Below are 57,671 nucleotides of genomic sequence, written 5' to 3'. Positions count from 1 at the left end.
CCCACTTCATATTTATCGCTTACCTGCATGATGAGTGATGGCGAAAGACCATCTTTCCATGCGAAGAAATCCCCTGCCATCTGCCCCCACATCGACAAACTAACCAGATCCTCGACTCTAGCTTGAAGAAGTTCCGGCGTCTGCGCTGCAACAATGAACAAGGTATCGGTTTGTGATGAAACAGGGTGTGCCTGTGCAGTAAGTACTGCTTGCTCACCTAAGTCACTTTCTTGAACGGTATGACCGTCTATGCGCATTTCTTTGAAAGACTGATCGTCAGTCAGGTTTCTTACGCGATTGTACAGATTGTTCTGTAACCGATAAGACCAGCGTTTCGTTGCCTCAATGGCCGTACTGAATTCAGACTGCTCAATATTCGTTAAGCTTTCAGGGGTACCTAGAACAATCACAGAACCTTCGGTTGTAATGTCGTTTCCAGTTGCTATTTTCACGTTCAATAAAGGCACTTGGGCTACTTGCGCTAATTTCGCTGAAAGGATTAACGCTGTATCTAAATAGTCATCTGACGGAATAGCAATGGTTGACGATGGTGCTGACTTAAAGCGCGCAAACGGGTAAGCCGTTTCTGAAAGCAAGACGAGATTAGGTTGAACTGCCACGTTTCCTGCATCAGGTAGTTTTATAGCCGAAGAATCATCAAGCTGGAACACGAGGTGGGAACCTGGAATATCATCACAAGGCACACCTGCTAACGGCGCTCTCATGGTTACCGCAAAGTCTAAATTATTCGTCCCGCCTTTGAAGAATCGTGCAGGTATTCTTAGCTGATAGTCTCGGTAGGATTGTCCGTTAATATTATTAAGAGACAAACCGTGTACAAGTTCGTCATTCACGCTTACATTCATAACCGAACCTGGCCCAAAACCTGCGCCATATCCAAAGTCTAAGAGCAAGCTCACGCTCGCGTTTTCAGGTACATAAAAATCTGCAGGCAATCTGAATGACACCCGTTTGGTGAAGTTCCCCTCATCCCTAAACTGAGTGGTCGCCACACCAAAGTCTTGGAATGTGTAGTGATTGTCTGGGTTCAGAATGCGATGACGCTGCAGCGTTTCCGCCTGCATTTGTGACTGTGAAAGTACGGTAACTTGTGAAATAGGGTTAATCGCATCGTCCATTACCGCCAAGGCTTTCGCTGCCTCAAGTACTTCATCTTGCGTAGTACCGCTGACAATAAGGCGGTAACTAGCCGGTACAATAACGTTGCTGTCCTTAACAAACGCAGGTGTGCGCTGTGCTTTTAGAAACGCGCCATCAATGTCGTTAATCACTTCGTCAGATAATACCGGTGATAACGCGTCGACTGTACCAACTAGAATATGAACAGGCTGTTTTTGCTTGGCTTTGAGATACCATGCAGCACGCTCGTAGCGAGCAACATTTTGGTCGTTCCAAAAACTATTTTCTGTGTCTTCTAGCTGGGGCAAAACGTAACCATCATCAAAGCTGTCATGCTCGATAATAAGCGGCTGATATTGGTTCCTAAGAGACAGTGCTTGAGCAACAATGGGAAGTGTCTGATATTTAATTTGATCATCAGCTTCTCGCGCCGTGTAAAGCTGAACGTTTCGCTGTCCGCCAATTCCTGGATTAAAGAATCCGCTCAGCTCATCTAACGTGAAGCGCTTTTCATTCACCGACGTCGCAATTTTTAGCGTTGAGTTGTATGCATTAATTTCGCTCCACAATTCAGGCGCACTGCCGTCAACACATTGCTCGGCATAGTGCTGACTTACCGCTAGTGTCAGAGAGTTAAACCCGGCTCGCCACAATGAAGTAGGGATCGCAATTTCAGATACAAGAGAAGGTCTGTCTGGGTCGAACGCAATCTGTCCAATGGTCGCATTATTGAATCTCACATACAGCTGAGAACGTTTTTTGATTAACGCCTGCGAGCTGACCACTTCTAATGTAAGTAGCGCGCTGTCCACATCAGTTACTGAACTAAGGGGAATTGGAATATCAATGGAGGCAGATTTTCCCTGCAAGCGCACGGTACTTTCACCGCCAAAAAAGTCGGTTAATCGATACGTGTCAGTTTGCGCCGCTAGGGTAAAAGGCATGCACAAACATACGATGAACATAAGGTATTTTTTTATCATTGATTTTCCTTTGCCGGTTTAGCAAGCAAACCTAATTTCCCGGCGAACTTCCCCATTAATACAAGCATATGCAATAAAACAGGCTTTAACCCAACTTTCAACACATGTTTTGCGCCGAACCAGTATGAGATAGCCCTTGTTCTTCTTCGTTGAAACGACATCCAGCGCAGACTATCACACAGTGAATAGGCGACGACTTCGTTTTCTTGTTCTTCGGTTTGAGGCATAAAGCGTACTCGAAGAATTTTTGACCTATTGTCGTAATGCAGAACGCTAATTGGCAAATGAACGTTCTTATTCAGTGCGTGACTCCACGATGTGAGCGTTGCATTTTCAGGTACTAACGCTCCCTCACCTTTCAAGCGTAACCGAGCTCCACCAAGCGAAAGATCGACCAAATCTCCAACCCAAGCTTCATCGCTTGTAGTCTTAATAACGACACTATTGGTAGCTGGGAGACGTGCCTGACTACGCACCTGTTTCCGCTCTAATAACACACTAAGAACAGACAACAATAGAATCAAATTAAATACATTCCACAACATGACCACCACAGTAAGTTCGCGTGTAAGAGGCTCTGTTATGAACTTATAGACGCCGCTCCCTAATGCGAATGTGATTACCAATATTAGCCAGTAAAACACGCTCGATAGTGGCGACACAAAGGTTCTGTCAAGGCTCTCTCCTTTTGGCGTCACAACAAATGAAGGTGCCCGCGGCTTTAAGAAAACCTTGATTAATGCATTTAGCGTAAATGCGCACTGTAGTATTTCATATAACTCTGACACTAAGGGCCATCGGGTTCGCCCAAAGAGCATGGTGGATATCATGTAAGTGGCAATAACGTGAGGCAGGGTGAAGGCAAAAATTTCCAGCATCGATGCATGGTAAACCTGAAGCCCAAAGACCAAATACGCCAGTGGCATAAGCAAAAAGATGATGCGAGCAAACGGGAACAGCCAAAACATGATTGAACTCATGTAGCCCACTCGCTGATACCATTTTAGTCCTTGCGCTTTAAAAGGCTTTTTGAGTAGTAAAATTTGCGTCATGCCTTGTGCCCAGCGCATACGCTGCTGAATAAACGCATCAAAAGTTTCTGGCGCAAGGCCGCTTACCATAGGTCTGTCCACATATACAGACTCGTAGCCCATTTTGTGAAGATCTAACGCGGTTTCTGCATCTTCAGTGATAGAGTCGCCGGAAATGCCCCCAACCAAATCGAGGTGCTTTCTTCTCATCAATGCGGCTGATCCACAGAAGAAGGAACTCCCCCAGTAGTCTAAGCCTTTCTGTATAGTGCCGTAAAACATGTCGTTTTCTGAAGGCATGCGAGTAAACGCAGAGAAGTAGTTACGCTCAACAGGATCTGGGTTAGCCATAAAATGAGGGGTTTGAACGAGAAAGACCTTCTCGTTTTTAAGCATCCACGGCACGGTTCTATCAAGAAAATCCGAAGTAGGAACATGATCAGCATCCAAGATAACAATCAAATCACCCGTGGTATTTTGTATTGCACTGTTCACATTACCCGCCTTGGCAAACTCATTTTTTGCTCGAGTGTGATAGGTAATATCCAAGCGTTTGCACAGTGCTTGCAAATCTTGTCGCCGCTGTTTTGCAGTGGCCGCTGACACAGGGTTTTCAGCGTTAATTTTCTGGTCGGTTCCGCCATCGTCAAGCAAATGAATACGAAGCTTTTCTTTAGGGTAATCGAGCATTTTTGCAGCGCGGATAGTAACTTCTAATATCCCTTCATCTTCGTTATAACTCGGGATCATGACGTCTACACTGGGCAGAGTTGATTTATCTACCCCTTCCAGGGACAAAAGCGGTCGACTGAGCGGAAACGCGTTAACGATCGCCCCTAACACTGAAGTGATCCCCGCATAAATTTCAGCGCCAAATAATAGCCAGACGGCAATCATTGAAAGAAAATCTGAGTAGGTTAGCGTGTAAATACCACGCCACAGCAAATACCTGACGCTAAGCGCAATGGCTAGCACCAGAGCTAAAATGCGGAATAAATGCTGGTATTTTTGCGTGTGCCGCGCTTCTTTGCTGCACAAGGATATTGCAATGAGGATAACGATTGAAGAGAGAAGCTGGCCCAATGCATCCATGGGTGCCAGCAGTAGCACCCCAAGAATAAAGGATGCTACTAACAGAACAATAATGAACTGAGAGGTGTAGTGTTGTCTACGAGTTTGCGAATAGTCCAAGTTTGCGATCCAATACGTGTATTTGCGTTACACTTGCATAGTTCGCCCTGTTAATTAACGTAATTTTACCGTCCGACATTTCAATCTCGTGATTACTTTTATAAAACAAACGAGAAATGTCATCTCTCTGCTTTTTATTGCTTTTAGACGCTAACAACCACGCCGGATACGTTGCCATTCCAAATGCAGCTACAACAATAAGGCCATAGAACAATACTGGCGACATTGTTGGCGCTATGTACAGGGAAAATAAAAACATAGCCATACTTGCAACGGTAAATATACCAGTAATTTTGCGAAAACGTATAACTTTCATAAGTTTATTTTCTGCATCTAGCAGCATCGAAAGACGCTTCTTCCACAGCTGCTCTGTCTCTAAACTCGTGCGTTCTTCAACCAGTTGAGGTTTTTTAAAAGCAGGGTTGGTATTTTTAAACTGTTGAGCAAGCTCAAACACGTTTACCGCAGCGCCTTCATTAATAGCGCTCTGAAACGATTGTTCAAGCGTAGGTGATTGATCAAATTGTTGTGAGTTATCTACTAATTTCACTGCGCACACTCCCCTCATTACTACACACTGAGTCTACTTCCGTACATTCAGAGGAAAAATTGCTGAAACCATACTTACTGATTAATAATGATACGCTTACATACGCAAATTGATATTGAACTTTAGCTCATTGAACTTTGGTATAAGTCATGTAGGGCAAGGCCTACAAGGGTGTGCAGACTATATGAAAAGCCATATAGCAGGTAGCGTAAGTCGCAGAAAAGCAGCCCGACTAAACGGGATTAAAGTGGGCAAATTAGACTAATTGATAAGGTGAGTTTTATTGCTAAAGCATTAGGGCTTGCGCAGCTTACTTAAAATACTGATCAAGTTACTTACATTGAATACCGTTCCAAAAATACTGCCCACGGAAATGGCATATAACAACCCCAAAGTTTCAGCAACAAGAAAAACCTTTCTAATAGTGTGCGTATTGCGGATAACCAAAGATCCCACTGTAAAAATAAGTGAAGACGCATAGGCAATGAAGATTATCCAGCTGTGCTCTAGCACAAACCACTCATAAGCGAGGAAGCCTAGATTCACCGCAACAAAGAAAAATAAAATGGCATTGCTTCTATGTTTAATGGCAATAAAGTTACGAACGCTGGCAAGCAGTGTTCCAATGCCTGCGGCCATGGCATCTAGCATAAAAAAATGCACGCTAAGTGCACTTAAGGCAAACGCAGAAATAAGCAAATACTTGTCTACGTTAGTTTGGCGATACCCAATAAAATTTAAAACAACGGCTATTGCGCCAAAGCCTTCTGCAACTATGTTCATTAATATAAGCTCATTAAAATTTAAGGTAGAAAGGCTGACAAAGGGCTTTGTATTCACTGGTATATTCGCCCTTTTGATCCCTAATTATCAGCTCATTTTTGATTGCATTTTTCGCTATTAAGCTCGGCCATTCCCGATGTGCAGTAACGTTTTTAAGATTATCACTTGCGCCCTCCATTACTTTTTTAAAGTGGAACGCGCAAAGATAAGGCGATTTGTTAGATGTATGCTTTACATAAAGAATATCTGCCAGCGATAGGCCATAACCTTCAGCCGTTTCGATAACCGAGGCTTCCATCGACGCTGGGTACACACAGTACATTTGCCCTTGTTCTATTAACAACTTGCTGCTTGCACTAAAAAGTTCATCTGAGCCCAATGCAGACGTTTGCCTTGCCACCGAGCGAGATTGGCTTTGCTTGCTGTACGCATTTGAAAGTGTAGCTGGCGTGTCAAAGTAAGGTGGATTAGAAATCACTAGGTCATACAAGTGGGTGGAGGTGTAGCCAGTTACATCACAGCAGTAAATAAACAGCTGTTTGGCCCATTTTGCATTTTTAAAGTTGGTAGCGGCCTGCGCTGCGGCTTGCTCATCTATTTCTATCGCGTCAATTCTGGCTGCGCCATTATCGAACGAGCTGATGTCAATTGAACTGCTTTGAACATTCTGCTCTTCACCGTTCGGATTGCAAAAGTGCGCTGCTTTTTGGGCCATCATCAACGCTAAAATGCCACTGCCGGTGCCGATATCCAAGATGCGTGGGGCATGGCTGAGGTTTGCGCGAAACTGTGCCCAACTTCCTAAAATCAGACTGTCGGTGTTCACTTTCATCGCGCATTTGTCCTGTGCTACGGTGAATTGTTTACAGCGGAACATAAGGAAGTCGTATTACCTAGTGCGTTAAAAGGCGCGCATTCTATATCAAGTCGGGTTGTGCTTCACGTTAAGGTTGTGACATTTACTGTGAGCGCTTATTTCCAGCGCTGCAGCGACATCATATTTCTGGCCACGTCAACGGCATGAACGGGTCGGTATTTCTTTAACGGGCCTTTCATTATGCTTTGCCATATGGGCGCCGTTTTCTGCGCTATATCTTCTAGCGTCCGCGACTCGTCGCGATTGCCTAACAATAACGAAGGGCGTACGGCAGAGGCATGGGGTAACTGAGGCATTCGCATAATCGCGTTTTCTAGCTCGCCTTTTACTCGTAAATAAAAGTTACTGCTTTTAGCATCAGCGCCTACCGATGATATCCATACAAAACTGTCCGCGCGCTGAGCTCGGGTCAGCTGTGCGGCAACATGAACATATTCAAAATCAACGCGGCGAAACGCTTGTTTCGATCCCGCCTTTTTAAGCGTGGTGCCCAGACAACAGTACACATGATTTACGCTAAAGTAGCCTTGATAGTCCTGTAGATTGTCGAAGTCGATAACTACAGGTTTTAGGCGATTGTGAGGGTCGTTAAACATACTGGAGGAGAGCGGTTTTCTGACTAAGCAGGTTACCTCATTGTACCGTCTATCCTGTAACAGCATATTTACAAGCGTTCGTCCCACTAAACCTGTCGCTCCTAGCACCATTGCGGATTTCATATGTCGCACCTTGTATCATAAATTGATATAACTACAATCAAACCTTCGACAGTCAAATATGCAGATAAAAATGAAAAAAGCCCTTTTAATTGGAGCCGCTATGCTCTCTACTGCTTTAAACGCTGAAACGCTCACTATTGAGCGTATTTTCTCTTCTCCTTCACTCGATGGCAACGCACCCCGTTCGTTAAAAGTATCACCTGACGGTCAACGGGTAACATTTCTTAAAGGTAAGCAAACAGACTACGAGCGCCTAGATCTATGGGAATACCATATTGAAAGTGGCCAAACTCGCATGCTTTTCGACTCAAACGACCTACAAAGCGGCGAAGAAGTGCTTTCTGATGAAGAGAAAGCGCGACGCGAGCGTATGCGTTTATCTGGCAGCGGTATTGTAAGCTACCAGTGGTCGGACGATGGTAAAGCATTACTTTTCCCATTAGGTGGCGATGTCTTTTATCACAAGCTGGGCGAAAAAGGGGCGAAGCAACTTTTAGATACTGACGCTTTTGAAACTGATATTAAATTATCACCAAAAGGTAACTACATTTCCTTCATTCGCGACCAGAACCTTTATGTAAAACACATTGAATCAGGTAAAGAAACGGCAATTACCAAAGAAGGTGGCGACAACATTAAATTTGGTATGGCCGAATTTGTGGCGCAAGAAGAAATGGGCCGTATGACCGGATACTGGTGGTCGCCAGATGAGACTAAAATTGCCTTTACCAAGGTTGATGAAAGCCCGGTAGATGTGATCACACGTTCTGAAATCTATGCTGACGACATCAAGCTTATCGAACAGAAATACCCGAAAGCGGGCACGCCAAACGTCTTGGTGGAACTTGCTATTCAAGACATCAACTCTGGCGATCGCACTTGGGTGGATTTAGGTGAAGATAACGACATTTATTTTGCTCGCGGTAAGTGGATGCCAAACAACACCACCTTCACCTACCAATGGCAGACACGGGATCAGCAAACGTTAGAGCTGCGAGCGTTCGACCTTAACAGCAAAAAAGAAAACGTGCTGCTTACAGAATCAAGCAACACGTGGGTAAACCTGCACAACGACCTTTACTTCCTAAAAGACAAAGGCCAATTTATTTGGGCGTCAGAGCGCGACGGTTTTAAACACCTTTACCTTTTCGACAATAAAGGCAAGCTTGTTAAGCAGTTAACCAAAGGAGACTGGGTTGTAGACAGTGTTGAAGCTATTGATACAGCGAACAACCGTTTGTACTTCTCTGGCCGCAAAGACACCCCACTAGAAAGCCATGTTTACAGCGTGCCTTTAGATGGCGGCGAGATTTCGCGTATCACTGAACTAGGCGCGTATCACAGCGCGGCATTTAGCAAAGATGCCTCTATCTTTATTGACCGTTTCTCAACCATTAACTCTCCTGCACAAGTTAGCCTAAATAGTGCTACCGGCGAGCGAATTACCTGGCTTGAAGAAAATAAAGTTGAAGAAGGCCACCCTCTGCACGCTTACATGGATAGCTGGACGGCACCTGAGTTTGGTGACATCACCACAAAGGATGGCGCAACCCTTAAATATCGAATTTACACGCCTGATAGTGCCAAGCAAAACCCTAAACAGAAGCACCCTGTTATTGTTTACCTTTACGGCGGCCCGCACGCACAGGTTGTAACAAACAGCTGGGCGGGTAACCGTGGCTTGCTATTCCAACACTGGGTTGATCAAGGCTATGTGGTATTTACGCTAGATAACCGCGGCTCTAACTATCGCGGTAAAGGCTTTGAAGATCCTATTTATAAAAAAATGGGCTTTATTGAAGTGGACGATCAGGTTGCAGGCGTAGAGTTCTTGCGTACGCTTGACTACGTTGACGCTGAGCGTATTGGTGTTCATGGCCACAGCTATGGCGGCTACATGACGCTGATGACCATGTTCAAAGCGGGCGATTACTTTGCAGCGGGCGTATCAGGTGCTCCGGTAACTGACTGGCGCTTATACGATACCCACTACACTGAACGCTACATGGGCAACCCAAATACAGATGATGATGCTTACACTGCGTCTTCAGTATTCCCTTACGCAAAAGATCTGAAGGGCGACCTTTTGATTTACCACGGCATGGCAGATGACAACGTGTTGTTTACCCATTCAACAATGCTCTACAAGCACCTTCAAGACTTGGCAATTCCATTTGAAACTATGGATTACCCGGGCAAGAAGCACAGCATCCGTGGTAAGCAAACGGGCATTCATTTATACAAAACTATTACTAACTTCTTTAACCGTAACTTGAAAGACTAATACGGTTAGAGCCTGGGGCCTGTTGATCTCTGTACATCTAAGCTCAACAAGCCCTAGAAAGCAGTAAAAAGCAAAAAGCGATGCTTATGAAGGCATCGCTTTTTTGTTTGGTCAGTTTAATTAACGCTTATTTTGTGCATGTTTGCGTTGTAGCGCTTTGTGCACTTGTAGGGTGATTAGACTTTCTTTACTTGCTACTTGCTACTTCAAAGCATCTATCAAGTATTACAAATGCAGAAACTAGCTAAACATCTGGGTTGCTAGGTTTTGCTGTACCGCCTGAGCAGACGATGCACTTAGTTCAATCTCAATAGGATCGGCTTTGCCCGACAGCCAAATTTTAAGCTCGGCGTCAGTATCAAAATGCCCTGCCGTCTCAACGATAAACTGCGTAATAGATTTATAAGGTATTGAATGATAGTTCACTTTGCGCCCGGTAAGGCCTTGCTTATCAATTAGAATTAGGCGCTTGTTCGTGAATACACTTAAATCGCGCACTAGCTTAAACGCAGTGGTAACAGTTTCGTTAGCAGCAAGTATAGGCGTAAGCTCTTCTTGAACATCTGAAGCGCTAGTCTCGCTTGCATTACCCATGATGGTATCAAATAAACCCATGACATTTCCTTTTAGGCAGAGGCAAGTTTAACTCGCCATTGAACTCTATGCGCCAGCGGCTTGGGTTTATCTAAAGCAAAGCCTTGACCGAAATCTACTTTAAGCTCTCGTAACACTTCAGCGGTCGCGTTATCGACCACAAACTCGGCTACGGTCTGTTTACCCATACTGTGCGCAATATTATTTATCGCTGTTACTGTAGCATGATCGATAGGATCGTGAACGATATTTCGCACAAAGGAGCCGTCAATCTTAACGTAATCAACATCAAGGTTTTTAAGATAAGTGAATGAAGACATACCTGCACCAAAGTCGTCTAGAGCAAAGCTGCACCCTAAATCACGTAACGTAGAAATAAAGTGTTTAGCAGCGCTCAAGTTTGTTACCGCTGTTGTTTCTGTAATCTCAAAACAAATTTTCTCAGCAGGTACAGAAGTACTTTGCATGCGCTTGGCAATGTTGTGCAGCGCCATTTCATCACCCAGTGTAATACCTGATAAATTAATTGCGACTTTGCCTACGTTATCGATGTGAGCAGGATTACTTTCAAGGGTTTTAAGGGTGTTATCTACCACCCACATATCCACTTTGTTCATTAAACCGTGACGCTCTGCCAACGGGATGAAAAGCCCCGGGCTTATAAGGCCACTGTCTTTTGCATTTAGACGAAGCAAAATCTCGTAATGCTGAAGTTGGGCGGCCTTTTCTTGGTTGGGCACGTTAAGCGGCATGATAGCTTGGCTATACAACTCAAACCCGTCGTTTTGTAATGCGTGATGCAAGGCATGTAACACCTGGTTTTCACTGTCATCAATGGCCATTTGCGAGTCATTATCATGAAACACAAAGTAACGGTTTCGACCCAAGTGTTTGGCTTTGTAACACGCGTTGTCAGCAGCTTTAATTAAGGCTTCTGCACTTTGTGTACTCTCGTTTATTTCGATAACGCCAATGCTTGCCCCCACAAAAAACAACTTGTCGTCATAAACAAAACGATAATTTGAAATCGCCAATAAAAGCTTGTCTAGGCGCTTGGTCACCTCATCCAAACTTTGATTGCGAAATATAATGCAGAACTCGTCTCCCCCTATTCGGGCAAGCAAGTCTTGCCCATTCACGTATTGCCTAAATATGATGGAGATTTCTTTTAGCAGCTTATCGCCCGCTGGATGACCACAGCTGTCGTTTACTAACTTGAATCGATCCATATCGATAAAGCACATCACGCTTTGCTTGTGGTAAGCGCGAGGCGAATTGATACTCGCCACTTTTTCAAAATCAATGTGGTTTAAAGCCTTGCTCTCGCCCTGCTGACCAGCCGCTTTATGCGTTTCATCAAGGATCGCTCGCAGTTTTTCATCAAATGCATAGCGATTAAACAGCCCGGTTAACTGGTCATGGTTAGCTTGAAAATACACTTCTTCCTGCAGCGCCAGCTCTTTGGTCACATCGCGAGCGATGCCTTCAACGGCAACCAGTAATCCTTGCTCGTCGACAATGGGCGTGTCTGAAAATTCAATCGCTAACGGCTCGCCGACCTTGCCTTGATAATGCACAATATAAGGCTCGGGCTTTTCGCCACGGGCAATGGTTTGGCGTATCTCAAATGTCTCGTCAGGTACTTGGCGAACGTACTTCGATTCGTTTGCACAGAAGTCTTCTGCGCTAAACCCTAAAATCTTTTCAATACCCGCGCTTACATACATAAAGTTGTGCTCGATGGTCTTGGTGTAAACAAAGTGGCGGTGCATGCCGTCAACTAAGCGGCGATACTTTTCTTCGCTACGCTTTAAATCGTGCTGGGCGCGAAAACGTTCGGTCACGTCCCTTACGGTTACCGCAATATTGTCACCGGCTTTTACCACCTGAACTTTTATCCATTGAGGCGCAATCTTATCGCTATGAATGGCAAGGTGAGCTTCATAAGGCACGCCAAGTTCAGCAACGTTTTTGGCGTTTTTAAATTCACTGCTTAAACCTAAATAACGCGTTTGCTCGGCTAAGTTCATAGACCGCAATACATCGCATGCACCGCGAAATAGATAGCGACTGTATGAGTTTGCTTCTACTAGAGAAAAGTCATCATCTGTTGGCTGATAAATAAGAAGCGCATCAAGGGAGGCTTCGCTAGCGGTGAGGTAACGCTGCTGACTCAAAGACAAATTAACCGCGCCTTTAAGCTGCTTGTGCAGCACATAGCTAACTAGCGCTGACATCAACAGTCCAATTATAATAATTAACAAGCCTGAGTTATATGGGCTTAGCTGAGACTGCATGGAAAGGTAAAAATCGCGTTCTAAAAAACTGAACGGCAAAAGCGACACAATGGTGCCATCGTTGACTAACTCACCGCTTTGAAAAAGCGTTGCACTGTCGGCGTTAAGCTGAAAGTTAAACTGTGGGCCTACTAACTCGCCTAACATCACGGTTAATATGGTTTGTACGTCGAACCCCGCCACCAGAAATCCATGCTCAGGCTCTTGAGGGCTTATGGCCCTGCCCACAACGATAAAGTGATGTTGAGCAGCATCTGAATACAAAAGCGTGCTTTCCAAATTCTCGGACAATCGCGATATGTTTAAGCCCAACGCGTCCATAGGATGGCCAATGAGGCTGTTGTCTATACGGGTTTTAATACCGGAAGATGGCGTTGCCACCCACGCTATCTCACCGTTAGCATCGACAAATACCAGCGATGAAAAGCCTCGCTGCATGCCCATCAATGACAGGGCTTGCGCATTAAACCAGTCTACTTGGTTTGGTTCAAAGGTGGGCCAGTTTCGCATTAGGTTGTGCAGCGCTTGAATACGTTCGCTTGAGAATACTTCAAGACTAATTTTTACCTGCTCGGCAACCGACTGCGCTTTAGAAATACGTGCTGCGCGTTCATCGTTTTGAATAAAAACACCAGCAGAAACAAATAAAAAGGTGAGAAAAAGAAACAAAACCGTAGGTAAGGCGTAAATACGATGGTTGTGTTTGCTTAACATGTGCCTGTCTCCGGTAACTAGCGCCGGTATACTAAAGTAGAATTATTAAATAAATATGAATTGTCTTATGTGGTATAGGCTCTGGCGTTATCTAATAGTATCTGGCACTGTAAGGCTTCCGATTTTCTTTTAGTGCGTAAAGGCCCTTGTCGGCGCTACCCCATAAAAAAACCAAAATGAAAAGAGCGTTACTTAATGAGTATTTCCCCAAATTTCGAAGACATTAAACAAGCCTATGAACGTATAAAAGGCGACGTAAAGAAAACGCCAATTGTTGAATCTTCGTTGCTCAACAAATGGATGGGCAACCGCATTCTGTTTAAAGCGGAGTGCTTACAGACCATCGGGGCATTCAAAATTCGCGGCGCTATGAATTTTTTAGCCCGCTTGAAAGAGGAAGGTCGTTTACCGAAGCATGTGGTCGCCAATAGCTCTGGAAATCATGCTCAGGCAGTAGCCTATGCAGCGTCTCACTTTGGTATTAAAGCCACTATTTTTGCGAGCGAGACCATTTCGCCGATTAAAGCTGCTGCTACGCAAAGCTATGGTGCTGAATTAAAACTATTTCCTACCCGTCCAGAAGCAGATGCGGCTGTCGAGCAAGCGTCAAAAGCACCAGACACGGTCTGGATACCGCCGTTTAACCACAAAGACATTGTGGCAGGACAAGGCACGGCAACGTTAGAAGCGCTTAACGAAATTGGTGAGGTCGATGCTGTCTTTGCGCCCTGCGGAGGCGGAGGGTTATTGTCGGGCTCATTGCTGGCAACTCGCGCACTACAGCCAAATGCATTGGTCATTGGCGCTGAGCCTGCCGAGGCGAATGATGCCTCTATGTCGTTGCAAGCTGGTGAGATCATTGCCTTAGACTATGCACCAAATACCTTAGCAGACGGCGCTGCCACGCCTTCTGTTGGCGATGTTACGTTCCCTATATTGCAAGAAATAGATGATTTCTATGAAGTGGACGAGCTGCAAATTGCTTATTGGACCCAATGGCTACATCATTTACTAAAGCTTCATATTGAGCCCACGTGCGCGATGACCATGGCTGCAGTAGCGGCTTGGGCTGCCAACACCCCGCCTGGGCAAACCGCTCTTGTTATATTAAGTGGTGGCAACATAAGTCAGGCGAGTATGGCTAAGATTTGGGAGAGAGATTTTTTGCTGCAGCCTCCCATTCTTGACCTTGATGACGAAGACGAATTTGAAGACACCGAGCGTGTCGAGGCATAGCGTTGCGTTAGTGCGTAGCTATTGAAACTCGAGCAGCTCGGTATAAAAACTATAAAAACAAAGAATAAAACAGAAATAAAAAAGGCAGAAACTCACTATGAACTCTACATTGTCGGCCCTGACATTTAAAAAGCACTCGCTTTCAAAGTTACTAACCGCAACCTTTATAACGGCGGCAACGTTAGGCGCTATAACCACCACGCTTACGGTAGATGCTGCAACGCTTGTTGAGAACGTAAAAGGCTATACGTTAAATGAAAGTGGCAAACTCATTACGTTTAAAAACCTTGTCATTGATGAAGGCAAAGTGGTTGCATTAGATATCGACAAAGGCACCACGCCTGTCGACAGCACTATTGATGGCAAAGGCAAAGTTATGCTACCCGGGCTTATCGACGCTCACGGGCATTTACTAGGCTTAGGCGCAAACTTGTTGGAAGTCGATTTGCGAGAAAGTAGCAGTGCACAAGACGCGGCCAAGACAGTTGCCGAATACGCATTTGCGAATGGACAACAAGCTTGGATTACCGGGCGCGGTTGGAACCAGGAATTATGGTCTGACAGAGCGTTTCCAACAGCGGCTGATCTAGATAAAGTCATTTCTGACCGACCTGTTGCACTAGCTCGCGTAGACAGCCACGCTACCTGGGTGAACAGTAAAGCGATGGAAATTGCGGGTATAACTAAAGACACCCCATCGCCTGCAGGTGGCGAAATCATTAAAGACGCTGACGGTAATCCTACCGGTGTTTTCATTGATAATGCATCGCAATTAATAGAAGCGCACTTGCCTAAAGCAAGCAACGCTATTTACGAGCAGCAATTACATGCAGCAGGTGAGCACTTACTAGCAAATGGTGTTACGTCAATGCACGATGCTGGCATAGACAGAGACGTTTACGATTTCTATTTAAAAGAAGCGGTAGAAGGTGACTTGCCTGTGCGTATTTATGCCATGGTGAGTGCGACAGACCCTGACCTCAGCACCATGTTAGGCAATGGCGCTATCCGCGATAAAGACGACTTTTTATATATTCGTTCAGTTAAAGCTTATGGCGATGGCGCACTAGGTAGCCGAGGCGCAGCATTGCTTGAACCTTATTCAGATGCGCCGCATCAACATGGATTGCTGTTAACTCAACCAGAAGATATGACCCAACTGTTTACTACGGTAATTGGTGCGGGCTTCCAGCTTAACTACCATGCCATTGGTGATAAGGCTAACCATGTTGCACTGAACGAGTTTGAAACCACGTTTAAGAGTATTGGCGGCAGCGAACTGCGCAACCGCATTGAGCATGCACAAGTGATTGCGCCTGACGACCTAGCCCGCTTTGCTTCGCTGAAGGTCTTACCTTCCATGCAGCCTACTCACGCCACCAGCGATAAGAACATGGCGGAAGATCGCCTTGGCAAAGATCGTATGAAAGGCGCTTACGCGTGGAAAACGCTACTCGATTCGGGCATTGCACTGCCCTTAGGCTCTGATTTCCCTGTAGAGCTTGCTAACCCCTTTTACGGGCTTCACGCTGCGGTTACGCGACAAGACAGAAACAATCAACCCGTAAAAGGTTGGTATGCCCACGAAGCGTTAACCATTGAACAAGCCTTTAAAGGGTTTACTTTAGATGCAGCCTACGCAGGGCACATGGAAGATACCTTAGGCACACTAACGCCAGGAAAATGGGCAGACTTTATCTTGGTCGACCAAGATATTTTTACCATTGATGCCAAAGACATTTGGAAAACCGAAGTACACGCAACTTATGTGGCGGGAGAAGAAGTTTTTTCTAAATGAGTAGCGAAAACAAAAGCCTGTTAACCAAAGGGATTGGCGGCATTGGCGCTGCCCTTTTGGTGTTAAATGGCCTTATTGGAGCGGGTATTTTTGCTCTGCCCGCTAAAATGGCCGCTGAGCTCGGCGCTTTCAGCCCTTACATCTTTTTGATTTTTGGCGCGCTAATGCTGGCCATTGTGTGGTGTTTTGGGCAGCTAGCGGCGCTGTACCAAGAAACCGGCGGACCTGTGGTGTACGCCCAGAAAGGCTTCGGCGACGCAGCGGCGTTTCAAACGGGCTTTATTTACTATTTAGCTCGCGCAACCGCGATTGCAGCCAACATGCACGTGTTATTGCTATACGCCGGCTATGTGTGGCCCGAACTAAATGCGGGAATAGGCAAATCATTCGCTATTATCGCGCTTACCACAGCACTAATCGTAGTGAATATTGTCGGCCTTAAGGCCGCCATGCGTTCACTTGATACTATCTCGGTGCTAAAACTGCTGCCTTTCGTGGCGCTTATTGCGGTTGGTTACTGGCAGCTCGATTTTTCTACTGCGCTAACACGTTCTTCGGAATCCGTTGTACCTGCGTTTGACACCATTTCTGCCGGCGCCCTACTTACGCTTTACGCCTTTATTGGTTTTGAAACGGTAGTGGTCACGAGCGGCGAGACCAGTTCACCAAAAAAGACCATACCTCGGGCTTTAATGCTTACAGTTTCAGGTATCGCCATATTTTACTTTTGCGTGCAGTGGCTTTATTGGCACACTGTAGGGCCTGCAAAGCCGGATAGCGCACCACTTATTGCACTCGCCAATATGATATTTGGCGAAACTGGGGCGCTTATTATGACGCTAACCGCCGTAGTGTCTGTTGCCGGTAACTTGTTAGCGAATATGATATCTACGTCTCGACTTACGTTCTCTATGGCGCAGCAGTCACTTATTCCAGGTAAACTGGGACAGAAGTTAGGTGAGATTCACACATCCTTTGCTACCCCAGCAGTTTCCATATCAATACTGGGAATATTTGCCGGTACTATGGCGCTGAGCGGCAGCTTTGTGTGGTTAGCTATTTCAAGCGTGCTTGCACGGCTTGTGGTTTACGCCGTGTGTGTAGTGGTGTTGATGAAAGCATAGCGGGCTTCATTGCAGAGGGCACCTTTACAGGAAACTTCCTTGCAGAGCGCTTATTCACAAAGCGGCATGCAGCAAGATACTTCTAAGAAAGACGCTTATTTTAACGGCTCTGCAGGCGCATTTGCCAGCCCTGTAAACCTGTTTCGACGTCTGATACCCTTTGTCGCACTAGCGGTTTGCGCATGGTCTATTGCACAGTCGTCAACCAACGCGTGGCTATTTTTACTGGGTGAATTAGTGGTTGGCGCACTGCTTTACTTTTTTTATTTCGCTCCAAGCAACAAAGAATCAAAAGGTTAAACCGTGGAAATTCAAGTTATACCCGTTACGCCCTTTGCCCAAAACTGTTCATTAATTTGGGATTCATCCACTAACAAAGGCACGTTTGTCGACCCAGGCGGCGACGTTGAAAAGTTGATTGAAGCTGCATCGAATAAAGGCGTGAGTATAGAGAAAATTATACTCACTCATGGGCACTTAGATCATGTGGGCGGCACTGTCGCCATTGCTGAACATTACGGTGTACCTATTGTTGGGCCGCATATTGGCGATAAATTCTGGCTAGATGCACTTATGCAGCAAAGCCAGATGTTTGGCTTTCCACCCGCCCAGCCTTTTGCTCCCAACGAGTGGTTAAACGACAACGATACCATTTCAGTGGGCAATTTAACGCTAGAAGTGCTGCATTGCCCGGGTCATACACCTGGTCATGTGGTGCTGGTAGAACGCTCAAGTAATCGCGTTATTGTGGGTGATGTAATTTTCGCAGGCTCTATTGGCAGAACTGATTTCCCACAAGGTAATCATCAGCAATTAATCGACTCGATTAAACAGAAAATTATGGTGCTGCCGGATAATATGACGATTTACCCGGGTCATGGGCCAACCACTACGGTTGCAACCGAAAAGGCTACGAACCCTTATGTATCTGGCAGGTTCGGTTAGCCTAATTAAAAATAAAAAGGCGAGGTACGTTTAATTGCTATTAACGCCCTCGCCTTCCTGCTAATTAACACCCGCTACATACAAGCATGAAGCGATAAGTAACAGACCTTACAAACAATGCTTATTCGTAAGCGCCGCTTGCATAATGCAACTCATAGCTGTGGCTATAAATTTCAAGGATGTTGCCAAACGGGTCTTCCATGTAAATCATGCGGTAAGGCTTTTCACCCGGATAGTAATAACGCGGCGCCTTCATTCGCTTTTTACCACCAGCAGCGACAATCTTCTCAGCCAAGCCTTCTACATCTGGGTCTTGAACACAGAAATGGAAGATACCGGTTTTCCAATATTCAAAGTTGTTTTCTGGGTTCTCTTGGTTGCTGAACTCAAAAATTTCAACGCCGACACGATCACCTGTTGAAAGGTGCGCAATGCGAAATTTCCCCCAACCTGGACCAAATACATCGGTACACATTTCGCCAATCGCCGAGTCATCTTCAACAATCTCGGTTGGCTTCATGATGAGGTACCAACCAAGTACTTCGGTATAAAATTTCACGGCAGCTTCTAAGTCAGGTACTGAAATTCCAATATGAGAAAACGTACGTGGATACGGTGTTTTTACTGCTTCAGTCATCACTTACTCCTATGTAGTGCAAGTTATCGAAATGGCTTAAGCGGCCGCCTCGTCAAGAAGGCCAACTCGAACACCGCTTAAGTGAATGTGCATACATAGTAGCTAGACAAAGATGAAACATGAAATTATGATATTTTCTAAATTTAATAAATTTAAATTATACCCGAATGATAAATCCTACTTGGCTAGACACCTTCATCACGTTAGTAGAAACGGGGAACTTTACGCGCACCGCAGAGCAACGGTTTATGACGCAGCCGGGCGTAAGTCAGCACCTTAAGAAACTGGAAGAGGCATGTCAGTGTGAACTAGTCATCCGTTTAGGCAAGGGGATTCAGCTAACTGAACAGGGCCAGCGTGTGTACCACTATGCCAAGGAGCAGCAGGAAAAAGAGCAAGATTTTATTGCCAGCTTAAAGTTTGACGCCCCTTTTGAAGGTAAGTGTGTAGTGGCCTGCTCAGGCGCGATTGCTCAGCGTATTTATCCTGCTCTGCTGGCACTGCAAAAACAGCATAGCGCGCTTAATATTCACGTGGAAGTCGCACCTCGTCGTACTATTTTGTCAGGCATTGCGAACAATACGCTGGAGCTTGGCATTGTGACAAACCAGCCAGAGAGCGAAGATATACATAGTGAGTATTTAGGCGAAGAAGCATTGGGGCTTATTCTACCGCGTAGCCTACCTGACGCGCTTGCTGCGCAGATTCCTGAGTTATCTGAAAACGCACAGGGTTTTATTTCGGGTTCGGGTTCGGGTTCGGGTTCGGGTTCGGGTTCGGGTTCGGGTTCGGTAGCAAAAGTAGCAAGCGTATCTGGAAAAGCAAAGAGTAAAACTGATGATGGTAGAATAATAGAAGCCGTCATCAAGCATCTAGGGCTTATTAATCACCCTGATGCCATGCACTACTTACAGCGCTATTTTAACGATTGCGGAGAAGCTGAGTTAGCCAACATTAATCCGAATAAGCTGCCTCATACTGGCTACATCAACCAACTTTCGCAAATTCTGCTGCCGGTAAGCGAAGGGTTAGGATACACTGTGCTGCCCACCAGCACACTAGACTTTGTGTCTTTTGCCGACAAACTTACTGTCTACAAAGCAAAAGATGAAGTAACCGAGCCCCTATACAGTGTTCAAACACCCCACAGCGCTCTACCCGCCCGCTACCAAGTAGTAAAACAAGCCATCACGCAAGTATTGGGTTAAAAATGGGGTCAGAGTACATTATCGAGCTAGCTAACCTGAATATTAGGGTCAGAGTACATTATTACGCTGGGTTACTAACTCAGCACCGAGCTTTTTGAGAGTGGAGCAATTAAAGTTACTCCGACCCCATAGTTCGAGTTATGGGGTCAGAGTACATTATTACGCTGGGTTACTAACTCAGCGCCGAGCTTTTTGAGAGCGGGGCCATTTAAGTTACTCTGACCCCATAGTTCGTGATTAGTCGTGAAGCGATGGATCTGGTGCAACCATTTCGGCTTCTTTTTTGTGTTCAGGGACATCCACTTTACCCGAGGCTATGACTTCGCCTTCCTGCCATAGCTTCCACTCACCCCGTTCGTAGATATCCCACTGTTCATCGTTTGTTAGCGGTTCAGTAGCAATAATGCTCACTACATCTTTTGGCGTGGTTTCAGCTGCAAAATCAATTTCCACCTCTACATCACTCAAACAAGCGGGGCCAAAAGGTGCTCTGCGGGTAATGCTAGCTAACTTTGTACTACAGAACGTAAATAACCAGTCGCCATTGCTCAGCAAGCAATTGAATACACCTTGCTGAGCGTACTCCTTTGCAAGTGAAACTAACGTTTCAGCTAACTGCTCAGGCATAGCGTCTCGAGGGAGGTTTTGCCTAACGTTATTCATAATATCGCAGAAAAGCTCTTCGCTATCGGTATCCCCAACTGCTTCGTAAACACCCGTACGGCGCGAGAAATTAGGGAGTTGTCCGTTGTGCGCAAACACCCAGTATCGCCCCCACAGTTCGCGAGTAAAGGGGTGCGTGTTAGCTAAGTTAATGTTACCCACATTAGCCTGACGAATATGGCAAATCGCATTCTTGCTTTTTATGGGCAACTTCGAAACAAAGTCTGCGATGGGTGATGTGGCGCAAGGCTCGGGATCGTGAAACATACGCACACCCTTCCCTTCATAAAAAGCAACGCCCCAGCCGTCTTTATGCGGCCCTGTTTCACCACCGCGGCGAGTCAGCCCGGTAAAACTAAAACATAGGTCAGTAGGAGTGTTCGCACTCATGCCTAAAAGTTCACACACAACGTTTGTCACCTATAGCAGTTATTTCATTAAGTATGTCGAGAATACGCAAGCACTCGAGCCGAATCAATTCGACATTGGTCCGTAATAAAGGAGAAGCGGCAGACTTTACAACTCATTCACCTTTTTAAAGCCAATGACCTTCATACCACTTTATTTTAATTTAATTACGTAAAAACGTCCGTTTTATGTTTACCTCCCCTTTCATTTACAATAAATAATAATGATAATCAATTACAAACAAACTATTCTTTCATATATATGATGCGCTACCACTCTTTCTCGATTTATTCGCTTTTCGTCATTGTTATGTGTTCGGTGTTATTACCTTACACTTCTTTTGCTAACGAGGTTTCGCCTTCAACTCATATCGCTAATTCTGGGAACAACAAGGTAAATCAAACCTTTAAGCATTTATTAAGCGAACATCAAATCGTGGCAATTGGTGATATACACGGCTCCGCAGCACCGACAGAGCTCTTAATCAACGCTCTGTCTGATCGTGATATCTTTGAGAGTGTCGACGTTATTGTGACTGAGTTCGGTAATAGCCATTACCAGCCCGAGTTGGATGATTATCTGCTTAACCCCAATACAAAGGTTTCACTGCAAGAGTTAGAGCCTTTGTGGCAGGACAGTATTTATTTCATGGCGTGGCAATATAAGCATTACCGACATTTTGTGCAGAAACTAAGGTTACTCAATGCATCGTCAAACCATAAAGTGCGCATAGCTCTAGCTGAACCAGAGTTTAAATGGGAAGGATTGAGCAAAGAGCAATGGCAGTCTCTCACCAAAACACGCATTGTTAACTATGAAAAAACTGTGAAGCAGATAGCTGAACAAAACGATAAAGCGATTCTTCTGTTTGGCGCAATGCATACATTAAAGCAGCCTGTATCGTTAAAGCGGGGAGAAGCGCTCAATGAGTTTGTGCCCTTTATTTTTAAACTTAAGGACCTAAATATTGCGACAGTATGGACCCACTTTTCCACATCGACAATACCCGATATTTCTACTCCTACGCTTGTTTTGCTTAACGAAAAGAGTGAATTGAACTCCCCTTTATCCAGCATTTCAGCACGATTTGCAGACGGCACGAATCAAAAGCTTTCAGACGTTGCTGACGCATACTATTACCCGGGTCCTTTGAACCGTCATGCGCCAGTACCTTCACATATTAAACAAAACAGCCAATGGCACCACGAAATGAATCGGCGCGCCGCAATAGTTGACGAACGAGTCTCAGCACAAATCGCTAAGCAATTAGCTGAATGGCAAGCCGAAACCGACTAGCATTTTGAGATCATGGGGTCAGAGTACTTTTTTAGTAATGTACTCTGACCCCATTTATTCGGCGTGTTGTTGGGGCTGACAAATCCCACGCAATGCTGACGGGTCGTCGACACTGAGATAAAGTGTGTCCATCGGCTCAATAAAAGTCGCTAAACCCGAGTAATACTTTTGTTCTGACACAAAGGTAAGCTTAACGTTTGCGTTGCCTCTACCGAAATGGAACTGTTCTTTTGTTGAAGCAGCCGTCCAACTGCCTGTTTCTACTTGTTTAATATTGGAAAGTGGAATAACAGTCATTCCCCACCACGAATTATTCACCATAAGCTTATCTTTTATAAGGTAAACAGAGTAATGCTTGCTGACTCTGTAGTTAGCAATAAACATCACTATGAGGTAAAAAACCAAGGTTGCCACCACAATGGCAACCGTTTCACTCCAAAGTGCTATGGCGAGATAACTTGCATACGTCGCAACTACAAGCGCTACACAAACCAGTGACACATGCCACCACTGTGCGGACCATAAATGCAGATTGGCTATGGCGGGAACATGGTTTTTACTAAAACGAGGTATGGCGTAGTACCAACTGGCGGGCTCATGAGCAAACATAAGTGCCAACTCTAACTTCTTTGCTTCTTTCGACCCTTTTTCATAAATGTTATCGCCTTCATATTGTTCCAGCATGTGAATTCGCGGATCGCCAGAGAGCTTTCGAGCCCCCCACAACGCTTTAACTATCGTTACCAGAAGGAGAATTTCTATCACCATCAATACGGCAATAATCGGATATTTAAGATAGGTAATGAATTCAAAGTAATAGGCTAACTGCTCTGGATAGTTATAGCGTCCGACCAAACTACTTAAAGAAAGAACTAACAATAATTTCCACAGCGCCTGTTTGCCAATTCGAATGATCCAGAAATAGTAAAGTACAGGCAAAAAGACAAAATATGCCAACGTGACCAGCAAGGTATTACGCCACTGTGTATTAGCCCAAATACTTTCAAAGGAGAAGGTTATGTCAGGAAGGGTTTCAGGTAAAAATAATGTGCCCACATAAAAGCAAGCAGCAGCAACTATTAGAAAAGCTATTCGGTATTTAACGGGTTTGCGCATAATTCATCCCTGATGCGTTAAACAAGCTGGCTGAATGCCGAACCAGCGTTACACCTACCATACTGAAAATGCGCTGAAACCAAAAGCGTAAATCGTAAAACTAATGGGGTCAGAGTACATTACTTAGAAATGTATTCCGACCCCATTAATTTAATGTACTCTGACCCCATTTTTTAAGCGGCTTTCACTTTGGGAGAGTCTTCGTGCTCAGTAGCGCTGCTTTGAGTATCGCTTTTTGTGTTGCGTGACTCGTCGGTAGTTTGGCTATCTCGTACGTTCTTCTGCACCGTAATAGCGGCAAAGAGGCTTAGAGTGAAGGCCATGCCGAAGAAGCCTTTTTCACTTAATAAAAGCTCAGCATTTAATAAGCCAACCACTAACAATATGATGGCTGATGCAGTAGCTACAGCTGATGCAAGGAAATACGCTTTGGTAGTTGGCACACCTTCCATTTTATCGCGTACCGTTTTTTGTAAGCTCACTACAGAAAACAAGCCGAATAACATAATAGTGAAGTAATAACCTTTTTCATTAAGCGCCATTGGGGCATTGTAAAGGCCGATAAAATAAGCGCCTACACCCACAATTAGGGCTGCCAGTGATGCTATTCGAAACGCTTTCGTTGGTTTATTCTGAGTCTGCATTGTTAAATTCCTCGATAATAGTTGTCTCACCGTTGCTCGCAAAAATAACTGCCTTTTCCGATAAATCGTATTTCTGCATGTAACGAGCAAGGCTTCCAAATGTAGTTGTTTCCACCTTACGACCGTGATCGGACAGCGTCACTCCGTCGCTGAACATACTCGCCAAGCCTAGTTTGGCGCGGCTCATGTTTACTTTTTGCGGCGTAAAATATGCCTTTGCATTAGCTTTTAGCTGGGCTATATCTGTGGTGGAGTACACCGCAGCATTCAGTACATCTAGTGTGTACTCGGTACAGTTTTGTCGTTCACTATTGAATGGGTTAGCAACTACTGAATAGCGTGGGTTATGCAACAATTTTGCTCTATCTTTGCTGTACATGCTTATAAGCGCTTGCTGCACGGCAACCGATGGGATAATGAGGCCTGCTTCGAGCGCATAAGCACTCCAGAAAAAATCTACCGGATAATCTGTAACTAAATGACTCACGTCTTGTTCATCAGCATCTTGATACAAATTATGGATTGCATAGCCTTTGGCTGTCTCACCATTATCTAGCTGAATGCTTGAATAGATAGCAATAGCAGTGTGCGTGAAGCGAATACCCTCCGGCATGTCTTCAATCGGTCTGCCTCGCCTTGCAATAATGAAGGCACGAGCTCCTTGGCTTGCCGCATACTTTTCTACTTCTTTAGAAAAAATGGCAATGGCTTCTGGTGAAAACGAAGGTTTTCCGTGCTGCTGACTACCTGCCAAAGCGTGATTAGCGTTAGCAGTAAGTAGTACCAAAGCCACAGCTATTGAATACAAAAATGTTTTCATACTCTTCCCTGCTTAAATTCTCTCGACTTGCACTGAATAAGAGCCACCTAAAGCGCTAGATGCACAACACTTCGCTGTAGCAGTTTTTTAACAAGCTACAGCTACTTTTTTAGCTTCCAGTCGCGCTTCAAAGTTCGAGCAATTAATTTACCGTTAGCGTTTAGTTGTGGTAGTGGTAGTAGTCGTTGTTGTGTTAGTGGTTGCAACGACTTTGTTTGGCGCAGGGTCTGCAGTAATGATCGTTTCGGTAACCACTAACGGCTGGTTATTATTAACGGAGGACTGATGGCTAGCTCCGTGAATACTGCGGCTACTCTCGTCAATCACACTTTCAGCAACTGCGCTACCTGCCACTACAGCACTGCCGGTTAGTATCACCGGAACAGCGACTACGGCACTCGCTACTGACGCCGTCGTTGCTAAGCCTTCAGATGCTGCAAGCGCGCTATGTTTACTGGCTTTGCCACTGTGGTCGATGGAATCATCTGCCATTACAGAATGGGTAAGAAGCGCACTACTTAATAGTGCAGTTAACATCAATGTTGAACGCGAATTTTTCATATCACTTGCTCCTAGTATGTAAAGGCGAGATGTGCCTGAACATGTTCTACACTAGAACCAAGAATAAATTTCGTAAACCACAATCGCTGATGTAGTATTAAACTACACCACAAGTATAAATATTTAATACCATGAGCCAAATTAACCTTGTTTACGACACGCTTAAACAATGTTTACGAGAGCAGCGATTTACCTACAAACAGATCGCACAGAAACTGAACGTAAGCGAGGCCAGCGTAAAACGAAATTTCTCTTTACAGGCTTTCAGCCTCGATAAACTGGAACAGATTTGTGAATGTCTAAATTTGTCATTAAGCGACCTTTTTAGCCTGTCGCAAAAGCAGCAGGAAAAAATATCACAGCTGTCTGAGAAGCAAGAAATGGAGCTACTTGCCAATCCCAAGCTACTGCTTGCAGCCGTATGTGTGCGTGATGGCTGGCGATTCTCGGAAATCATCAAGCACTACAATATTTCTGAGGTCGAGGGCATTAAGCTAATGACAACCTTAGACAAACTTAAGCTTATAGAGCTGTTACCGAACAACCGCTACAAGCTGCTCATTGCGCAAAACTTTCGCTGGATCCCTGGTGGTCCGCTAGAAAAATTTATGGAGCAGGAAGTAATGGTGAAGTTTATGGCTCCAAAGAAGAACGAGCCATGGATGTTTCGTTTCTATTTACGCGGCCGCTATTCTCAGACCTCGGTTTCCATTATTCAGCGCCGTCTTGAACAACTGCGACAAGAAGCAGCAAAACTCAGCAGCGAAGATAATGCCCTACCAATTGAAGAACGCCAGCACATTGGCCTTTTAATGGCGATGCGGCCTTGGGAGCCCTCGCTTTTTGAAAACATGAAGCGAAAATAACCCTGTCGAAGTATATTTGGGGGGGTCAGAGTACATTAAATAGAAAAGTACTCCGACCCCATTTTTTGCTACTCAGAAATGTACTCTGACCCCATTATTGAGAGGCGCTTTTTGCCTGCATAGTGACGGGTGCTCTGTTGGAGAGCAGCAGATAAACCATGCTGGCGATGATTAACCCTACAAACCATGCGTAGGCGTAAAGCGTATCGAAAACGGCTGGCACGCTTTCTAGAAAACCAGCTGCGTGAAGAAAACCGGGGATATTGGGTAAAATGCCTATAACAAGCGCAGTCACACCCGCCATGTTCCAACCGTTGTTCGCGCCATATTCGCCACTGTGTTGAAATAGCGCATCTATGTTTAAGGTCGATTTTCTTAAGATAAAATAGTCGGCAATTAGAATACCCGCGATAGGGCCAAGCAGCGCAGAATATCCCGTAAGCCACGTAAATAAATAGCCACCCGCGGTTTCAAGCAGCTTCCAGGGGAAAATAGCGACGCCGATACCAGCGGTTATATAGCCGCCCATTTTGAAGCTTATTTTCGAAGGCGCCATATTCGAAAAGCCATAAGCTGGGGCTACCATGTTAGCGGCTAGATTTGTGGTTAACGTTGCGAGTGCTAATGCAGCAAGTGCCAGCACTACACCCATGCCTCCCATTCGACCGGCTAGTGCAACAGGGTCCCATATGGCCTCACCATAAATGGTGACCGTTGCTGACGTTACCGCTACACCGATAAAGGCAAACAGCGCCATGGGTAACGGCAAGCCAATAGCTTGGCCTAACATTTGGTCTTTTTGTGATTTTGCAAAACGCGTGAAATCGGGAATGTTCAACGCCATGGTTGCCCAGAAGCCCACCATAGAGGTTAAGCCCGCGAAGAAGGCTGTCCAAAACTGCCCTTCTTTGGCTCCACCTTCAACAAACTGAGACGGCGTTGACAACATTTCGCCAAACCCACCAGCATTAACGTATGCCCAACCAAGAAGCGCTAAGCCCATTAAGATCAAAAATGGTGCAGCAAAAGTTTCAAGCCAACGAATAGATTCGGTGCCGTGTTTTATAAAAACCAAGTGCATCGCCCAGAAAGCGAAGAAGCACAAAGTTTGTGTGATATCGATACCTAAAAATGGTAGTGCCTGCCCCACAAAAGCGTCGCCGCTCACGCTATTTAGAATAACGTAAATGGCACTGCCGCCTACCCATGTGTTAATTCCAAACCAGCCACATGCAACAAGCCCTCGGGCCAAAGCAGGAATCTTCGCGCCTTTGGTACCAAAGGCGCTACGTAATAATACGGGAAAAGGTAAGCCGTATTTTGCACCTGCATGACCAATTAGCATCATAGGTACAAGCACGATGATGTTGCCCAACAGTACGGTGACAACCGCTTGATACCAATTCATGCCTTCTGATACCAGGCCGGCAGATAAGAGGTAAGTAGGTACACAAACCACCATCGCAATCCATAATGCTGCATAGTCTTTCCACACCCAGGTTCTGGTTACCGCGTTGGTTGGCGCTAAATCTTCATTCCATAAATCGCCATCGTAATGGGAAGGTTTTGTCATGGTATGATTGTTGGTGTTATCCACGATCTATTTCCTTATTGGGTTTGCTATTACTTGTTGCTTCTTTTTACACAGCGTCATGCTCGGCAAAGCGGTAGGTTAAAAAATGCATCAGCGCTCTCAACGGCGTAACGATTAGATTAGAGGCTCGCTGCTAACCTTTATTGGGGCCTGCTGATCTTTGGTGTACAACAAAGGTCAACAGCCCCTAGCAAAAAAGAAAAGCAAAAATACTGCCGCTTCGCGCGCTTTGTTAACGCAAAACCTAAATACCGTTTTGCTACGTCGGTATTTAGGCTAGCTACGCACGTTTCTTTTTAGAAGTAGGTGATACGCTTTATTTTGTTAAACAAAGCGCAACTACGCTAATTAGAAATTACGCCTTATCGTTACGCCATACGTCCTAGGCTTCGCATAGGAAATCTGGCTGGTTCCATAAAAACCAGTTACGTCAAAGCCAATAAGTTCATGGTCTGAGTCAAACAGGTTATCTACATAAGCCGCTATTAGCCATTTATCCTCAGCGTCTACCCAGGTTAAACGAGTATCAGCCGTGGCAAAGCTATCAATTTCATGAGCGGTAAAATTCCGCGCATTGTGAAAGGTTTCCGACTGATAATTGGCTGACAATTGGGCTGCCATATTGCCGTCGAAGGCGTCCCAGTTATAGCGAAGCATGGCAGACGCTTGATACTCTGGGGTAAATGGAGGTGTTGTATCAGCAAAGTACCCCGAGGCCACTTCTAAGTCTTCAACCACTGCATCGGTATATGAAAAGTTAACCATAACATCTAAGCTGTCTGTCGGGGTTAAGAACACTTCTAATTCAACGCCGCTAAATGAGGCTTCTTCGTTTGACACCACCCCCGCATTATTCACCCACGAAAACGACTGGTAATCGCTGTAGTCATAATAAAAAACATTGGCATTAAAAACGCCGCTTCCCTGCATAAAACTGTGCTTTAAACCCGCTTCAAACGCAGTAAGTTCTTCAGGTTCGTATAAGCTGAAACCTCCTTGAAGCGGGGCATTGAAACTCCCCGCTTTAACGCCCCGATTAATGCCTGCATAGTACAAGCTATTACCCACACTGTATTCCAGCTGTAGCTTGGCCGACCACAGATTTTGATCGTTAGAATCAACCAAAGTCTCTAAAGACGTCGTTGTGGTGTCAATTTCGATAACTCGGTCGTTAGTATTCTCGTTTTGATACACATTACCCACAAAGTCTTTGTCTTCACGGGTGTAACGCAACCCACCAACCAGAACAAGGTCGTCGGTCAAGCTATAGTCTATTTGCCCAAATACAGAGTATGACTCGGTTTCAAGAGATACCAAGGTGTTATTTTCTTCACCGCCTAAGAAAAAGGTGGTGGGTGAACCCGCCAAGCCTTGGCTATAGTCCGTATCGATAGACAGATAATAAAGCCCCCCAACCCACTTTAAGTCTGCGGATTCACCTGAAAAGCGAAACTCTTGGCTGAACTGCTCTATGGTGCTGTTAGATTGAAAAATAAGTTCGGGTGACGCGGTTTGGTCGGAGTCGAGGCCAACGGTACGTTTAAACTCTTTGAAATCAGACATGGCGAAGAAATCGAAGCTTTCAAATGCATAGTCTAATGTTGCCGCAAGCCCTTTTGACTTGATCTTGTTTTGATCGTCAAAGGCAAAGTCTTTATTTACTTTATTGCCCGACCCATCAGGGTCGAAGTTACCATTGAAATCGCCGCCTTGAACGGGACGGAAAGGATCGCCATTGAAGTTGCCGTCTACACACACGCCCGCTTGAATAGTGTCACAGCCAAGCGGGTCGTCAGCAGCATAAATAACGTCAATCACATTGCCGTCGGCATCTTTTATCTCGGTGGTGTTCACCACCTGATACGGGCCTTCACTTTTGGTTGTATCTGACCAGTTACCGCTTAGTAGCAGCGAGCCTTCTTCGCCAATGTCAAAGAGCAGCTGAGCACGAAACGCTTTAGTATCATCGTTGTACCCATCTTCACCGCCTCCCACAGAGCCTAAACGGGTATCGGGCGCGGCACCGTCTTCATAAATATTCTCTAGTATCTCACCTTGCTGATTGGTAAACCCAGAAAAGCGACCATAAATGCCGTCTGTTATTTCGCCTGATATCGCCCCTTCGAAGCGGTATTGTTCGAAACGTGCGGCAGTAAATTCCGCGTAGCCTTCTGTATCTGCAGTGGGCTTGGCGGTGATCGTATTAACCAGTCCGCCTGTGGCATTTCTTCCGAATAATGTTCCCTGTGGGCCTTTAAGAATTTCGATGCGAGCCACATCGAATAAACCAAAGGTTTGTGCTTGGGTACTGGCTAAATAGCCACCGTCAACGTATACGGCCACCGGCGCTTCCGCCAAGTCAGCGTAATCGTTTTGCACCACGCCTCGAATATTGAAAATAGCACGCTGACCACCGATATCACCGGCCAACGATACGCCAGGGGTAAACGCGATAAGCTCAGTACTACTTTCAAGGCCAAGTGCCTCTAGTTGTTCACCAGAAAACGCAGTAATAGCGATCCCTACATCGCTTATATTCTCGTTGCGCTTTTGCGCGGTAACTTCAATACTTTCCCAAACATTCTCTGCAGCAAAGGCCGCTGGCGTACTTAACGCCATAGCTACGGTTAACGCCAGCAGACGCTTGTGTGTGTTTAACGTATGCATGTTTTACTCTCGTTTATAGTTCTTTTTAACAAGCCTTGCGGCGGTGTTGTCCCGATATTTTTATAAGAGTAACGGTCGACGTGAACTGCATATCGATTGCCACTGGGGTGCAAACCTAAGGCAGGACTGGAGAGGAACTGCCAAAGGCTTGCGGTTTTAAATTGTTATTATCGATGGCTCATGGCTGAGCCTAAATCTCTGTTCTTTTACCTGCTGCGAGCAACTATTTGCCATACAGGCTTAATAGTTACCGTGCGTGGGCAAAGTTTTTATGGTCATTTATGGTTAATCAAGGTCAGTACGCCATGACATTAACTTGGAAATGAAAAGCTCACTCCTTCTCGAATGCCGCTTGAAGGCCAACGTTGAGTAATGGTTTTGCGTTTGGTGTAAAAGCGTACGCCATCCGGGCCGTATGCGTGAAGGTCACCAAAGAGTGAGCGTTTCCAACCACCAAAGCTGTGATAAGACACGGGTACTGGCAGCGGTACGTTTATGCCTACCATGCCTACTTGGATATTGTCTGAGAAGTAGCGGGCAGCCTCGCCATCTCGGGTGAAAATACACGTACCGTTGCCGTATTCATGGCTGTCAATGAGCTGCATGGCTTGTTCCATGCTTTTAACGCGCATAACTTGTAGTACAGGGCCAAAAATCTCGGCTTTGTAGCTGGCCATTTCCGGCGTAACCTTGTCGATAAGCGTTGCACCTAAGAAGAACCCGGTCTCGTAGCCTTCTACGCTAGGGTTTCGGCCATCAACGACCACATCAGCCCCTTGCTCAGCAGCACTGGTTATGTAGCCTTCTACTTTCTCTTTGTGCTGAAGTGTAATCAGTGGGCCGAAATCGTTAGTCGCATCGTCAAAAGCCCCTACTTTTAAGCTTTTCATGGCTGATTGCATTTTATCTACAATTTCATCTGCCACTTTGTCGCCTACGGCAACCACGACTGATAACGCCATGCAGCGCTCGCCTGACGAGCCAAAAGCAGCACCTAAAAGCTGATTCACTGCGTTGTCGATGTCGGCATCGGGCATCACAATAGCGTGGTTTTTAGCGCCACCTAATGCTTGGCAGCGCTTGCCATTAGCATTGGCTTTCGAATAGATGTATTCGGCGATGGGCGTTGAACCCACAAAACTCACCGCTTTAATGCGCTCGTCATCTAGTATTTGATCAACCGCTTCTTTGTCGCCATTTATAACGTTAAAAACGCCGTCGGGTAGCCCTGCTTCTTTGAGTAGCTTGGCTAGGAAAATGGCGCAGCTTGGATCGCGCTCAGAGGGTTTTAAAACAAAGGTGTTGCCGCATACAATGGCAAGCGGAAACATCCAAAGGGGCACCATGGCCGGAAAGTTAAATGGTGTAATTCCCGCCACCACGCCAAGAGGCTGAAACTCGCTCCAAGAGTCTATGCTTGGGCCAACATTTTTACTGTGCTCGCCCTTTAACAACTGGGGTGCACCGCAGGCAAACTCAACATTTTCAATACCGCGCTGTAATTCGCCTGCCGCATCATGGCTTATCTTGCCGTGCTCCGCACCAATTAATGCAATAATTTCATCGGCATGTTCTTCAAGTAAGCTTTTAAATTTGAACATAACGCGAGCGCGCTTACTTACTGGCGTATTACGCCACTCAACAAACGCATTTTGCGCGCTGACGATAGCGTCGTTTACCGTCGCTTTTGATGCCAGTAAAACCAGTTTTTCTGCCTCGCCCGTCGCTGGGTTATAAACATCTTGCATGCGCCCCTTTGGGGTACAGGTTTCACCGTTAATAAAGTGGCCTACTACTTTCATTATTTGTCTAATCCTTTAATTATGCGTCTTTGCACGCGCTGTGATAGCCGCGCTGATAATATAAAAGCGCGTCGGCTTCTGGGTCTTGCTTGATATCCACCACCTGGCAAAAAATAACGTCGTGAGTGGCCACACTTTTAACGTCCGTAATAATGCAATCGAAGCTAACTGCAGCATCGGCAAGCCTTGGGCAACCGGTCGTCGATTCCACCCAATCACCAATTTCAAAGCGTTCGTTCATGGGTGCTTTGCCACCAAACGTGTTTGAAATTAACTGATGCTGTGAGGTAAGGGTGTTGATAACCAAATGCGTGCTGTTTTTAAAAACCTGATGTACAGACGCACCGCGATTCAAACAAACCAGCAAAGTTGCAGGAGTATCGCTTACACTACATACGGCGGTTGCCGTGAAGCCTGCACGCCCTTCTGGACCAGTGGTTGTAACGACGTTTACCGCTGCCGCCAAACTCGACATACCTTCTCGATAAGCTTCGGGAGTTACCGGGGGTAGCACTTCTGTTACTGCGTTTTTTATTGCTGTAATAGTCATACAAATATCCTTTCAGTTGGCGTTACACGATTTGGCAGGCTTGCTCGAAACTTAAACGAGGTAAGCGTTTATGTACTTTCTCTTTATCGCCGTAGCCAATGTTCAGTAAGAAATTCACCTTCCACGTGCTATCTGAAAAGAAAGTCTCGTTGAGTAATGTGGGGTTGAAACCAGACATGGCGCCAGCGTCAAGGCCTAAGGCACGAACGGCGCTTATTAAGTAAGCCCCCTGCATAGAGCTATTGCGCATGGCAGTCTCATAGGCCGCTTCTGGGCTTGAAGTAAACCAGCTTTTCGCATCTGCATAAGGGAATAAGGTAGGAAGCTCTTCGTAGAACTCTTCGTCGTAGGCGACAATAACCGTACAAGGTGCAGTCATGGTTTGCTCAACGTTACCGCTTGAAAGGCAAGGTTTAAGTTTTTCTCTCCCTTCATCTGAGGTAATGAAAACAAATCGCGCTGGACTACAATTTGCCGATGTCGAGCCTACTTTTACTAAGTCGTACAGCTGTTTCAACACGTCTTCTGAAATAGGTTTGTCGTGCCATTTGGTGTGGGTATGCGCATCGGTAAAGAGTTGGGCTAGTCCAGCCTCGTCAAGCGGGCTAGTTGCTTTAAACTCTGTATTTTGTGTATCAGTCATTTTAAATTCATTCCAGTTTTATCAAATCTTTTAAACACTGCACTATGTTTTCGTTTTTTACGCTTAGCGCTTTTTTAGCTGCTTTCGCGTTGACGCTGTACTTGCAGCTTGCTTAGAAAGTTTTCGCCTCTTTAGCTGAAAACACCCCAAAGCCTGATGCAGTGTCATGTTCACGTTAGGCCACTTGCCCTAAATAGCTGCGCAGCAGTTCATTAAACGCAATTGTGTTTGTAATGCTTGATGCATGCCCGCCGTATTCCATGACCGACAATTCGGCGTTGGGCATAGCTTCAGCCAACATCTGTGAACGCTGCCACGGCACCAAGGTGTCGTCTTTGTTGGCAAGCGCTAACGTTGGTGTGGTGATGGCGTGCAAACTCTCATCGATATTGAACGTACTAAGGGCACCAATGCGGGCGAGCAGATTTTCTTCGTTTGGAAAATGGTTGAGTAAGTGCGCCTCTTCCTCTGCCAATTGAGCGGCATTCGCGGCTATCCAATCAGGCGGAAACAGCAGCAGCGCCTGAAGTTGCAAATACATGTCCTTTCTGCCTGCCGCCAATAACGCTTTGCGTATGTTAAAGCAGCGCAATGTGTGCGGATTTGGACTGCTCCACGCATTTACCAGTACTAAACTTTGTAAAAGCTTAGGTTTAGACAAAGCAAGCTCAAGCCCTACCAAACCACCCAGCGCGTGACCGACGAAATGGCACGCTTGCACTTCAAGTTTTTTAAGAAGTGCAGCGAGTTCATCCGCCATATTAGAAATGCTGTAATTTGCTGGCAAGTCACCCACACTTTTGTTGGTGCCATAGTGATCGTAAGTGATCACTCTGTAGTCTTGGGCAAAGTCACCCAGTTGCGGCTGCCAAAATTTAGCTGCCCCGCCCAGCCCTGAACTAAACACAATCGTAGGTGCGTCGGGCGACGTCAGACCGTGTATTTCGTAATGTAACTTGTTACACATTTCGCCGCTAATGTGGGCGTAGCTTGCCTGCACATCAGAATGCATAAAGCTCACCTATATAAAACCAGTGGGCGCAGTTCACGGGAAGTCCAAACATAATCACCTACCCAATGTGTGCTACAGACGCAATTTCAATTAAGGCTTCAGGCTTTACCAGCCCAACCTTAATGCAGTAGCGCGCTGGCTTTTCACCTGGAAAGTATTCGGCGTACACCTTGTTTACCGCGGCGTAGTCATCCCAATCGGTAATAAAAATTGAGTTGAAGGTGACGTCATCCATAGTGCCGCCCGCTTCTTCGATGACACTTTTAATGGTTTCTAGAACGTGGCGCGTTTGTGCTTCGGCGTCGCCCACGTGGACTACGTCGTTGTTTTCGTCAAACGGTAAGGTACCTGACACATATAGAATATTGTCAGCCATAGAGCCTGGAACAAAAGGAGCTATTGGTTTTGATGTACCTGCTGGAATAATGGCTTTCTTTGGCATGTTCTTATCCTTTTCGTTGCGCTTTCTATGCGTTGCTGCCTAGCGCCTATAAGTGGTTTACTTCAATTCGTGCTAACTGATTTATCGTGTTGTTTTTGTCTGCGTGGCTAGTAGATGCTAAGAAGAAAGCACCTAACTCGTCCCTTCAAATACTTCACAGAACTGCGCGGTGGTAGACACCCACCCGAAAAACGTCTGAATGTTGAAAAGTGAGGCCTCGTGAATGTCTGGCGGGCCAGCTTGATATGCCGCATCGGCCAGCACCACACCAAAATATTCCAGGTGGAAGCCATCGCGCAGCGTAGATTCCACACACACATTGGTTGCAATGCCTGTAAACACTAAGTTGCGAATACCGCGTGCGCGCAGCATGCTGTCTAAATTAGTATTGTAAAAACCGCTGTAACGGGTTTTGGGAATAACGATATCGCCATCTTGAGGCTTTAGCGCATCGACAAGCGCGTAATCCCAAGTACCCTTGGCCAGCAAACTTCCCTTAAGCTCTGGTTGTTTGCGCATGGTTTTAAGGGCATTAGACTTATACCAGTTCGGCGAACCAGGGCCTCCGGCCTCTTTGTAGTCGGCATCCCATCCATTTTGTAAGAACACCACCGGCATGCCTGCAGCCCGCGCTGTTTCAAGCACTTTAGTGGTGTTTTCAATGACTGGCGCCGTAGTAGACACATCAAAACCCGCCTTGTCTAAGTAGCCGTTTTTACTGGCATAAGCGTTTTGCAAATCCACCACAATAACGGCAGTTTCCGCAGGGTTTAACGTCAACGGTTCGGGCTTAGCTGGTAGTACGGGCTGCCCCGTCTGGCGCGCTTGAAAGCACCCTGAGACCTCAAATATTTCACCGGCTGACATTAGGCGGCTCCCGATGTGCTAAGCAAATGCTGACGGGATTTCATTAGCGGCTGAATTTTAGTGCCGAAATCATCCATGCCTTTAAGGAAGTCATCGAAGGTCAGCAATACACCTTCACAGCCCGGCACTGTGGCTATTTCATCAAGCATAGAGGCCACCGACTCATAAGAACCCACCAGCGTCCCCATGTTCAGGTTTACTGCTGAGGTTGGGTTGGTCATATCGCGGATATTCGTGTCTTTACCCGATTTCTTATCAGCAGCTCCTTGCGTTGCCATCCAGTCCAACGCTGACTGATCTTTGCCGTCTTTATAGCTTTCCCATTTCGCCATGGCGGCTTCATCCGTCTCATCGGCAATAACCATGATAAGTACCGCTGAACCTACGCTGCGACCGTGTTTTTCAGCCGCTTCAGTTAAGCGCGCTGCGGTTGGTGCAAAAGCGGTAGGTGTATTTACGCCTTTACCAAAGCAGAAATTATAGTCGGCATGACGGGCAGAGAAATCCATGCCTGCTGCGCTTTGACCGGCACAGATAAGTGGAATTTTTCGCTGTGGCTTGGGCAACATTCGGCAATCATCCATTTGGAAATGCTCGCCTTTAAAATCGCTTTTTCCGGTTTCCCATAATTCTTTGACTACCTGAATGTATTCATCCAAATACTCATAGCGGTTACCGAAAAATTCATCGCCCGGCCACATACCCATTTGCGAGTATTCAGGGCGTTGCCAGCCAGTGACTAGGTTTACGCCAAAACGTCCGTTGGAGATAGAGTCGATGGTACTGGCCATGCGCGCCATGATTGCAGGCGGCAAGACTAGTGTGGCAGCCGTGGCATATAGTTGAATTTTTGAGGTAACAGCAGCAAGGCCTGCCATTAACGTAAACGACTCTAAGTTGTAGTCCCAAAATTCGGTTTCACCGCCAAACCCTCGCAGTTTGATCATAGAGAGCGCAAAATCCATATCGTACTTTTCAGCCTTCATTACAATCTCTTTGTTGAGATCGAAGGAAGGTTTGAACTGAGGCGAATTTTTCGAAATTAGCCAGCCGTTGTTCCCAATCGGAATAAATACACCTATATCCATGTTGTACCTCTGCTTGTATGCGTTTTAAGCGGTTTATCCCGCTTTTTTTAAGGTTGCCGAATTCAAAACATTGAAGTGGCGGTATACTTAGTGAACAGCATAAAGCAGGCCAATTTATTTAATCTATAAATTTCAGTCACTTACAAAATTCAACAACCCAAATTGGACTTATTGGTTCAATTTGGAACACCAAGTCCAGTGCAATTGAACTTAATTGGTGCATATTTGTGCAAATGGGTTTATAGCGACGAGAACTCCACGTAAACTAAGCGCCTGATCACGGAAATTCCGGTAAAGAAGAGACAAGTAGTGAGTAAATCTGAAGGTCAAACAATTACGAAATCAGCGAGAGCATTTAGCCCGACCACGCAAAAGCGAAGAGAAAAAGCGTTATTAGAAAAGCGTACTCGCATTATGGATGCTGCCCTTTCCTTGTTCTCAAAGAACGGCGTGAGTGGCACCACTGTAGAGCAAGTATCGGAACTAGCGAATGTCTCAAAAAGTAATTTACTGTATTACTTTAAAAGTAAAGAGGGTTTGTACTTATCGGTTATTACCCACCTTTTAGATGTGTGGTTAACACCCCTTCAGAGCTTTTCAGCAGAACAAGACCCTATAGAAACCCTGAGCGACTATATTAAAGTAAAACTTGAAATGTCGAGGGACAATCCAGCTGAATCTAAGCTTTTTTGTATGGAGGTGGTACAAGGTGCCCCTCTTTTAATAAAGGAATTAGAAACGCCGCTCAAAACACTGCTGGACGCGAAAAGCGCCGTCATTATCGAATGGATTGAAGCGGGTAAGCTAAAGCCTGTTGACCCAATACACTTGATATTCAGCATTTGGGCCATTACTCAGCATTACGCCGATTTCAGCGTGCAGATCAAAGCCGTAACCGGTAAAGATTTAAGCGATCCCGCTTTCTTCGAAAGCACGCTAAGCAACATTCAGCACATTATTTTAGGCGGGCTAAAGCCAGCGTAATACTTGATGCATGAGTTGCCATGGGCGTGGAATAAATTTGAGGGAGGGTCTTTTGGCGCTCTCGCATGTGGAGGACATTAACCACTCTTACAATGGTAATAGTGACGAACTTTCTTTCAAAAAACCTTCCAGTCGCTCGACCTGGGTAATTGCCACGCCCCCGTAGCGCTTTTCAATCAACTTTAAATCATACAGCTTCATTAATGATTTATGTGCGGTAAGTACGGTAACGCCCAATCTTTCAGCATAATCGCTTTGCCTTAAGGGTATAAAGACGTGCTTAGAGGTAAGATACGATTGATAAATTAGCTTAGCTAACTGGACGTGAGTGGGTAAGCGTCGAATATCATCCAACCTTTCCAGCGCCGAGTGAAGCTTTATTGCCAGTGACCGGGTGATGAATTCAGCAATCGCTGGATGTTGGCTTGTCAGAGAACGAAAAGCAGGTTCAGGTATTTGTAATACCTTACATTCCGTTAGCGCTTCAGCGTGATGCGTTCTTGCAAGTGATGCATACAATGTGAACTCGCCAAACGTATCTCCTCGTTGCAATACAGTAGTAATTTGATAACTGCCGTCCAGGCCATAATTACCAACCTTTACTTCTCCTGATACCACAACAGACAGCCCTTTGTTTTTACTTCCCCTATCGTGAATTGTCGAGGTAGCCGCATAGGTTCTTAGCGTTCCAAAAGGCAAACAAAGCTCGACGTAGTCGTCAGGCATAATGGTTTGCTGCTTGCCGTGAATGTAAGACATGACATTCAAATCTATACAAGTATATATTTTTGCATGTTAACGCAATGTAAATTCACTCTCAACAATCTCTTGGTGGGAGTCATTACAATGGGTTATCAATGGGCAATTTTAGCGGTTTTTATCATGTTTGCTTTGCTGGAAGCGAAGAATGGTAAGCTATTTAAAAAAGCGACAGAAGTAAGCGATGATGGAAAAGTAGAGCTGATAGGCACGTTACTCTTATTTATTGTAACCCAGCCACTGGTTCTATTTTGTTCTGCAACAATGATGGCACTAGCATTTCCCCAATATCAGGGAATACTTGTAGATTCCCCTATTCTCTTGTACATAGCGCTACTTTTGATTTTCGATGACATGATGCAATATTGGTGGCATAGGCTCTCACATTCCACCCGATTTCTTTACAACTTACATAGAGCCCACCATAACGCTAAGTACATGAGCGTTCGCATTATTTACAGAAATAACTTTTTCTATTACCTGTTTATGCCTTCGCTATGGTTTTCCGGCGCGCTAATCTACCTAGGATTGGGTTGGACCTATGCCTTTTACTTGGTGGTTAAACTTACCGTTATCACCGGCGCCCACGCAGAGTGGAAATGGGACAAAACACTGTACAGTATTCGGTGGTTACATCCTGTAGCCTGGGTAATTGAGCGCACGATATCAACGCCTTCTACACATAGTGCGCATCATGGATTAAAAGCCGATGACGGCGTGACCAACTACAAAGGTAATTATGGAAATCTGTTGTTCTTCTGGGATGTGCTATTTGGTACCGCTAAGATCACCAGGCAGTATCCTGCGCAATACGGTATTGAGGGGATGTTTTACGCCAACTGGAAAGAACAGCTTATTTGGCCGCTTTATAAAACACCGCGAAAGCCTAGAGTAGTGCGAAGTCCATCGACGAAAGTGAACGATGCTAGCCAACCTTTGATACCGAACACAAAACAAATACCTACGGGTGAAACAATTGAAAGTAAAGCCTAGCGCATTGATACGCAGCAAGTGGGTTCGTGCTAGAATAGGGTCTTAATCTAGAACAAGCAGCGGCACTTTATGAATCAACAACCTAATAATCCCTTACATGGCTTAACGCTAGAGAAAATCGTCACGCAACTTCACGAGCGTTACGGATGGGATGGATTGTATTACCGCATCAAAGTGAACTGCTTTAATAACGATCCTTCGATTAAATCGTCACTTAAGTTTCTTAGAAAAACCCAATGGGCGCGAGATAAAGTAGAGCAGCTTTATATACAGACGTTTAGTAATAATGCCTCAAATGGTGAATCTTAAAGCCATTTGAGCTGCAAAAACTTGAAACCGGTTTCCACAAAAACGATCCAAGTGGGTCTGAGCCGCTTGGGACATTAGACAAATAAACCAAGCATTAGTACGAGAAAAAGCCCAATAAAACCTATTAGGGTGGCCATACACGTCCAAGACACAAACGTGTCTTTCACAGAAATATCAAAATAACGGTTTACGATCCAAAACCCCGTATCGTTCACGTGAGACATGGCCGTAGCGCCTGCCGCTATAGCAATTGTCATCAGGGCGAGTACTGATGGTGAAAACGCCAGTTCCTGCACTACAGGGCCCATTAAACCAGCAGCTGTTAACATGGCAACCGTTGCCGAGCCTTGAATAATTCTGACTGAAATTGCAATAAGAAACCCGGCTGCCAACGGTGGGAGCGGCGATAATGCGACAACATCGGCGAAGGCCTGCCCCGCCCCAGAATCGATGAGCACTTGTTTAAACATGCCACCCGCGCCTGTCACCAGTATGACTAGGGCAACCGGTTCTAACCCTCTTGATGCAATGTTTCTAATTTGTTCGCTTGATAAGCCTTGCTTCTTCCCTAGCACTTTAAAACAAGCAATGGTTGCAATGGTCAGGGCGATAAAGGGATGCCCAATAAATAGCAACGCCTCCTTCAAGACACCTTCGGAAAGCATAAACTTTGCCAACGTACCCACCAGAATAGCCACTAGCGGAAATGTCAGTAGCGCCGCAACTGAACCAAAGCTGGGGAGTTCCTTTGGCTTTTTATGTGAAGCTTCAATGATATGGTTTGGGACAGGTACGTGCAGGCGTTTCGCTAAAAATGTTGCGTAAATTGGGCCAGCTAAACAGGCGCAAGGAATACCAACGATAAAGCCGAACAAAATGACTAAGCCGATATCCGCCCCTAAAATTGAAGCTACCGCTACAGGTCCTGGTGTTGGAGGAATAAAAGCGTGAGTGACAGCGAGTCCTGCTGTGAGCGGGATTCCATAATAAATAAGCGACTTTCCTGATTTCTTTGCTAACGAATAAATAAGAGGCATTAATATGATAAGCCCCACTTCAAAGAAGACAGGTATAGCAACAAGAAACCCCGTTAACACAACCGCCCACTGACTATTCTTATCACCAAATTTATTGTTGATAGTTTGCGAAAGCCTATCAATGCCGCCGGATTCTTCTAAGAATTGCCCGAACATAGCACCAAGGCCAACAATGGTCGCTACAAATCCCAGCGTGTTGCCCATGCCTGACTGCATGGAAGCCAGTACGTCGGCCGCTTGCATTCCCGTACCCAGGCCAACAAACGCTGCTGCCACAAGGATAGCGATAAAAGCATGAACTTTTCTAACTACAACTAAATATGTGAGAAGTACAATGCTACAAATGGCGACAAAAAGAAGGGAAAAAGTATCGGTCATACGTGCTCTCTGGTACCTGTTAGTGACATTGTCTTCATGTTGACGAAGCCATAATACGGAAATCACCCGCTACCTTTACAAGCTAAGTTGAAAAACCCAGCCAATGTTAAATATTTATTAATACAAGATAGCTATCTGGTAACACTATTATAATCACCCCTTGAACGCAACCGGTTTCCAAACTAATATTTATGAGTAAGATGGAGACCAAATAACTCGCTCTTGATGTACTCCTGAATTTTAATGTGAGAGATAAGCTTATGACCCATTGCCATGTATTTTTCGTTTCGGGAGTTTCAGGGACGGGAAAATCGACATTGAGCCAGCATTTAGCCCAACGTTTTGACATGCCTTTCGAAGAAGGAGATCGTTACCATAGCGAGGCAAACGTAGAGAAAATGTCTTCAGGTATACCACTGCAGGATGCAGACAGATGGGAGTGGTTAATTACGTTAAACATGATTGCCAAGCAACACATTCACGCCGGCCGGAACGTGGTTATAAGCTGTTCAGCGCTGCGCTCAGCCTATCGTGACGTGCTAACCAAAGATATCGCGCCTCACTGCCACTTTATTTACCTTCATGCGTCACAGTCTGTGCTTAGTGCGCGATTAAAACAACGGGAGCATTTTTTTAACGGTGATGCTATGCTCGAAAGCCAGTTTGCAGCCTTAGAGCTGCCTTCTAAAGACAACGCATTCATTATTGATGTTACACAAACTTTCGAGTGTGTTTCTCAGCAGGCGGAAGACTTTATACACCCTTTGATATCGAATTAAACATCACGACATTAACACTCACTTCCGCGCGGATTAGCGGACCTAGCAGCATATAAAAAGATCGAAGAATGAGTAAGGTAAAAAAGTCACGCACAAAAATATCAGACGTAGCCAATCATTTGGGGGTTCACAAAACTACCGTATCTCGTGCGCTTAATAATTCTAGTGGCATTTCTAAATCACTCGCCCTTAAGATCAAAAATGCAGCGCGAGAGCTAAACTATATTCCGAACCGCGCCGCCCAGTCATTATGCTCAGACAATAATAGAACCATCGCGTTATTGCTTCCGTCTTTTGGAAACAATGTGTTTAACGATGTGATGTTAGGCGTAAAGGCCGTTGCCGACAAAGCCAATTATGCACTGATGATTGGCGACTCGACCTATACCGAGCTTGGCGAGGAGCGTACTGTCGAATCTTACATTCAACAAAACGTGAGTGGATTCATTCTTACTTCCACGCGCCACACTGAAGAAACGAGAAAAATGCTGCTAGCCACAGGGACGCCTGTGGCCGAAATTATGGATATTTCTAGTGAGCCTTTTGATATTAACTACGGGGTAAATAACGAATTAGCAGCCCAGTCTATGACCCAGCATCTTATCGACAAAGGGCGCCGCAACATTGCTTTTTGCTCATTGTATTTAGATTGGCGTGCAATATTGAGAAAGCAGGGCTGGGCAACCGCACTGGACAATGCTGAGTTGTCCGCCGAGCGATATGTTTCCTCTAGAGCCGACGCCACATTTCAAGCTGGTGCTGAGCTTCTTTCAGAAACACTGCATAAATGGCCGGATACTGATGCGCTATTTTTTGTGAGTGACGAGCTTGCTGCTGGCGCGGTGATGGAATGTAATAGACGAGGTATCAAACCTGGCAAGGATATCGATATCTGCGGTTTCAACGACCTGAGTTTTGCGCGCTCAATATACCCTGCCCTAACCACCGTATCAGTCCCGCGCCGTAAGATGGCAGAAATGGCAGCTGAATCATTGATATCGCTAATAGAGGGCGAAGACGTTGAACAAGCGAGCCAAGTTCTACCCTTTGAGCTTAAAATACGAGAAACCGCTTAGTAGACGTTTGGCAGCTTTCGCCCCTAGACTTGGTGCTCGCAAACCTGCGTTTCCTAACCTATTGCCTTTGAAATTAGTCCTCAAAAACCCAGTGATAGTGCCATTTTAACGAAATTGCAGGGTCGTAAAGAAAACTCCCCTGCACACTCGCTCGATATTAAAGTGTAACCAATACTATTTAGGCGTCAGTATAGAGTGTAGTTATCCACTTCTCTTCATTGATGAAATTCCAGCTCCAGTCGGCCCACTTATCGTCTAAGCCCATCGCTTTAACTTCATCGAGGGTTTTGCCGTCTTGCTTAAGTGCCTTAACGTAGCTGAACGTTTCAGAGATCATAGCTAAAAATGCGCTGTATTCTTGCTTGTTACTGATGTCGCCGTGGCCAGGAATAATAACGGTTTCATCGTCTATTTTAGCAAGCAGCTGTTTTACTGAGTCCATATAGCCTTCCACATTACCGCCAGCACCTTGGTCGATGTAGGGAAAGCGACCATTAAAGAACAAGTCGCCGGTGTGCATAACGTTGGGTTGCTCGAACCACACTACGCTATCGCCGTCGGTGTGGCCTACCGCTAAGTGCATGACGTGAAGGGTTTCACCATTGAAGTAAATTTTTATGCCGTCTTCATAGGTGATAGTTGGCAGCGCTTCCGGTTTTATCTTTTCATCGTTAGCTAGACGAACACGCACATTTTCGTGCGCCAGAATGGTCGCACCTTTGTGGCTGTGGAAAAACGCATTAGAGCCTGTGTGGTCGCCGTGATAATGTGTGTTTATCACATACTTTGGCTTGTCACTCCCGAGCTCACCAAGCTGGGCCGCTATCTTTTCTGCAAGCGGCGCAAATTGATCGTCGATGATCAAAACACCGTCTTCCCCAGCAGATACGCCGATATTTCCACCTGCACCTGTAAGCATGTGCACAGAGCCTTTTATCGCTGTCGCTTTAACTTCGACATCGGCAAATCTATCTTGTGCATTTGCGGGATTAATCGTTGAATAAACCAAAGGGCTCGCAGCAATAAACGCAGCCAAAATGTGTGCGCTAAAACGAGGTGCAGTTTTCATTATTATTTCCTTGTAAGAAGCCTGTTTATTAAAGACCTCTTACACTATGACCTAATTTCACAATTAGATCATTTTTTCATCATCAGGAATATTACCAACATAAGCAAAACGGGGGAGTGTTTCTCCGTCTTTTTCAACCGACTCAACAAACATATTTAGGGGACGAACCCAAAGCGCTTTTTCGCCGTAGCATGGGCGGTATACCACTAGCTTACTTTCATCTTCTGAATGCGTCGCCACTTCGTATACATCGTATAAATTACCTTTGTAATGCTTGTAGCGACCTGGGGTTTTAAGTTCTTTCGAGTCCATAACGTCCTTCATTAAAGTGGAAAAAAATAGTAAGGGTTAGCCAACCGCTTTCATTTGCCAAAGATTAAATGGCCTTAGAAACTAAACTCTGTGGGATTGGCCTTTAATCGGGTAATACAAAACCGTCAGTCTATCGCATAGTATCAGTGCGTTAAGTATAACAAGTGGTTAGATTGAGGCTACTGCATGTTAGTACTTAACAAGTGAGCTTATCGGCTAAATCGGTTCAAAAGGTAACAGCAATTGCTGTGTTGATTGATCGGCAGCAAGACCTATATGAACGCCAACAAGACGAATACCCCGCCCTGTTGCTCGTTCGAAGGCTTCCTGCATTAACGTGCGAAAATACGCTTCATCAAGCGTGGCACAGCGGTGCTCTACCGTAGTTAGTTGGAAGTCGTTAAACTTAAGCTTAACGCCCTGCGTGCGAATACGTACCGGCTTACCAGTACGCTTCTTGTGATTTTCCATTCGCTCTTGAAGCTTTTCAAATAAATGCGGCAAAAAATCTATGCATTGCTCGAAGGTATGAATGTCTTCGCTTAGCGTGCGCTCTACGCCGATAGACTTTCGCTCACGAGATACCGATAGTTCACGCTCATCAATACCGTGAGCACGCTCCCACAGCACACTGCCAAATTTACCCAGCTCTTTTTGAATGCGCTCAAAAGGGTATTGGCGAACATCGTCGCAGGTATTAAGCCCCATACGCTGAAGCTTTTGCATGGTGACTTTGCCTACGCCCGGTATTTTCTTTAGTGGCATTTCGCGTACAAACTCATCGAGCTTATCAGGAGTAATAACACAAATTCCATCGGGCTTATTTTCATCGCTCGCCACTTTAGCCACAAACTTACAAGGCGCAACACCTGCTGAAGCTGTAAGCCCAAGTTCATTTTTAATGCGCTCGCGTATTTCTTCAGCAATTAACGTGGCGCTGCCACCGCAAAATTCACTATTAGTCACGTCTAGGTAGGCTTCATCTAATGATAAAGGCTCAATGAGGTCGGTATAATCAGCAAATATCTTACGTATTTTTTGCGACTCGGCAGCGTACACATCCATGCGCCCTTTTACGAGGGTCAAGTTTGGGCATAGCTTTAAAGCATACGCTGTAGCCATAGCTGAGCGCACACCAAATTTACGGGCGGGATAGTTACAGGTAGAAATAACCCCTCGACGGTCGGCACTGCCGCCTATCGCAATGGGAATATCGCGCAAGGCTGGGTTGTCGCGCATTTCAACTGCGGCGTAAAAACAATCCATGTCGACGTGGATAATTTTTCGCATTACCTGCCTTTGAGCTTAACGTGCTCACACGAAACTGTACAAAAAGACAGTATATTATCAATAGCGTTTAATTACACTATGTCGTTGTCGATTCTTGATAAGATTGATGCCTCACACGCATGATTCAAGGCAATGTTGAACAGGAATTAATACAAATAAGCCCATTAATAACGCTTACTTTTACTTAGGCGTAATTGCGAGTGTGAGACGATCCGGCTATATTGTAAGTAATTTACTTACAGGGTTTGTCATATGGCTAGAACAATTACATTTCAACCAAGTAGAAGTATGAGCGAATTTATCGAAGCGATGGTAAGTTCAGGCAATTATAACAATCAAAGCGAGGTAATTCGCGCTGCATTGAGACTGCTTCAGGAACAAGACGCATCGTCAAAGTTAAATGCGCTGAGGCTCTTGATTGAAGAAGGAGAACAAAGTGAAGACGACATTAATTTTTCAATGGACTCTCTTAAGAAACGGCTAGATAGTAGATAGTGACTAAATTCCGCGTTTCAAAAGCTGCTGCCAATGATCTATATGAGATCGGTGTTTATACCGAAGAGTACTGGGGCAAGGAGCAACGCAATAATTATTTAGATGACCTTGAGTCAAGATTTATCGAGCTTGCAAACGATGCCAACTCGGCGTTAGCTATACCGAGAAATGATATTAAATGGGGGTGTTTTTCTAGCTATGTGAATAAACATATGATCGTTTTTAGAAAGTTCAAATACGGTATCAGAATAATTAGGGTTCTTCATCAATCAATGGATATCGTTCGGCAACTTCAATAGAACTCAACGTTAACGAGCTAGATAGATATACTCACAGAACAAAAAAGCGCTGTCGATTAGTATCAAACAGCGCTTTTAAACCTTAAACCAACGATGGGTTAAGCATTACAAAATTTGGTTCTGCTTCCACTCGTTTAGTTTTTTCTGGCGGGCTTCTTCTTTTTCCATGCGCGACTTTTTACGGTCACACGGTTCTGGACAGTCACAGGCTTTTTCAATACCTAGTGCACCTAAGCCACCACAGCTTCCAGAGATTGATTTTTTCTGAAAAAGGTAACCTACGGCCATAGCCAGTACCATTGTTAGAAAGAAACCAAAAGCAAGAATGAATGTAGACATTGCTACCCCCTAATTATGAACTGTGACCAGTTTATCAAATTCTGGCGATGCATACTCTTCAAATCCGTCTTCTGTGCGACGAATGAGGAATACAGCGAGTTGTTCTTGCTCAGCAACCGCTATCGCTTGTTCCCATCCCATTACATTAAACGCCGTAGCCAAACCATCAGACGTCATTGAAGAAGGATGAATTACCGTAACCGAAACCAGGTTATGTGAGATAGGTTTGCCCGTTGTGGGGTCGATTAGATGCGAATAACGAACGCCGTCTTCTTCGTAATAGTTGCGATAGTCACCTGATGTAGCAACCGCGTTTTCTCCTATTGAGACAACTTTTTGAACAGCACGTTCAGTGGTAACTGGCTTTTCAATGGCAATCAGCCACTCACTGCCGTCGCCTCGTTCACCTTTCACGCGCATTTCACCACCTATTTCTACAAGGTAGTTTTCAATGTTGTGGTTTTCAAGGATCTCCGCCACTTCATCAACGCCAAAGCCTTTTGCAATAGTCGACAGGTCGACATAAAGCATTGGGTGACTTTTCTTTAAGCCTGTAGGCGTGGTTGACAGCTTCTTATAACCCACATATTCGCGAATATCGTCGATGTCTGTCTGGCTTGGTACTTTTTCAGGGCGCTTAGTTGGTCCAAACCCCCATAAATTAACCAATGGGCCAACGGTAACATCAAGTACTCCTCCACTAAGGTTAGCCAAGCGTAATGCCTCGTTAACTACGGTTAGCGTATCTGGTGATACGGCGAAATTGTCGGTGTAGCGATATTGATTGAACCTTGATAGTTCTGACGTTGGGTCGTAAGTAGACATCATCTTGTTAACCTCAACAAGACGGGCATCTATTTCAGCTTGTAAGCCTTCTACCGGTGTCTCCGCTACAAGGTACTTAACGTTGTAGGTTGTGCCCATTGTCTGCCCTTGCAGGTGTACTACAGGCGTTTTTTCGTCGCTACAGCTTGCGAGAAGTAGAATACCTACCGCAACAAAGGCGAGGAAAATTCGAATAGCAAATCGAATCACGATGTTGTCCTTAGCTAATATGCACATTATTCAATCGCTATTATGTGCATTCTGCGTTTTGCTTCAACGAAAAAGGGGCTTACGCCCCTTTTAATATGCTTAATAACTTTTAAGCGAGTAGTTCTTAAATTAAACGCCTAGCCACCGAAGTCATCTAGCATGATGTTTTCGTCCTCAACACCTAAATCTTTAAGCATGTTGATTACGGCCGCGTTCATCATAGGTGGTCCACACATGTAGAACTCACAGTCTTCTGGTGCAGGGTGATCTTTCAAGTAGTTCTCAAGAAGTACTTGGTGGATAAACCCAGTGTAACCTTCCCAGTTGTCCTCTGGCTGAGGATCAGAAAGTGCTACATGCCACTCAAAGTTATCGTTTTCTGCTGCTAGCTCGTCGAAGTCTTCTGTATAGAACATTTCACGAAGTGAACGTGCACCGTACCAGAAGCTCATCTTACGCTTAGACTTAAGGCGACGAAGCTGATCGAAGATGTGAGAACGCATTGGGGCCATACCTGCACCACCACCTACGAATACCATTTCGTTTTCAGTTTCTTTCGCGAAGAATTCACCGAATGGACCAGAGATAGTCGCTTTGTCACCTTCTTTCAGGCTCCAAATGTACGATGACATTTTACCAGCAGGTAGGCTTAGGTTATTAGGTGGCGGCGTAGCGATACGCACGTTCAACATAATAATGCCTTCTTCTTCTGGGTAGTTCGCCATTGAGTACGCACGAATAGTTTCTTCGTCGACTTTAGACTCGATGTCGAAGAAGCCAAAACGCTCCCAGTCACCGCGGTATTCTTCAGGAATATCGAACTCTTTGTACTTAACGTGGTGAGCCGGCGCTTCAATCTGAATGTAGCCACCTGCACGGAAAGGTACGCTTTCACCGTTAGGAATTTTAAGCTTCAGTTCTTTGATGAAGGTTGCTTTGTTATCGTTAGAGATAACTTCACAATCCCACTTCTTAACACCAAATACCGACTCTTCTAGCTCGATTTCCATGTCTTGCTTAATAGCAACCTGACATGAAAGACGGCAGCCTTCGCGCGCTTCACCTTTAGTGATGTGGTCTAGTTCAGTTGGAAGGATTTCACCACCACCTGAGTGTACATCTACACGACACTGGCCACATGAGCCACCGCCACCACACGCAGACGATACGAAGTAACCTGCGTCAGCTAGTGCACCAAGTAGTTTGCCACCCGGTGCAGTTTTGATTGCCTTGTCTGGGTCACCATTGATAGTGATAGTTACATCACCACTTGGTACCAATTTAGACTTGGCAAACATAATGATAAATACTAGCGCCAATACGATGGCAATAAACATGCCGACGCCAAGAAATATTTCTACGTTATTCATTTATATGCTCCCGAGCTCTATTACAGCTGAATACCAGTGAATGACTGGAAGCCAAGTGCCATTAGGCCCGCGATCATGAATACAGAACCAAGACCACGAACACCATCAGGCATATCAGCATACTTCAGCTTTTCACGTACTGCCGCTAGCAATACAATTGCTAGTGCCCAGCCCATACCACTACCAACGCCGTAAACGATGCTTTCAGTGAAGTTGTATTCACGCTGTACCGCAAACGCCACACCACCGAAGATTGCACAGTTAACGGTAATTAGCGGAAGGAAGATACCTAGTGCGTTGTAAAGCGCAGGGAAGAACTTGTCTAAGCTCATCTCTAGAATCTGTACCAACGCCGCGATAACACCGATAAACGTTAGGAAGTTAAGGAAGCTTAGGTCAGCTTCTGGGAAACCTGCCCATGCTAGTGCGCCTGGAGCAAGAATGTTTACATAAATAACTTGGTTAACGGGTACAGAGATACCTAGTACCACGATAACTGCAACACCAAGACCCATAGCAGTTTTAACTTTCTTAGATACCGCTAGGAATGTACACATACCTAAGAAAAGTGATAACGCCATGTTCTCAACGAAAATTGAGCGAACAAATAACGACAAATAATGTTCCATGACTTACTCCTTAGGCTCTACTTGCTCTGGACGGATAGTACGGATAAACCAAATCATACCGCCGATTAAGAAGAATGAGCTGAATGGTAGGATTAACAAACCGTTACCCTGATACCAGCCACCGTTTTGAACCAGTGGAAGGATTTCGAAACCTAAAATAGTACCGAAACCAAATAGCTCTTTAATTGTACCAATAACAATTAGAATGAAAGAGTAACCCAAGCCGTTACCAATACCATCAAGGAAGCTCATCAGAGGTGGGCTCTTCATGGCGTAAGCCTCAGCACGACCCATTACGATACAGTTAGTAATAATCAGACCAACGAATACCGACAGCTGCTTCGATATTTCATACGAATACGCTTTCAGAATTTGGTCAACAACGATTACCAACGACGCAATGATAGTCATCTGGATAATAATTCGAACGCTAGATGGGATCTGGTTACGAATTAGTGAAATAAACAAGTTTGAGAACGCTACAACGCTTGTAAGCGCAAGCGACATTACCAATGCTGTTTCCAGCTTAGTGGTAATTGCCAGTGCTGAACAGATACCCAATACCTGTAGGGCGATCGGGTTGTTGTCCAGGATTGGCCCAAAGAGGGCCTTTTTCATTTCTTTAGTATCTGCCATGAGACTTCCCTTATGAACGCCATGCTTGGTTCTTCAGGAACTGGCCGAAGCCTTGCTCGCCTACCCAGTAACGAATAGTGTTTTCAACACCGTTGCTGGTTAGGGTTGCACCTGAAAGCGCATCGATAGTGTGAGGATTGCTAGGGTTAGCATTTTTCACTACGCGAATAGCAACTTCGCCATTCTCGTAAAGCTCTTTGCCATCCCATTTGTCCTGCCATGCAGGGTTTTGCACTTCACCACCTAGTCCTGGCGTTTCTTTTTGCTGATAGTAAATAAGCTCGCGAACCGTTTGGCCGTCTGCGTCTACCGCTAAGAAACCGTACATAAGATCCCAAAGGCCGCTGCCGTGCACAGGAAGGATGATACGAGATACATCACCTGCGTCGTCGCGAACTAAGTAAACACTTGCCACGTTAGGGCGGCGTTGAAAACCAACATTACTGTTAGTCACCTTAGTGCTGTACTCAGTTTCTTTGGCTGCTTTATACATATCGTAATCTGGCTTAGGCGCTTCTACGAAAGTACCTTCGTCAAGATTTACATAACGCTGCTCTACTCGCTCGCTGTACGTGCTTTCAATTGCGCTATTGCTCATGCCCATTTCATAAAGGCCTGCAGCATTAAGAATGTTGCTCTTTTTATCTAGAGCTGCGTTTGTTTGTTGTAAAGAGCGAAGACCAACAGCCGCGCCAGAAACAACAATTGAACAAACTAAACATACGGCAACAACAATACCTACCGTTTTGCCTAAAGATTCTTTCTTAGCCGACACGTGCTACCCTCCGCTTGATATTGCTTTGTGCGACGAAATAGTCGAACAGTGGCGCCCACAAGTTAGCAAATAGAATTGCTAGCATTACACCTTCAGGGAAGGCTGGGTTTAGGACGCGGATTAGTACCGTCATGAAACCAATGAAGATACCGTAAGCCCACTTACCTTGGTTTGTGAACGACGCAGAAACTGGGTCTGTCGCCATAAAGAACATACCAAAAGCAAGACCACCAACAACAAAGTGCCAATGAGCAGGCATAGCAAACATAGGGTTCGTATCGCTGCCGATTAGGTTTAGCAAGGTTGCGAAGAACGCCACACCAATTGCTACACCAGCAACAATGCGCCAGCTTGCTATACGCATGTACATGATGAACAAGCCACCAAGAATAATAGCAAGGGTAGACACCTCACCCGCTGAACCTGAGATAGTACCGATGAAGCTGTTCATCCACTGATCCATGTTCGCGTAATCAAGGTTGCCAGAAGCCGCTTGGCTTAGAGACGTTGCACCAGAATAGCCATCTGCCGCTACCCATACTTGGTCACCTGAAATTTGTGCAGGATACGCAAAGTAAAGGAATGCACGACCAGACAATGCTGGGTTAAGGAAGTTACGACCTGTACCACCAAATACTTCTTTAGCAATTACAACACCGAAGGTAATACCTAGTGCAACTTGCCATAGAGGAATAGTAGCTGGAAGTGTTAGTGCGAACAGTACCGATGTAACGAAGAAACCTTCGTTAACTTCGTGCTTGCGCACAGACGCGAATAATACTTCCCAGAAACCACCTACCGCGAACGTTACCGCGTAGATTGGCAACCAGAAACATGCGCCATAGAAGAATAGACCTAGTGTACCCGCATTTGCCAAGTCACCGCCAAGGGCAGCGAATAGGCCTGCTTGCCACGTATCAGGTAGTGTTCCTGCGCCAGCAGCAATAGCTTCTTGCGCTTGGAAACCAATGTTATACATACCAAAGAACATAGCTGGGAATGTTGCCATCCATACCATGATCATGATGCGCTTAAGGTCAATGCTGTCACGCACGTGCGTGTTAGCTTTATTTACTTTACCTGGGGTGTAGAAAATGGTCGCCGCAGCTTCGTAAAGCGCATACCACTTTTCATGCTTACCACCTGGTTCGAAGTTTGGTTCGATCTTTTCTAAATACGCTTTTAAACCCATGACTTAACCCTCTTTCTCTATCGTGGTCAAACGGTCGCGTAAGATAGGAGCGTAGTTGTATTTGCCAGGGCATACATAAGTACACAATGCCAAATCTTCTTCGTCCAACTCTAAGCAACCCAACGTCTGAGCACCGTCAGTATCACCAGAAATCAGGTCCCTAAGCAGAAGCGTAGGAATGATATCTAGGGGCATAACGCGTTCGTAATTACCAATTGGAACCATAGAACGTTCAGAACCATTGGTAGTTGTTGTCATATCAAATTTCTTGCTGCCACTTAGGTGACCTAAGTAAGCACGAGTCACTGAGTGTTGGTTTGAGCCAGGTAGGATCCAACCGAACAATTTCTTCTCGCGACCTTCTTTTAGTAGTGAAACTTGGGTGTGGAAACGACCAAGGAAGCCGTGAACGCCCATCGCTGTGGTACCGCTAAGTACAGAACCAGAGATAACACGTACTTCACCGTCTACTTGCTCGCTAGCAGTAAGCTCGGTCAAGTCTGCGCCCATTACGGTGCGCACTAGGCGTGGGTTGGTTGCTGCAGGACCTGCAAGTGAAATAACACGACGGTTATCTAGCTCGCCAGAGGTCAGCAATGCGCCAATTGCCATAACGTCTTGGTAGTTGATGTGCCAAACCGTTTTGTTCATGCCAGCAGAATCAAGGAAGTGGATGTGAGTACCCGGTAGGCCCGCAGGGTGAGGACCGCCAAATTCTTCAACATCAACTGCCGCATCGCCAGTAGCAACAGATGCACCTGCCGCTTTACAAACGTAAGTCTTGCCACCGCTCAATTGCGTTAATGCTTTAAGACCATTTACGAAATCGTCTTGGCGCTCAGCAATAATCACTGCAGGATCTGCTGCTAGTGGATTGGTATCCATTGCTGTAACAAAAATTGAACTTGGAACAGAGTCTAGCTTAGGAGATTTGCTAAATGGACGTGTACGGAACGCTGTCCACATGCCTGACTCTACAAGGATTGACTGAAGCTGCTCGCGTGAAGCGCTCGCGATCTGGTCAGCTGCAATTTTATCAAAAGTTACAGCATCGCTGCCGTTCACTTTGATAACTACAGACTGAAGAACACGTTTTGCACCACGGTTAACCTCTACCACTTCACCCGCTGCTGGGGCAGTGAATTTAACGCCAGGGTTCTTTTTGTCTTCAAAAAGCACCTGACCTTTCTTCACTACATCGCCAACTTGGACGTGCATGGTAGGGCGCATACCCACATATTCTTCTCCCAGAATGGCAACGCGCGTTGCAGCAGATGCATCAGCAATCTCCTGCTTTGGCGCTCCCTCAATTGGGAGGTCGAGACCTTTCTTGATTTTTATCATATGTAATCGCACTACTCTAATAGAAATACCCTTTTGCATGACCGCAGAAAACCTGCCTGTCAGCATGCAAAAGCGCACTATTAACAGGTGTAGAACACCTTTTCGTTGTTGATTGATGGAACTTGCTGCAATTGCTACGGTCAGCCTGTTATGAAGCCGTAACGCATAATTCCTTTTGCGGACGCTTAATTCGCCCTTTCTTTATAGACCACCAGCAGAAATTTACACTTATTATTGTTGTTGTGTAGCTGCAATCGCTACTGCTGTTTTGGTAGAGGCAGAAAAGACCCCTACTTAATTTCGGGATTTTAGCATTAACCCATACGTTTGTGCCACGCTATTTCAAGATAAAGGCAAATTTTTCTACAATTTAATGTAAACCTTTGGTCTTATTCATTTACATTTTGCGAATCCATACGCCGTATCAACTTGTAATCAGGTACAAAAAAGCCGTCAAATCAGACGGCTTTTGTGCATATAAGCATTAGGTTAATTAATGGTAAGTTTAGGTTTTACCAATTAACCATTGGGTCAACTTCACTGTCGTAATCAACACTTGAAATATCAAAACCGAACAGTTTTAAGAACTCATGGTTGTAACCTTTGTAGTCACTTAAGTCATGAAAGTTCTCTTGTGTCACTTGATCCCATAGCGCCTTAATTTTCGCTTGAGTAGCATCGTTAGTTTCTTTGCCATCCATGCGATAGCGATTTGCTTCATCTAACGTTGGTGTATTGCCGTACAGGCACTGTGTGAACAAGCCATGAATCTGCTCAATACACCCTTCGTGGGTGCCTTCCTCTTTCATCACTTTGTAAATAAGTGAAATATACAGAGGCATTACAGGAATGGCTGAGCTTGCCTGCGTTACTAGTGCTTTCAACGAGCTCACATTGGCTTGCACAAGCAAATCACTGTTTTTACCAATAATGGCTGCGGCAGCGCGATCTAGGTCTTCTTTCGCTTTACCAATCGTCGCTTGACCATAAATAGGCCATGTTAGTTCTTTACCGATATAGGTATATGCGGTGGTTTTACAGCCTTCAGCAAGCACATCGGCTTCACGTAAAAAGTCCATCCAACGTTCCCAATCTTCACCGCCCATCACTTTGATGGTGTTAAGGATTTCTTCGTCGTTGGCTGGCTCTAGCGATACTTCATGCACTTTGTCTTTATCAGTATCGTAGGTTTTCGTAGTGTACGCCTGCCCTACAGGCTTAAGCGTAGATTTATACGTTACGCCTGTTTCTGGGTCGGTTCTACGCGGGGATGCAAGGCTATAAATGACCAAATCAACCTTGCCCATTTCAGCTTTGATTTTTTCGATGGTTTCATTTTTGATTTCATCGGAAAACGCATCGCCATTAATAGTTTCTGCATACAAACCTTTTGCTTTGGCTTTTTCGTGGAATGCAGCGGTGTTGTACCAACCGGCAGTACCCGTTTTACGTTCCGTTGGTGCTTTTTCAAAACACACACCCAGCGTTTTAGCGCCATAGCCAAACGCAGAAGTAATGCGTGATGCTAAGCCGTATCCCGTTGAGCTACCAATAACCAATACATTTTTAGGGCCTTCGCCTAAGTCGCCTTTTGCTTCTACATAAGCAATTTGTTCGTCAACCGCCGTTGCACAGCCAACAGGGTGCGCGTTTGTACAAATGAAGCCTCTCACTTTAGGCTTGATAACCATAATAATTTTCCTTATTTGAGCGTGGGGCTATTGTAATGCCGAAGCCACTGATAACAACTCGGAGCAGATAAAACTTAGCATATCGCAAACGCAAGGCGACACCAATGAAACAAAGTGCCAAATTTAGTTTTACTTTGTATTTACGAGAAAAGAGAGAAGAAAACAGATAGGGGAAAGAAACATTAGGTCATAACGCTAAATTTAACCAAGTGCGGGCTAAATTTATAAAACGTTATTAATTATGAATAAGAAGGCATGGAACACAGGTGTACAGAACTGCACACCTGTGAAAAACACATTAACCTAGAACGTCAAGAAGCTCTACGTCAAAGATAAGCGTGCTGTATGGTGCAATAGCTGCACCCGCACCTTGCTCACCGTAAGCAAGATCATGTGGCACGTATAGACGGTACTTAGCACCTACTTTCATAAGTTGAAGTGCTTCAGTCCAACCTTTAATAACGCCGCCTACTGGGAATTCAGCTGGCTGTCCGCGCTCGTAAGAGCTATCAAACGTAGTACCGTTGATAAGTGTACCGTGGTAGTGAACGCGCACAGTGCTAGCCGCAACTGGCGTTTCACCATCGCCTTCAGCGATAACTTCGTACTGAAGACCAGATTCAGTTACGGTTACTTCATCACGCTTTGCGTTTTCTTCAAGGTACTTTGTGCCTTCTTCAATAACCGCTTTGCTAGCTTCTTCTTTAGCCGCTTGCATACGCTTGTGAATTTCGCCGAACGCATCACGTAGTGTGTCGTTATCAACCTGAGGCGCTTGACCTGCGAAGGCGTCTTTTAGGCCAGCTACAACAGCGTCAATCGCTAGTCCGTCAAACGGATTTGATTGTAATTGTTGACCCATTTGAAAACCAATGCCGTAACTTGCTTGGGTTTCTACTGTATTGAATGTATCAGTCACAAGAACTCCTGAAATTAAATTACAAATGCAGTACAAATTTCAAACAAAACGCATAACGCGAGAATGTTTCTGCATTTTCCGGTGCAAGAGTGTATCACACCACAAAATATCTTGCTTTGAGCAATGTTAACTAGGGTGCAAAAGTATCAAAATGTTGTAAATTATAACCGAAAGTGGTTAGACAAGTCGCAAAGGACACAGTATGGTTAAGGCCATATATTTAGGAGGATAGCATGCAAACACACTACGATGCTGAACTGAAAGATACCGTTCGATACCTAGGTAAAACCTTAGGTGAAACAATCAAAAATCAATTGGGTCAAGAGTGGCTAGACCGTATTGAAAAGATTCGTAAAGGCGGCCGAGCTTCTTATCAGGGAGACGCTACATGTAGCGAAGAACTGAAAGAAACTTTCAAAACAATGTCTGACAGCGATTTGCTTACTGTTGGCCGTGCATTCGCACAATTCTTGAATTTGGGCAACATTGCTGAGCAAGAATACAATGCGGCAATGAATGTTGATGCGTCTATTGATGCACTATTTAAACACCTAGATAAAGCTGAATTAACAGCTGAAAAAGTGCAGGATGCGGTTGCAAAACTGAACATCGATCTTGTACTGACCGCGCACCCAACTGAGGTTACGCGCCGTACACTTATTCACAAACATAAAGAATTGGCGAACTGCCTTCAGGCTATTCACCAAGAGTCGCTTAATGATGTTGAGCGTAAGAAAATTGAAACCCGTATTGCTGACCTTATTGCACAGGCTTGGCACACTGAAGAAATTCGTTCAGTACGTCCAACACC

The 57,671-nt window shown here is 45.3% G+C and carries 55 protein-coding genes (2 of these 55 cut by a window edge); 17 read left to right on the top strand and 38 right to left on the bottom strand.

Features of this window, described 5'->3' with window-relative positions:
* The 6 genes from WA381_RS11670 to WA381_RS11645 all read right to left on the bottom strand — a co-directional run.
* Positions 1 to 2,123, bottom strand: the 5' portion of a protein-coding gene (locus WA381_RS11670; RefSeq protein WP_014977435.1) for a cellulose biosynthesis cyclic di-GMP-binding regulatory protein BcsB. 154 nt of this gene lie to the left of the window's left edge; only the first 2,123 of its 2,277 coding nucleotides appear in the window; the start codon lies at positions 2,121 to 2,123; the stop codon falls past the left edge of the window.
* Positions 2,120 to 4,345: a UDP-forming cellulose synthase catalytic subunit gene (gene bcsA, locus WA381_RS11665; protein ID WP_014950751.1), complete on the bottom strand. Its 2,226-nt coding sequence runs from the start codon at positions 4,343 to 4,345 to the stop codon at positions 2,120 to 2,122. Before bcsA ends, WA381_RS11670 begins: the two co-directional genes overlap by 4 nt.
* A complete protein-coding gene (locus WA381_RS11660) occupies positions 4,323 to 4,895 on the bottom strand; it encodes a hypothetical protein (protein WP_014950752.1) in 573 nt (190 codons plus the stop codon). Before WA381_RS11660 ends, bcsA begins: the two co-directional genes overlap by 23 nt.
* 294 nt (positions 4,896 to 5,189) lie before the next feature.
* Entirely contained in the window at positions 5,190 to 5,678 is a 489-nt protein-coding gene (locus WA381_RS11655) for a YgjV family protein (protein ID WP_014977436.1), read from the bottom strand.
* 13 nt (positions 5,679 to 5,691) lie between these two features.
* A complete protein-coding gene (locus tag WA381_RS11650) occupies positions 5,692 to 6,510 on the bottom strand; it encodes a tRNA1(Val) (adenine(37)-N6)-methyltransferase (RefSeq protein WP_014977437.1) in 819 nt (272 codons plus the stop codon).
* Positions 6,511 to 6,650: 140 nt separating this feature from the next.
* Complete coding sequence (locus WA381_RS11645) at positions 6,651 to 7,274, bottom strand: NAD(P)H-binding protein (protein WP_014950755.1); 624 nt, start codon at positions 7,272 to 7,274, stop codon at positions 6,651 to 6,653.
* A 70-nt stretch (positions 7,275 to 7,344) separates the two neighbouring features.
* Here WA381_RS11645 and WA381_RS11640 point away from each other — a divergent pair, with 70 nt between their 5' ends.
* Positions 7,345 to 9,558 carry a S9 family peptidase gene (locus WA381_RS11640; protein WP_014977438.1) on the top strand — a complete coding sequence of 738 codons (2,214 nt, stop codon included), beginning with the start codon at positions 7,345 to 7,347 and terminating at the stop codon, positions 9,556 to 9,558.
* A 240-nt stretch (positions 9,559 to 9,798) separates the two neighbouring features.
* Here WA381_RS11640 and WA381_RS11635 read toward each other — a convergent pair whose 3' ends face one another.
* Both WA381_RS11635 and WA381_RS11630 read right to left on the bottom strand, forming a co-directional pair.
* Positions 9,799 to 10,173 carry a PH domain-containing protein gene (locus WA381_RS11635; RefSeq protein ID WP_014977439.1) on the bottom strand — a complete coding sequence of 125 codons (375 nt, stop codon included), beginning with the start codon at positions 10,171 to 10,173 and terminating at the stop codon, positions 9,799 to 9,801.
* A gap of 11 nt (positions 10,174 to 10,184) precedes the next feature.
* Entirely contained in the window at positions 10,185 to 13,163 is a 2,979-nt protein-coding gene (locus WA381_RS11630; RefSeq protein WP_014977440.1) for a putative bifunctional diguanylate cyclase/phosphodiesterase, read from the bottom strand.
* 195 nt (positions 13,164 to 13,358) lie between these two features.
* On the opposite strand from WA381_RS11630, the gene WA381_RS11625 reads away from it, so the two are divergent.
* The 5 genes from WA381_RS11625 (at position 13,359) to WA381_RS11605 (ending at position 18,266) form a co-directional block, all read left to right on the top strand.
* Positions 13,359 to 14,399 carry a serine/threonine dehydratase gene (locus WA381_RS11625; RefSeq protein ID WP_014977441.1) on the top strand — a complete coding sequence of 347 codons (1,041 nt, stop codon included), beginning with the start codon at positions 13,359 to 13,361 and terminating at the stop codon, positions 14,397 to 14,399.
* 97 nt (positions 14,400 to 14,496) lie between these two features.
* Positions 14,497 to 16,197: an amidohydrolase gene (locus WA381_RS11620; protein WP_014977442.1), complete on the top strand. Its 1,701-nt coding sequence runs from the start codon at positions 14,497 to 14,499 to the stop codon at positions 16,195 to 16,197.
* Positions 16,194 to 17,321 (top strand): APC family permease, encoded by a 1,128-nt coding sequence (locus WA381_RS11615; protein WP_231506572.1) that lies wholly within the window; start codon positions 16,194 to 16,196, stop codon positions 17,319 to 17,321. The genes WA381_RS11620 and WA381_RS11615 overlap by 4 nt, the downstream gene beginning before the upstream one ends.
* A gap of 39 nt (positions 17,322 to 17,360) precedes the next feature.
* Complete coding sequence (locus WA381_RS11610; protein ID WP_231506573.1) at positions 17,361 to 17,621, top strand: hypothetical protein; 261 nt, start codon at positions 17,361 to 17,363, stop codon at positions 17,619 to 17,621.
* Positions 17,622 to 17,624: 3 nt separating this feature from the next.
* On the top strand, positions 17,625 to 18,266 hold the full coding sequence (locus WA381_RS11605) for an MBL fold metallo-hydrolase (RefSeq protein WP_014977444.1): 642 nt from the start codon (positions 17,625 to 17,627) through the stop codon (positions 18,264 to 18,266).
* 121 nt (positions 18,267 to 18,387) lie between these two features.
* On the opposite strand, the gene WA381_RS11600 is transcribed toward WA381_RS11605, so the two are convergent.
* Positions 18,388 to 18,903, bottom strand: coding sequence for a lactoylglutathione lyase family protein (locus tag WA381_RS11600; RefSeq protein WP_014950763.1), 516 nt, complete (start codon positions 18,901 to 18,903; stop codon positions 18,388 to 18,390).
* 167 nt (positions 18,904 to 19,070) lie between these two features.
* Here WA381_RS11600 and WA381_RS11595 point away from each other — a divergent pair, with 167 nt between their 5' ends.
* Positions 19,071 to 20,111 (top strand): LysR family transcriptional regulator, encoded by a 1,041-nt coding sequence (locus WA381_RS11595; RefSeq protein ID WP_156086948.1) that lies wholly within the window; start codon positions 19,071 to 19,073, stop codon positions 20,109 to 20,111.
* 237 nt (positions 20,112 to 20,348) lie between these two features.
* Here the strand turns inward: WA381_RS11595 and WA381_RS11590 are convergent, their stop codons facing one another.
* Positions 20,349 to 21,182, bottom strand: coding sequence for a class II glutamine amidotransferase (locus WA381_RS11590; RefSeq protein WP_069944984.1), 834 nt, complete (start codon positions 21,180 to 21,182; stop codon positions 20,349 to 20,351).
* A gap of 435 nt (positions 21,183 to 21,617) precedes the next feature.
* On the opposite strand from WA381_RS11590, the gene WA381_RS11585 reads away from it, so the two are divergent.
* The gene (locus WA381_RS11585) at positions 21,618 to 22,478 is read left to right on the top strand and encodes a hypothetical protein (protein ID WP_231506574.1); all 861 of its coding nucleotides are present in this window, start codon (positions 21,618 to 21,620) and stop codon (positions 22,476 to 22,478) included.
* A gap of 54 nt (positions 22,479 to 22,532) precedes the next feature.
* Here WA381_RS11585 and WA381_RS11580 read toward each other — a convergent pair whose 3' ends face one another.
* From WA381_RS11580 to WA381_RS11565, 4 genes are all read right to left on the bottom strand, one after another.
* On the bottom strand, positions 22,533 to 23,594 hold the full coding sequence (locus tag WA381_RS11580; protein WP_156086949.1) for a hypothetical protein: 1,062 nt from the start codon (positions 23,592 to 23,594) through the stop codon (positions 22,533 to 22,535).
* Positions 23,595 to 23,767: 173 nt separating this feature from the next.
* The gene (gene yiaA, locus WA381_RS11575) at positions 23,768 to 24,238 is read right to left on the bottom strand and encodes an inner membrane protein YiaA (RefSeq protein WP_156086950.1); all 471 of its coding nucleotides are present in this window, start codon (positions 24,236 to 24,238) and stop codon (positions 23,768 to 23,770) included.
* Positions 24,222 to 25,058 carry a DUF2145 domain-containing protein gene (locus WA381_RS11570; RefSeq protein ID WP_156086951.1) on the bottom strand — a complete coding sequence of 279 codons (837 nt, stop codon included), beginning with the start codon at positions 25,056 to 25,058 and terminating at the stop codon, positions 24,222 to 24,224. The genes yiaA and WA381_RS11570 overlap by 17 nt, the downstream gene beginning before the upstream one ends.
* Positions 25,059 to 25,211: 153 nt before the next feature.
* Positions 25,212 to 25,619 carry a hypothetical protein gene (locus tag WA381_RS11565; protein ID WP_014950770.1) on the bottom strand — a complete coding sequence of 136 codons (408 nt, stop codon included), beginning with the start codon at positions 25,617 to 25,619 and terminating at the stop codon, positions 25,212 to 25,214.
* 131 nt (positions 25,620 to 25,750) lie between these two features.
* Here WA381_RS11565 and WA381_RS11560 point away from each other — a divergent pair, with 131 nt between their 5' ends.
* Positions 25,751 to 26,485 (top strand): helix-turn-helix domain-containing protein, encoded by a 735-nt coding sequence (locus WA381_RS11560; RefSeq protein ID WP_039228657.1) that lies wholly within the window; start codon positions 25,751 to 25,753, stop codon positions 26,483 to 26,485.
* A gap of 94 nt (positions 26,486 to 26,579) precedes the next feature.
* Here the strand turns inward: WA381_RS11560 and WA381_RS11555 are convergent, their stop codons facing one another.
* From WA381_RS11555 to rutA, 9 genes are all read right to left on the bottom strand, one after another.
* Positions 26,580 to 28,082 carry an NCS1 family nucleobase:cation symporter-1 gene (locus WA381_RS11555; RefSeq protein ID WP_156078856.1) on the bottom strand — a complete coding sequence of 501 codons (1,503 nt, stop codon included), beginning with the start codon at positions 28,080 to 28,082 and terminating at the stop codon, positions 26,580 to 26,582.
* Positions 28,083 to 28,427: 345 nt separating this feature from the next.
* Positions 28,428 to 30,746: a TonB-dependent receptor gene (locus WA381_RS11550; protein ID WP_156078857.1), complete on the bottom strand. Its 2,319-nt coding sequence runs from the start codon at positions 30,744 to 30,746 to the stop codon at positions 28,428 to 28,430.
* Between the two features lie 311 nt (positions 30,747 to 31,057).
* A complete protein-coding gene (locus tag WA381_RS11545; RefSeq protein ID WP_156078858.1) occupies positions 31,058 to 32,548 on the bottom strand; it encodes a CoA-acylating methylmalonate-semialdehyde dehydrogenase in 1,491 nt (496 codons plus the stop codon).
* A 19-nt stretch (positions 32,549 to 32,567) separates the two neighbouring features.
* Positions 32,568 to 33,098, bottom strand: coding sequence for a flavin reductase (locus tag WA381_RS11540; RefSeq protein ID WP_136783787.1), 531 nt, complete (start codon positions 33,096 to 33,098; stop codon positions 32,568 to 32,570).
* Between the two features lie 22 nt (positions 33,099 to 33,120).
* The gene (locus WA381_RS11535; RefSeq protein ID WP_156078859.1) at positions 33,121 to 33,741 is read right to left on the bottom strand and encodes a malonic semialdehyde reductase; all 621 of its coding nucleotides are present in this window, start codon (positions 33,739 to 33,741) and stop codon (positions 33,121 to 33,123) included.
* 175 nt (positions 33,742 to 33,916) lie between these two features.
* Positions 33,917 to 34,753 carry a pyrimidine utilization protein D gene (gene rutD, locus WA381_RS11530; RefSeq protein WP_081106114.1) on the bottom strand — a complete coding sequence of 279 codons (837 nt, stop codon included), beginning with the start codon at positions 34,751 to 34,753 and terminating at the stop codon, positions 33,917 to 33,919.
* Positions 34,754 to 34,811: 58 nt separating this feature from the next.
* A complete protein-coding gene (gene rutC / locus WA381_RS11525; protein ID WP_061486583.1) occupies positions 34,812 to 35,195 on the bottom strand; it encodes a pyrimidine utilization protein C in 384 nt (127 codons plus the stop codon).
* A 132-nt stretch (positions 35,196 to 35,327) separates the two neighbouring features.
* Positions 35,328 to 36,062 carry a pyrimidine utilization protein B gene (rutB, locus tag WA381_RS11520; protein ID WP_039228642.1) on the bottom strand — a complete coding sequence of 245 codons (735 nt, stop codon included), beginning with the start codon at positions 36,060 to 36,062 and terminating at the stop codon, positions 35,328 to 35,330.
* On the bottom strand, positions 36,062 to 37,150 hold the full coding sequence (gene rutA, locus WA381_RS11515) for a pyrimidine utilization protein A (RefSeq protein WP_014950780.1): 1,089 nt from the start codon (positions 37,148 to 37,150) through the stop codon (positions 36,062 to 36,064). Before rutA ends, rutB begins: the two co-directional genes overlap by 1 nt.
* Positions 37,151 to 37,459: 309 nt before the next feature.
* Here rutA and rutR point away from each other — a divergent pair, with 309 nt between their 5' ends.
* Positions 37,460 to 38,134: an HTH-type transcriptional regulator RutR gene (rutR, locus tag WA381_RS11510; RefSeq protein WP_014950781.1), complete on the top strand. Its 675-nt coding sequence runs from the start codon at positions 37,460 to 37,462 to the stop codon at positions 38,132 to 38,134.
* 87 nt (positions 38,135 to 38,221) lie between these two features.
* Here rutR and WA381_RS11505 read toward each other — a convergent pair whose 3' ends face one another.
* On the bottom strand, positions 38,222 to 38,893 hold the full coding sequence (locus WA381_RS11505; RefSeq protein ID WP_156086952.1) for a Crp/Fnr family transcriptional regulator: 672 nt from the start codon (positions 38,891 to 38,893) through the stop codon (positions 38,222 to 38,224).
* Positions 38,894 to 38,980: 87 nt separating this feature from the next.
* On the opposite strand from WA381_RS11505, the gene WA381_RS11500 reads away from it, so the two are divergent.
* On the top strand, positions 38,981 to 39,886 hold the full coding sequence (locus tag WA381_RS11500) for a sterol desaturase family protein (protein ID WP_014977457.1): 906 nt from the start codon (positions 38,981 to 38,983) through the stop codon (positions 39,884 to 39,886).
* Positions 39,887 to 39,955: 69 nt separating this feature from the next.
* Positions 39,956 to 40,195, top strand: a complete 240-nt coding sequence (locus WA381_RS11495; RefSeq protein ID WP_014950784.1) for a VF530 family DNA-binding protein — start codon at positions 39,956 to 39,958, stop codon at positions 40,193 to 40,195.
* Between the two features lie 74 nt (positions 40,196 to 40,269).
* On the opposite strand, the gene WA381_RS11490 is transcribed toward WA381_RS11495, so the two are convergent.
* Positions 40,270 to 41,610 (bottom strand): GntP family permease, encoded by a 1,341-nt coding sequence (locus WA381_RS11490; protein ID WP_014977458.1) that lies wholly within the window; start codon positions 41,608 to 41,610, stop codon positions 40,270 to 40,272.
* A 260-nt stretch (positions 41,611 to 41,870) separates the two neighbouring features.
* Between WA381_RS11490 and WA381_RS11485 the strand changes: the two genes are divergently transcribed.
* Both WA381_RS11485 and WA381_RS11480 read left to right on the top strand, forming a co-directional pair.
* The gene (locus tag WA381_RS11485) at positions 41,871 to 42,389 is read left to right on the top strand and encodes a gluconokinase (protein WP_044583774.1); all 519 of its coding nucleotides are present in this window, start codon (positions 41,871 to 41,873) and stop codon (positions 42,387 to 42,389) included.
* A 68-nt stretch (positions 42,390 to 42,457) separates the two neighbouring features.
* Positions 42,458 to 43,465 (top strand): LacI family DNA-binding transcriptional regulator, encoded by a 1,008-nt coding sequence (locus WA381_RS11480; RefSeq protein WP_014950787.1) that lies wholly within the window; start codon positions 42,458 to 42,460, stop codon positions 43,463 to 43,465.
* Positions 43,466 to 43,643: 178 nt separating this feature from the next.
* On the opposite strand, the gene WA381_RS11475 is transcribed toward WA381_RS11480, so the two are convergent.
* From WA381_RS11475 to dinB, 3 genes are all read right to left on the bottom strand, one after another.
* The gene (locus WA381_RS11475) at positions 43,644 to 44,534 is read right to left on the bottom strand and encodes an MBL fold metallo-hydrolase (protein WP_014950788.1); all 891 of its coding nucleotides are present in this window, start codon (positions 44,532 to 44,534) and stop codon (positions 43,644 to 43,646) included.
* A 63-nt stretch (positions 44,535 to 44,597) separates the two neighbouring features.
* Complete coding sequence (locus WA381_RS11470) at positions 44,598 to 44,846, bottom strand: DUF1653 domain-containing protein (RefSeq protein WP_014977460.1); 249 nt, start codon at positions 44,844 to 44,846, stop codon at positions 44,598 to 44,600.
* A 216-nt stretch (positions 44,847 to 45,062) separates the two neighbouring features.
* Positions 45,063 to 46,136, bottom strand: coding sequence for a DNA polymerase IV (dinB, locus tag WA381_RS11465; RefSeq protein ID WP_014977461.1), 1,074 nt, complete (start codon positions 46,134 to 46,136; stop codon positions 45,063 to 45,065).
* A gap of 288 nt (positions 46,137 to 46,424) precedes the next feature.
* On the opposite strand from dinB, the gene WA381_RS11460 reads away from it, so the two are divergent.
* Together WA381_RS11460 and WA381_RS11455 are read left to right on the top strand one after the other, a co-directional pair.
* Positions 46,425 to 46,631, top strand: a complete 207-nt coding sequence (locus WA381_RS11460; RefSeq protein ID WP_014977462.1) for a type II toxin-antitoxin system ParD family antitoxin — start codon at positions 46,425 to 46,427, stop codon at positions 46,629 to 46,631.
* The gene (locus tag WA381_RS11455) at positions 46,631 to 46,930 is read left to right on the top strand and encodes a type II toxin-antitoxin system RelE/ParE family toxin (protein WP_014977463.1); all 300 of its coding nucleotides are present in this window, start codon (positions 46,631 to 46,633) and stop codon (positions 46,928 to 46,930) included. Before WA381_RS11460 ends, WA381_RS11455 begins: the two co-directional genes overlap by 1 nt.
* A gap of 105 nt (positions 46,931 to 47,035) precedes the next feature.
* Here the strand turns inward: WA381_RS11455 and nqrM are convergent, their stop codons facing one another.
* The 10 genes from nqrM to WA381_RS11405 all read right to left on the bottom strand — a co-directional run bounded on the left by nqrM (position 47,036) and on the right by WA381_RS11405 (position 56,860).
* Positions 47,036 to 47,269 (bottom strand): (Na+)-NQR maturation NqrM, encoded by a 234-nt coding sequence (gene nqrM, locus WA381_RS11450; protein WP_014950791.1) that lies wholly within the window; start codon positions 47,267 to 47,269, stop codon positions 47,036 to 47,038.
* 9 nt (positions 47,270 to 47,278) lie between these two features.
* Positions 47,279 to 48,304 carry an FAD:protein FMN transferase gene (locus WA381_RS11445; RefSeq protein ID WP_014950792.1) on the bottom strand — a complete coding sequence of 342 codons (1,026 nt, stop codon included), beginning with the start codon at positions 48,302 to 48,304 and terminating at the stop codon, positions 47,279 to 47,281.
* 137 nt (positions 48,305 to 48,441) lie between these two features.
* Positions 48,442 to 49,674 carry an NADH:ubiquinone reductase (Na(+)-transporting) subunit F gene (gene nqrF, locus WA381_RS11440; RefSeq protein WP_014950793.1) on the bottom strand — a complete coding sequence of 411 codons (1,233 nt, stop codon included), beginning with the start codon at positions 49,672 to 49,674 and terminating at the stop codon, positions 48,442 to 48,444.
* 20 nt (positions 49,675 to 49,694) lie between these two features.
* Entirely contained in the window at positions 49,695 to 50,303 is a 609-nt protein-coding gene (gene nqrE, locus WA381_RS11435) for an NADH:ubiquinone reductase (Na(+)-transporting) subunit E (RefSeq protein ID WP_014950794.1), read from the bottom strand.
* A 3-nt stretch (positions 50,304 to 50,306) separates the two neighbouring features.
* On the bottom strand, positions 50,307 to 50,939 hold the full coding sequence (locus WA381_RS11430; RefSeq protein WP_014950795.1) for an NADH:ubiquinone reductase (Na(+)-transporting) subunit D: 633 nt from the start codon (positions 50,937 to 50,939) through the stop codon (positions 50,307 to 50,309).
* Between the two features lie 10 nt (positions 50,940 to 50,949).
* Positions 50,950 to 51,714 (bottom strand): Na(+)-translocating NADH-quinone reductase subunit C, encoded by a 765-nt coding sequence (locus WA381_RS11425; protein WP_014977464.1) that lies wholly within the window; start codon positions 51,712 to 51,714, stop codon positions 50,950 to 50,952.
* On the bottom strand, positions 51,704 to 52,906 hold the full coding sequence (locus WA381_RS11420; protein WP_014950797.1) for an NADH:ubiquinone reductase (Na(+)-transporting) subunit B: 1,203 nt from the start codon (positions 52,904 to 52,906) through the stop codon (positions 51,704 to 51,706). The genes WA381_RS11425 and WA381_RS11420 overlap by 11 nt, the downstream gene beginning before the upstream one ends.
* 3 nt (positions 52,907 to 52,909) lie before the next feature.
* The gene (locus WA381_RS11415) at positions 52,910 to 54,250 is read right to left on the bottom strand and encodes a Na(+)-translocating NADH-quinone reductase subunit A (RefSeq protein ID WP_061486584.1); all 1,341 of its coding nucleotides are present in this window, start codon (positions 54,248 to 54,250) and stop codon (positions 52,910 to 52,912) included.
* Between the two features lie 512 nt (positions 54,251 to 54,762).
* Complete coding sequence (gene fabV, locus WA381_RS11410; protein WP_061486585.1) at positions 54,763 to 55,941, bottom strand: enoyl-ACP reductase FabV; 1,179 nt, start codon at positions 55,939 to 55,941, stop codon at positions 54,763 to 54,765.
* A 298-nt stretch (positions 55,942 to 56,239) separates the two neighbouring features.
* On the bottom strand, positions 56,240 to 56,860 hold the full coding sequence (locus WA381_RS11405) for an FKBP-type peptidyl-prolyl cis-trans isomerase (RefSeq protein ID WP_014950800.1): 621 nt from the start codon (positions 56,858 to 56,860) through the stop codon (positions 56,240 to 56,242).
* A gap of 233 nt (positions 56,861 to 57,093) precedes the next feature.
* Here WA381_RS11405 and ppc point away from each other — a divergent pair, with 233 nt between their 5' ends.
* A protein-coding gene (ppc, locus tag WA381_RS11400; protein ID WP_014977467.1) for a phosphoenolpyruvate carboxylase crosses the window boundary here: on the top strand, positions 57,094 to 57,671 show its 5' end (the start). It continues 2,044 nt past the right edge of the window; only the first 578 of its 2,622 coding nucleotides appear in the window; it begins with the start codon at positions 57,094 to 57,096; its stop codon lies beyond the right edge, outside the window.

This window comes from Alteromonas sp. CH_MED4-4 (assembly GCF_037029575.1).
Classification (GTDB): Bacteria; Pseudomonadota; Gammaproteobacteria; order Enterobacterales; family Alteromonadaceae; genus Alteromonas; species Alteromonas macleodii.
This window is presented reverse-complemented; position numbering and strand designations above follow the sequence as displayed.

Excerpts from the sequence above, each read along its gene's own strand:
- WA381_RS11655 (WP_014977436.1), bottom strand. The coding sequence starts at position 5,678 with ATGAACATAGTTGCAGAAGGCTTTGGCGCAATAGCCGTTGTTTTAAAT.
- WA381_RS11650 (WP_014977437.1), bottom strand. The coding sequence starts at position 6,510 with ATGAAAGTGAACACCGACAGTCTGATTTTAGGAAGTTGGGCACAGTTT.
- WA381_RS11645 (WP_014950755.1), bottom strand. The coding sequence starts at position 7,274 with ATGAAATCCGCAATGGTGCTAGGAGCGACAGGTTTAGTGGGACGAACG.
- WA381_RS11640 (WP_014977438.1), top strand. The coding sequence starts at position 7,345 with ATGAAAAAAGCCCTTTTAATTGGAGCCGCTATGCTCTCTACTGCTTTA.
- WA381_RS11635 (WP_014977439.1), bottom strand. The coding sequence starts at position 10,173 with ATGGGTTTATTTGATACCATCATGGGTAATGCAAGCGAGACTAGCGCT.
- WA381_RS11630 (WP_014977440.1), bottom strand. The coding sequence starts at position 13,163 with ATGTTAAGCAAACACAACCATCGTATTTACGCCTTACCTACGGTTTTG.
- WA381_RS11625 (WP_014977441.1), top strand. The coding sequence starts at position 13,359 with ATGAGTATTTCCCCAAATTTCGAAGACATTAAACAAGCCTATGAACGT.
- WA381_RS11620 (WP_014977442.1), top strand. The coding sequence starts at position 14,497 with ATGAACTCTACATTGTCGGCCCTGACATTTAAAAAGCACTCGCTTTCA.
- WA381_RS11615 (WP_231506572.1), top strand. The coding sequence starts at position 16,194 with ATGAGTAGCGAAAACAAAAGCCTGTTAACCAAAGGGATTGGCGGCATT.
- WA381_RS11600 (WP_014950763.1), bottom strand. The coding sequence starts at position 18,903 with ATGACTGAAGCAGTAAAAACACCGTATCCACGTACGTTTTCTCATATT.
- WA381_RS11595 (WP_156086948.1), top strand. The coding sequence starts at position 19,071 with ATGATAAATCCTACTTGGCTAGACACCTTCATCACGTTAGTAGAAACG.
- WA381_RS11580 (WP_156086949.1), bottom strand. The coding sequence starts at position 23,594 with ATGCGCAAACCCGTTAAATACCGAATAGCTTTTCTAATAGTTGCTGCT.
- yiaA (WP_156086950.1), bottom strand. The coding sequence starts at position 24,238 with ATGCAGACTCAGAATAAACCAACGAAAGCGTTTCGAATAGCATCACTG.
- WA381_RS11570 (WP_156086951.1), bottom strand. The coding sequence starts at position 25,058 with ATGAAAACATTTTTGTATTCAATAGCTGTGGCTTTGGTACTACTTACT.
- WA381_RS11565 (WP_014950770.1), bottom strand. The coding sequence starts at position 25,619 with ATGAAAAATTCGCGTTCAACATTGATGTTAACTGCACTATTAAGTAGT.
- WA381_RS11560 (WP_039228657.1), top strand. The coding sequence starts at position 25,751 with ATGAGCCAAATTAACCTTGTTTACGACACGCTTAAACAATGTTTACGA.
- WA381_RS11550 (WP_156078857.1), bottom strand. The coding sequence starts at position 30,746 with ATGCATACGTTAAACACACACAAGCGTCTGCTGGCGTTAACCGTAGCT.
- WA381_RS11545 (WP_156078858.1), bottom strand. The coding sequence starts at position 32,548 with ATGAAAGTAGTAGGCCACTTTATTAACGGTGAAACCTGTACCCCAAAG.
- WA381_RS11540 (WP_136783787.1), bottom strand. The coding sequence starts at position 33,098 with ATGACTATTACAGCAATAAAAAACGCAGTAACAGAAGTGCTACCCCCG.
- WA381_RS11535 (WP_156078859.1), bottom strand. The coding sequence starts at position 33,741 with ATGACTGATACACAAAATACAGAGTTTAAAGCAACTAGCCCGCTTGAC.
- rutD (WP_081106114.1), bottom strand. The coding sequence starts at position 34,753 with ATGCATTCTGATGTGCAGGCAAGCTACGCCCACATTAGCGGCGAAATG.
- rutC (WP_061486583.1), bottom strand. The coding sequence starts at position 35,195 with ATGCCAAAGAAAGCCATTATTCCAGCAGGTACATCAAAACCAATAGCT.
- rutB (WP_039228642.1), bottom strand. The coding sequence starts at position 36,062 with ATGTCAGCCGGTGAAATATTTGAGGTCTCAGGGTGCTTTCAAGCGCGC.
- rutA (WP_014950780.1), bottom strand. The coding sequence starts at position 37,150 with ATGGATATAGGTGTATTTATTCCGATTGGGAACAACGGCTGGCTAATT.
- WA381_RS11505 (WP_156086952.1), bottom strand. The coding sequence starts at position 38,893 with ATGTCTTACATTCACGGCAAGCAGCAAACCATTATGCCTGACGACTAC.
- WA381_RS11500 (WP_014977457.1), top strand. The coding sequence starts at position 38,981 with ATGGGTTATCAATGGGCAATTTTAGCGGTTTTTATCATGTTTGCTTTG.
- WA381_RS11495 (WP_014950784.1), top strand. The coding sequence starts at position 39,956 with ATGAATCAACAACCTAATAATCCCTTACATGGCTTAACGCTAGAGAAA.
- WA381_RS11490 (WP_014977458.1), bottom strand. The coding sequence starts at position 41,610 with ATGACCGATACTTTTTCCCTTCTTTTTGTCGCCATTTGTAGCATTGTA.
- WA381_RS11485 (WP_044583774.1), top strand. The coding sequence starts at position 41,871 with ATGACCCATTGCCATGTATTTTTCGTTTCGGGAGTTTCAGGGACGGGA.
- WA381_RS11480 (WP_014950787.1), top strand. The coding sequence starts at position 42,458 with ATGAGTAAGGTAAAAAAGTCACGCACAAAAATATCAGACGTAGCCAAT.
- WA381_RS11475 (WP_014950788.1), bottom strand. The coding sequence starts at position 44,534 with ATGAAAACTGCACCTCGTTTTAGCGCACACATTTTGGCTGCGTTTATT.
- WA381_RS11470 (WP_014977460.1), bottom strand. The coding sequence starts at position 44,846 with ATGGACTCGAAAGAACTTAAAACCCCAGGTCGCTACAAGCATTACAAA.
- dinB (WP_014977461.1), bottom strand. The coding sequence starts at position 46,136 with ATGCGAAAAATTATCCACGTCGACATGGATTGTTTTTACGCCGCAGTT.
- WA381_RS11460 (WP_014977462.1), top strand. The coding sequence starts at position 46,425 with ATGAGCGAATTTATCGAAGCGATGGTAAGTTCAGGCAATTATAACAAT.
- nqrM (WP_014950791.1), bottom strand. The coding sequence starts at position 47,269 with ATGTCTACATTCATTCTTGCTTTTGGTTTCTTTCTAACAATGGTACTG.
- nqrF (WP_014950793.1), bottom strand. The coding sequence starts at position 49,674 with ATGAATAACGTAGAAATATTTCTTGGCGTCGGCATGTTTATTGCCATC.
- nqrE (WP_014950794.1), bottom strand. The coding sequence starts at position 50,303 with ATGGAACATTATTTGTCGTTATTTGTTCGCTCAATTTTCGTTGAGAAC.
- WA381_RS11430 (WP_014950795.1), bottom strand. The coding sequence starts at position 50,939 with ATGGCAGATACTAAAGAAATGAAAAAGGCCCTCTTTGGGCCAATCCTG.
- WA381_RS11420 (WP_014950797.1), bottom strand. The coding sequence starts at position 52,906 with ATGGGTTTAAAAGCGTATTTAGAAAAGATCGAACCAAACTTCGAACCA.
- WA381_RS11415 (WP_061486584.1), bottom strand. The coding sequence starts at position 54,250 with ATGATAAAAATCAAGAAAGGTCTCGACCTCCCAATTGAGGGAGCGCCA.
- fabV (WP_061486585.1), bottom strand. The coding sequence starts at position 55,941 with ATGGTTATCAAGCCTAAAGTGAGAGGCTTCATTTGTACAAACGCGCAC.